General features: G+C 64.8%; 58 protein-coding genes (2 of these 58 only partly in view). 25 read left to right on the top strand and 33 right to left on the bottom strand.

Going from position 1 to position 56,459, the window contains the following annotated elements:
- Positions 1-149 carry the beginning of a hypothetical protein gene (locus N536_RS39550; RefSeq protein WP_155948735.1) on the bottom strand. Its footprint begins 175 nt before the window's first position, so the window shows 149 of its 324 coding nt (coding positions 1-149); the start codon lies at positions 147-149; its stop codon lies beyond the left edge, outside the window.
- Between the two features lie 196 nt (positions 150-345).
- On the opposite strand from N536_RS39550, the gene N536_RS39545 reads away from it, so the two are divergent.
- Entirely contained in the window at positions 346-729 is a 384-nt protein-coding gene (locus N536_RS39545) for a hypothetical protein (protein ID WP_155948734.1), read from the top strand.
- 218 nt (positions 730-947) lie between these two features.
- Here the strand turns inward: N536_RS39545 and N536_RS39540 are convergent, their stop codons facing one another.
- Entirely contained in the window at positions 948-1,862 is a 915-nt protein-coding gene (locus N536_RS39540; RefSeq protein WP_036437699.1) for an NAD(P)H-binding protein, read from the bottom strand.
- A complete protein-coding gene (locus N536_RS0126690; protein ID WP_029116417.1) occupies positions 1,859-2,392 on the bottom strand; it encodes a carbonic anhydrase in 534 nt (177 codons plus the stop codon). The genes N536_RS39540 and N536_RS0126690 overlap by 4 nt, the downstream gene beginning before the upstream one ends.
- A 103-nt stretch (positions 2,393-2,495) precedes the next feature.
- On the opposite strand from N536_RS0126690, the gene N536_RS0126685 reads away from it, so the two are divergent.
- From N536_RS0126685 to N536_RS42355, 3 genes are all read left to right on the top strand, one after another.
- Positions 2,496-2,972 (top strand): helix-turn-helix domain-containing protein, encoded by a 477-nt coding sequence (locus N536_RS0126685; RefSeq protein WP_029116416.1) that lies wholly within the window; start codon positions 2,496-2,498, stop codon positions 2,970-2,972.
- Between the two features lie 249 nt (positions 2,973-3,221).
- Positions 3,222-3,782, top strand: coding sequence for an SLOG family protein (locus tag N536_RS41790; protein ID WP_036437697.1), 561 nt, complete (start codon positions 3,222-3,224; stop codon positions 3,780-3,782).
- A 448-nt stretch (positions 3,783-4,230) separates the two neighbouring features.
- The gene (locus N536_RS42355) at positions 4,231-5,124 is read left to right on the top strand and encodes a hypothetical protein (RefSeq protein ID WP_155948733.1); all 894 of its coding nucleotides are present in this window, start codon (positions 4,231-4,233) and stop codon (positions 5,122-5,124) included.
- A gap of 34 nt (positions 5,125-5,158) precedes the next feature.
- Here the strand turns inward: N536_RS42355 and N536_RS0126675 are convergent, their stop codons facing one another.
- The 4 genes from N536_RS0126675 to queC are packed head-to-tail and all read right to left on the bottom strand — an operon-like array spanning position 5,159 to position 7,789.
- Positions 5,159-5,947, bottom strand: coding sequence for a GTP cyclohydrolase I FolE2 (locus N536_RS0126675; RefSeq protein WP_036437694.1), 789 nt, complete (start codon positions 5,945-5,947; stop codon positions 5,159-5,161).
- Positions 5,948-5,949: 2 nt separating this feature from the next.
- A complete protein-coding gene (gene queD, locus N536_RS0126670; RefSeq protein WP_029116414.1) occupies positions 5,950-6,315 on the bottom strand; it encodes a 6-carboxytetrahydropterin synthase QueD in 366 nt (121 codons plus the stop codon).
- A gap of 8 nt (positions 6,316-6,323) precedes the next feature.
- On the bottom strand, positions 6,324-6,959 hold the full coding sequence (queE, locus tag N536_RS0126665) for a 7-carboxy-7-deazaguanine synthase (protein WP_029116413.1): 636 nt from the start codon (positions 6,957-6,959) through the stop codon (positions 6,324-6,326).
- On the bottom strand, positions 6,959-7,789 hold the full coding sequence (gene queC / locus N536_RS0126660) for a 7-cyano-7-deazaguanine synthase QueC (RefSeq protein ID WP_231514640.1): 831 nt from the start codon (positions 7,787-7,789) through the stop codon (positions 6,959-6,961). Before queC ends, queE begins: the two co-directional genes overlap by 1 nt.
- Before the next feature lie 852 nt (positions 7,790-8,641).
- On the opposite strand from queC, the gene dbpB (N536_RS0126650) reads away from it, so the two are divergent.
- The 3 genes from dbpB (N536_RS0126650) to dbpB (N536_RS0126640) are packed head-to-tail and all read left to right on the top strand — an operon-like array spanning position 8,642 to position 12,118.
- Entirely contained in the window at positions 8,642-9,784 is a 1,143-nt protein-coding gene (gene dbpB, locus N536_RS0126650; RefSeq protein ID WP_029116410.1) for a DGQHR domain-containing protein DpdB, read from the top strand.
- On the top strand, positions 9,781-11,022 hold the full coding sequence (dpdA, locus tag N536_RS0126645) for a tRNA-guanine transglycosylase DpdA (RefSeq protein WP_029116409.1): 1,242 nt from the start codon (positions 9,781-9,783) through the stop codon (positions 11,020-11,022). The genes dbpB (N536_RS0126650) and dpdA overlap by 4 nt, the downstream gene beginning before the upstream one ends.
- A complete protein-coding gene (dbpB, locus tag N536_RS0126640) occupies positions 11,015-12,118 on the top strand; it encodes a DGQHR domain-containing protein DpdB (RefSeq protein ID WP_029116408.1) in 1,104 nt (367 codons plus the stop codon). Before dpdA ends, dbpB (N536_RS0126640) begins: the two co-directional genes overlap by 8 nt.
- Here dbpB (N536_RS0126640) and N536_RS43620 read toward each other — a convergent pair whose 3' ends face one another.
- From N536_RS43620 to N536_RS0126610, 5 genes are all read right to left on the bottom strand, one after another.
- Positions 12,119-12,919 carry an HNH endonuclease signature motif containing protein gene (locus tag N536_RS43620; protein ID WP_369798475.1) on the bottom strand — a complete coding sequence of 267 codons (801 nt, stop codon included), beginning with the start codon at positions 12,917-12,919 and terminating at the stop codon, positions 12,119-12,121.
- A gap of 37 nt (positions 12,920-12,956) precedes the next feature.
- A complete protein-coding gene (locus N536_RS39530; RefSeq protein ID WP_155948732.1) occupies positions 12,957-14,375 on the bottom strand; it encodes a hypothetical protein in 1,419 nt (472 codons plus the stop codon).
- Between the two features lie 159 nt (positions 14,376-14,534).
- On the bottom strand, positions 14,535-14,681 hold the full coding sequence (locus N536_RS42350) for a hypothetical protein (RefSeq protein WP_155948731.1): 147 nt from the start codon (positions 14,679-14,681) through the stop codon (positions 14,535-14,537).
- Between the two features lie 547 nt (positions 14,682-15,228).
- The gene (locus N536_RS0126615; protein ID WP_029116407.1) at positions 15,229-16,071 is read right to left on the bottom strand and encodes a hypothetical protein; all 843 of its coding nucleotides are present in this window, start codon (positions 16,069-16,071) and stop codon (positions 15,229-15,231) included.
- Positions 16,064-16,363 carry a hypothetical protein gene (locus N536_RS0126610; protein WP_155948730.1) on the bottom strand — a complete coding sequence of 100 codons (300 nt, stop codon included), beginning with the start codon at positions 16,361-16,363 and terminating at the stop codon, positions 16,064-16,066. Before N536_RS0126610 ends, N536_RS0126615 begins: the two co-directional genes overlap by 8 nt.
- Positions 16,364-17,143: 780 nt before the next feature.
- On the opposite strand from N536_RS0126610, the gene car reads away from it, so the two are divergent.
- Positions 17,144-20,662 carry a carboxylic acid reductase gene (gene car / locus N536_RS0126605; protein ID WP_029116405.1) on the top strand — a complete coding sequence of 1,173 codons (3,519 nt, stop codon included), beginning with the start codon at positions 17,144-17,146 and terminating at the stop codon, positions 20,660-20,662.
- Positions 20,663-20,749: 87 nt separating this feature from the next.
- Here car and N536_RS39520 read toward each other — a convergent pair whose 3' ends face one another.
- The gene (locus N536_RS39520) at positions 20,750-21,667 is read right to left on the bottom strand and encodes a DMT family transporter (protein WP_155948729.1); all 918 of its coding nucleotides are present in this window, start codon (positions 21,665-21,667) and stop codon (positions 20,750-20,752) included.
- 165 nt (positions 21,668-21,832) lie between these two features.
- On the opposite strand from N536_RS39520, the gene N536_RS39515 reads away from it, so the two are divergent.
- Together N536_RS39515 and N536_RS0126590 are read left to right on the top strand one after the other, a co-directional pair.
- Complete coding sequence (locus tag N536_RS39515) at positions 21,833-22,489, top strand: DUF6636 domain-containing protein (protein WP_036437689.1); 657 nt, start codon at positions 21,833-21,835, stop codon at positions 22,487-22,489.
- Positions 22,490-22,501: 12 nt separating this feature from the next.
- Complete coding sequence (locus tag N536_RS0126590; protein WP_029116404.1) at positions 22,502-23,281, top strand: esterase; 780 nt, start codon at positions 22,502-22,504, stop codon at positions 23,279-23,281.
- Positions 23,282-23,313: 32 nt separating this feature from the next.
- Here the strand turns inward: N536_RS0126590 and N536_RS43125 are convergent, their stop codons facing one another.
- The gene (locus N536_RS43125; protein ID WP_029116403.1) at positions 23,314-23,820 is read right to left on the bottom strand and encodes a peptidoglycan recognition family protein; all 507 of its coding nucleotides are present in this window, start codon (positions 23,818-23,820) and stop codon (positions 23,314-23,316) included.
- A 486-nt stretch (positions 23,821-24,306) separates the two neighbouring features.
- Between N536_RS43125 and N536_RS0126580 the strand changes: the two genes are divergently transcribed.
- The 3 genes from N536_RS0126580 (at position 24,307) to N536_RS39510 (ending at position 28,464) form a co-directional block, all read left to right on the top strand.
- A complete protein-coding gene (locus N536_RS0126580) occupies positions 24,307-25,848 on the top strand; it encodes a serine/threonine-protein kinase (RefSeq protein ID WP_029116402.1) in 1,542 nt (513 codons plus the stop codon).
- A gap of 209 nt (positions 25,849-26,057) precedes the next feature.
- Positions 26,058-27,596: a serine/threonine-protein kinase gene (locus tag N536_RS0126575; protein ID WP_029116401.1), complete on the top strand. Its 1,539-nt coding sequence runs from the start codon at positions 26,058-26,060 to the stop codon at positions 27,594-27,596.
- Positions 27,580-28,464 (top strand): class A beta-lactamase-related serine hydrolase, encoded by an 885-nt coding sequence (locus N536_RS39510; RefSeq protein WP_231514639.1) that lies wholly within the window; start codon positions 27,580-27,582, stop codon positions 28,462-28,464. Before N536_RS0126575 ends, N536_RS39510 begins: the two co-directional genes overlap by 17 nt.
- Before the next feature lie 59 nt (positions 28,465-28,523).
- Here N536_RS39510 and N536_RS0126565 read toward each other — a convergent pair whose 3' ends face one another.
- Complete coding sequence (locus tag N536_RS0126565) at positions 28,524-30,119, bottom strand: serine/threonine-protein kinase (RefSeq protein WP_029116400.1); 1,596 nt, start codon at positions 30,117-30,119, stop codon at positions 28,524-28,526.
- A 300-nt stretch (positions 30,120-30,419) separates the two neighbouring features.
- Between N536_RS0126565 and N536_RS43120 the strand changes: the two genes are divergently transcribed.
- The 6 genes from N536_RS43120 (at position 30,420) to N536_RS0126535 (ending at position 36,081) form a co-directional block, all read left to right on the top strand.
- Entirely contained in the window at positions 30,420-31,070 is a 651-nt protein-coding gene (locus N536_RS43120) for a DUF6636 domain-containing protein (RefSeq protein ID WP_051574779.1), read from the top strand.
- Between the two features lie 11 nt (positions 31,071-31,081).
- Positions 31,082-31,861, top strand: a complete 780-nt coding sequence (locus N536_RS43115) for an esterase (protein WP_231514638.1) — start codon at positions 31,082-31,084, stop codon at positions 31,859-31,861.
- Between the two features lie 85 nt (positions 31,862-31,946).
- On the top strand, positions 31,947-32,432 hold the full coding sequence (locus N536_RS0126550) for a hypothetical protein (RefSeq protein ID WP_029116398.1): 486 nt from the start codon (positions 31,947-31,949) through the stop codon (positions 32,430-32,432).
- 60 nt (positions 32,433-32,492) lie between these two features.
- Complete coding sequence (locus N536_RS0126545) at positions 32,493-33,008, top strand: 2Fe-2S iron-sulfur cluster-binding protein (protein ID WP_029116397.1); 516 nt, start codon at positions 32,493-32,495, stop codon at positions 33,006-33,008.
- The gene (locus N536_RS0126540; RefSeq protein WP_029116396.1) at positions 33,005-33,997 is read left to right on the top strand and encodes a xanthine dehydrogenase family protein subunit M; all 993 of its coding nucleotides are present in this window, start codon (positions 33,005-33,007) and stop codon (positions 33,995-33,997) included. The genes N536_RS0126545 and N536_RS0126540 overlap by 4 nt, the downstream gene beginning before the upstream one ends.
- Positions 33,994-36,081: a xanthine dehydrogenase family protein molybdopterin-binding subunit gene (locus tag N536_RS0126535; RefSeq protein WP_029116395.1), complete on the top strand. Its 2,088-nt coding sequence runs from the start codon at positions 33,994-33,996 to the stop codon at positions 36,079-36,081. The genes N536_RS0126540 and N536_RS0126535 overlap by 4 nt, the downstream gene beginning before the upstream one ends.
- Positions 36,082-36,418: 337 nt before the next feature.
- On the opposite strand, the gene N536_RS42345 is transcribed toward N536_RS0126535, so the two are convergent.
- The gene (locus tag N536_RS42345) at positions 36,419-38,176 is read right to left on the bottom strand and encodes a hypothetical protein (protein ID WP_155948728.1); all 1,758 of its coding nucleotides are present in this window, start codon (positions 38,174-38,176) and stop codon (positions 36,419-36,421) included.
- A 271-nt stretch (positions 38,177-38,447) separates the two neighbouring features.
- Here N536_RS42345 and N536_RS39495 point away from each other — a divergent pair, with 271 nt between their 5' ends.
- Entirely contained in the window at positions 38,448-40,136 is a 1,689-nt protein-coding gene (locus tag N536_RS39495; protein WP_051574778.1) for a hypothetical protein, read from the top strand.
- Here N536_RS39495 and N536_RS39490 read toward each other — a convergent pair.
- The 5 genes from N536_RS39490 to N536_RS0126500 all read right to left on the bottom strand — a co-directional run bounded on the left by N536_RS39490 (position 40,133) and on the right by N536_RS0126500 (position 43,076).
- On the bottom strand, positions 40,133-40,420 hold the full coding sequence (locus tag N536_RS39490) for a hypothetical protein (RefSeq protein ID WP_036437685.1): 288 nt from the start codon (positions 40,418-40,420) through the stop codon (positions 40,133-40,135). The genes N536_RS39495 and N536_RS39490 overlap by 4 nt on opposite strands.
- A 135-nt stretch (positions 40,421-40,555) precedes the next feature.
- Complete coding sequence (locus N536_RS0126515) at positions 40,556-41,065, bottom strand: OsmC family protein (protein WP_029116394.1); 510 nt, start codon at positions 41,063-41,065, stop codon at positions 40,556-40,558.
- An 80-nt stretch (positions 41,066-41,145) separates the two neighbouring features.
- Complete coding sequence (locus tag N536_RS0126510; RefSeq protein ID WP_029116393.1) at positions 41,146-41,367, bottom strand: hypothetical protein; 222 nt, start codon at positions 41,365-41,367, stop codon at positions 41,146-41,148.
- Between the two features lie 153 nt (positions 41,368-41,520).
- Positions 41,521-41,913 carry a DUF4267 domain-containing protein gene (locus N536_RS0126505; RefSeq protein ID WP_029116392.1) on the bottom strand — a complete coding sequence of 131 codons (393 nt, stop codon included), beginning with the start codon at positions 41,911-41,913 and terminating at the stop codon, positions 41,521-41,523.
- Between the two features lie 89 nt (positions 41,914-42,002).
- Positions 42,003-43,076: a glycosyltransferase gene (locus tag N536_RS0126500; protein WP_051574777.1), complete on the bottom strand. Its 1,074-nt coding sequence runs from the start codon at positions 43,074-43,076 to the stop codon at positions 42,003-42,005.
- A gap of 446 nt (positions 43,077-43,522) precedes the next feature.
- Between N536_RS0126500 and N536_RS43375 the strand changes: the two genes are divergently transcribed.
- Positions 43,523-43,657 carry a hypothetical protein gene (locus N536_RS43375; protein ID WP_255358507.1) on the top strand — a complete coding sequence of 45 codons (135 nt, stop codon included), beginning with the start codon at positions 43,523-43,525 and terminating at the stop codon, positions 43,655-43,657.
- Between the two features lie 68 nt (positions 43,658-43,725).
- Here N536_RS43375 and N536_RS0126485 read toward each other — a convergent pair whose 3' ends face one another.
- The 3 genes from N536_RS0126485 to N536_RS0126475 all read right to left on the bottom strand — a co-directional run bounded on the left by N536_RS0126485 (position 43,726) and on the right by N536_RS0126475 (position 46,985).
- A complete protein-coding gene (locus N536_RS0126485; RefSeq protein WP_029116390.1) occupies positions 43,726-43,947 on the bottom strand; it encodes a hypothetical protein in 222 nt (73 codons plus the stop codon).
- Positions 43,948-44,106: 159 nt separating this feature from the next.
- Positions 44,107-45,276, bottom strand: a complete 1,170-nt coding sequence (locus N536_RS0126480) for a hypothetical protein (RefSeq protein ID WP_029116389.1) — start codon at positions 45,274-45,276, stop codon at positions 44,107-44,109.
- Between the two features lie 161 nt (positions 45,277-45,437).
- On the bottom strand, positions 45,438-46,985 hold the full coding sequence (locus tag N536_RS0126475) for an alkaline phosphatase (RefSeq protein ID WP_029116388.1): 1,548 nt from the start codon (positions 46,983-46,985) through the stop codon (positions 45,438-45,440).
- Positions 46,986-47,147: 162 nt separating this feature from the next.
- Here N536_RS0126475 and N536_RS0126470 point away from each other — a divergent pair, with 162 nt between their 5' ends.
- The gene (locus N536_RS0126470; RefSeq protein ID WP_255358506.1) at positions 47,148-47,615 is read left to right on the top strand and encodes an SRPBCC family protein; all 468 of its coding nucleotides are present in this window, start codon (positions 47,148-47,150) and stop codon (positions 47,613-47,615) included.
- Positions 47,616-47,682: 67 nt separating this feature from the next.
- Positions 47,683-47,865, top strand: a complete 183-nt coding sequence (locus N536_RS42340; protein WP_155948727.1) for a hypothetical protein — start codon at positions 47,683-47,685, stop codon at positions 47,863-47,865.
- A gap of 60 nt (positions 47,866-47,925) precedes the next feature.
- Here the strand turns inward: N536_RS42340 and N536_RS42665 are convergent, their stop codons facing one another.
- From N536_RS42665 to N536_RS0126445, 4 genes are all read right to left on the bottom strand, one after another.
- Complete coding sequence (locus N536_RS42665) at positions 47,926-48,084, bottom strand: DUF6307 family protein (RefSeq protein WP_197040235.1); 159 nt, start codon at positions 48,082-48,084, stop codon at positions 47,926-47,928.
- Positions 48,085-48,161: 77 nt separating this feature from the next.
- Complete coding sequence (locus N536_RS0126455; protein ID WP_029116386.1) at positions 48,162-49,325, bottom strand: N(5)-(carboxyethyl)ornithine synthase; 1,164 nt, start codon at positions 49,323-49,325, stop codon at positions 48,162-48,164.
- A gap of 60 nt (positions 49,326-49,385) precedes the next feature.
- Positions 49,386-50,996 carry a CocE/NonD family hydrolase gene (locus N536_RS0126450; protein WP_029116385.1) on the bottom strand — a complete coding sequence of 537 codons (1,611 nt, stop codon included), beginning with the start codon at positions 50,994-50,996 and terminating at the stop codon, positions 49,386-49,388.
- Positions 50,993-51,580: a TetR/AcrR family transcriptional regulator gene (locus N536_RS0126445; protein WP_029116384.1), complete on the bottom strand. Its 588-nt coding sequence runs from the start codon at positions 51,578-51,580 to the stop codon at positions 50,993-50,995. The genes N536_RS0126450 and N536_RS0126445 overlap by 4 nt, the downstream gene beginning before the upstream one ends.
- A gap of 190 nt (positions 51,581-51,770) precedes the next feature.
- On the opposite strand from N536_RS0126445, the gene N536_RS0126440 reads away from it, so the two are divergent.
- Positions 51,771-51,992 (top strand): hypothetical protein, encoded by a 222-nt coding sequence (locus N536_RS0126440; RefSeq protein WP_029116383.1) that lies wholly within the window; start codon positions 51,771-51,773, stop codon positions 51,990-51,992.
- A 232-nt stretch (positions 51,993-52,224) separates the two neighbouring features.
- Positions 52,225-52,827, top strand: a complete 603-nt coding sequence (locus tag N536_RS0126435; protein ID WP_029116382.1) for a TetR/AcrR family transcriptional regulator — start codon at positions 52,225-52,227, stop codon at positions 52,825-52,827.
- Positions 52,828-52,836: 9 nt separating this feature from the next.
- Here N536_RS0126435 and N536_RS0126430 read toward each other — a convergent pair whose 3' ends face one another.
- The 5 genes in view from N536_RS0126430 to N536_RS0126410 are tightly spaced (at most 22 nt apart) and all read right to left on the bottom strand, a layout consistent with a single transcriptional unit that may run on beyond the window.
- A complete protein-coding gene (locus N536_RS0126430) occupies positions 52,837-53,265 on the bottom strand; it encodes a hypothetical protein (protein ID WP_029116381.1) in 429 nt (142 codons plus the stop codon).
- A gap of 22 nt (positions 53,266-53,287) precedes the next feature.
- Positions 53,288-54,022 (bottom strand): hypothetical protein, encoded by a 735-nt coding sequence (locus N536_RS0126425; protein ID WP_036437682.1) that lies wholly within the window; start codon positions 54,020-54,022, stop codon positions 53,288-53,290.
- The gene (locus tag N536_RS43370) at positions 54,019-54,147 is read right to left on the bottom strand and encodes a hypothetical protein (RefSeq protein ID WP_029116379.1); all 129 of its coding nucleotides are present in this window, start codon (positions 54,145-54,147) and stop codon (positions 54,019-54,021) included. The genes N536_RS0126425 and N536_RS43370 overlap by 4 nt, the downstream gene beginning before the upstream one ends.
- Positions 54,148-54,162: 15 nt before the next feature.
- Positions 54,163-54,966: a CbbQ/NirQ/NorQ/GpvN family protein gene (locus tag N536_RS0126415; RefSeq protein ID WP_029116378.1), complete on the bottom strand. Its 804-nt coding sequence runs from the start codon at positions 54,964-54,966 to the stop codon at positions 54,163-54,165.
- Between the two features lie 16 nt (positions 54,967-54,982).
- A protein-coding gene (locus tag N536_RS0126410; RefSeq protein ID WP_029116377.1) for a nitric oxide reductase activation protein NorD crosses the window boundary here: on the bottom strand, positions 54,983-56,459 show its 3' portion. Its footprint extends 56 nt past the window's final position; the window shows 1,477 of its 1,533 coding nt (coding positions 57-1,533); its start codon lies beyond the right edge, outside the window — the gene reads right to left on this strand; it ends in the stop codon at positions 54,983-54,985.

Here is a 56,459-nt window from a genome sequence, read left to right as displayed (position 1 = left end):
CCGAGTTCAATATCGGCTGCGCCCGCCTGGATGACGAATTCATGGGTCAGCCCGCCGTGTTCCAGTTCAGCTGACCCTCGCTGTTCGGCGTCTCTGAGCGCGCTGATAAAAGTGGTCACCCCGGCGCCATCCATGGCCAGCAACACCACGTCTTCTCCTTTGAACTCTGGAGCAAGTTCTACGCGGATTATGGTCATGCGACTCCAAGTACTCGAGCGTTGGCGATGGTGCGGAAGTTCTACGTAGACCCTCCCGGATCTGACGCATCTGGACCCGACCTGCCAGTGATTGGCGATGGCATACCGGATGGAACGGTGGCTCGAACGAATGACAGAGGACGGCTCGATGACACACGACGCGCAGCGCGACCAGAACTCCGACGAGCGGTTACGCGCGGAGTTACTAACTAGCGGATTGTCTGATTGGGTCTCGCTCGCGGAGGTCCAGCAGATTGTTTCCCACTTCCACCTGGCCGACACCGCCAAAGACCGCCAGGACTTAACACTCAGGACCGTTCACTCACTGCTCGATGACGGGCTCGTGCAGATCGGCGAGTTGCCTGGGCCCGACGGAACGTTTCCCGCGTGGGAGCCGACCGATGTGGCCATGGATCGTCTCCATGAGCGCTTCGTCGACCACTACACCGAGACGGCATCGTGGGACTACTCGATCTGGCTCGGCCTGACTGAAGCAGGCCGGGCAGTGGCGAATGAACTGCGCGCCGAGTAGTGCCACGACGTCCAACGCGGGGATCGGTTGGCGTCTAGTGAGAGGGCGCCAGCACGCCAGATCGGCGCGCACATCGGTGCGCCCCCGAGTGATTCGCGCTTCACCATGGTGCCGGATTGACGAGAACTAGCGCCCCATCAATACATCAAGCGCGCACTCCAGCCTTGTCCACGGACCGATGCAACGCAGCCCACGTTTTCGTGGGCCGGGTCAGCGGGCTACGCACGCACCTTCTCCCACGCCGGTGCCTGTCCGGCGGTCATGAAGGTGTCGCGGTTGGCTGCGGCGAACTGCTCCACGGTCAGCGCTGGAGTTCCGGTGATCACCTCGACGAGGTTGTTGGTTCCAGCGAAGATGCCGTCACGGTAGTCCTGCGCCACATTGGTGATGTGCTGAACGAAGTAGTCACCGTGGCCTTCCACGCGGAGCACGTCGGCGAACGCGTCGATGTCGACGGGTTCGTAGCGGACCGGGAAGCCGAGCACCGCCGCGACCTTCGCGGCGATGCCGTCATGGTCGAGTTCGGTCGGGCCGTAGAGCGGATAGATCTGCCGGTCGTGAGGCTTGGGGTTTCGCAGGATGGCGGCGATCACGCGGGCCTGATCGACCGCGGTGATGGGTGCGTGTCGACCGTCCGCGAAGGGCAGCCGGAACACTCCGCCGTCGTCGTCGCGCGACCACTGCCACGCCAGCCATTCGGCGAAGAACGTGGGTCGCAGGTGTGCGGTGGCGAAGGCCGAGCGGTCCAACAGCCGCTCGCTGAGCCAGTGATTCTGCGCGGCATGGCTTTTCGCGTCTCGCCGAGCGCTGATCTGGGACATGTTGACTACGGCCGTCACGCCGGCCTCGGTGGCCGCCTGGGCGAAGATGGCGGTGGCGTCCAGGAGACCGGGGACGATGGGATAGCAGAAGTAGGCCGCGGTGACGCCGGCCAATGCCGAACTCACCGAAGCGAAGTCGAGCAGGTCGCCGGTGACGATCTCGGCGCCCAGCTCCGCCAGCGCCTCGGCGCGGGCATCGTGGGTGTGGACGAGCGCCCGCACCCGCTGGCCGTCCTCGCGCAGTATTCGCACGGCGTTGGCCCCGGTCTTTCCAGTGGCCGCGGTGATGAGGTAGAGGTCGTTGGTGCTCATGCTGGTTCCTTCACTTCGGAGTGGACGATGTCGATTCGGCCGGTGTCGACGTCGTAGACGACGCCGGTGAGCCGAAAGGCTGCGGCGAGTTGCGGAACGCTCTGCAGGATGGCGATGTCGGATGCGACGGCCGCACGCGGGTCGGCGACGTGCTTGTCGGCAAGGGCCGTGGGGTCGACGTGGAAGTAGGCGGCCAGTAGGTCTGGCGGATCTTGCAGGCGCGTGATGCCACAGTCGCTGTGCTGCATGACTATCAGGTCGATGATGGGTGCGGCGTCGCCGACCAGGGATCTGGCGAGCCTGCCCAGCAAGGCGAGCCCGGCGAGGACGTCGGGGGTGACGCGGCCGCCGACGTTGCGGATGACGGCGGCGTCGCCGGTCTCGAGGCCGAGCACGTGCGCGGGATCGACGCGTGGGTCGACGCAGCCCACGACGAGCGTTCGCAGTCGGGGAAGCATGGGCAGCCCCGGGCTGAATCGGGTTCGGGCGAAGTCGTCGTTGCGTTCGGCGAGGGTGTCGACCATGGTCATGGCGGTCCTTTCGACTGGATATCTGACTAACGTTTTCGTTAGTCATCTCCATGCAAGCATGCTATGCTGACTAATGCAAGCGTTATTCAGAACGGAGTGGACCATGGAGTTCGAGCCCGACTTGCGCGACCGGTCGCAGTGGGACATCGGCGACGCCTGCTCGATGACGCGCACGCTCGAGGTACTGAGCACCAAGGTCGCGTTTCAAACGGTTCGCGAATTGTTCTTCGGCACCGTGCGTTTCGACGACTTCGTCATGAGGACCGAGAGTTCCGCACCCGCGGTGTCGCGCGCGCTCAAGCAACTCGAGGCGGCGGGGATCGTCACCCGTGTCCCCTACCGCGAGCCAGGCCAGCGTGCCCGCGACGAGTATCGCCTGACCGAGGCGGGCGAGGATCTCCTGCCGGTATTCATGTCGCTGGTGCAGTGGGGCGACAAGCATCTGCAGGACGGACGCCCACCGCTGTCCTTCCTCGACGCGGTGACGGGACGCCCCGTCACCGTTCACGTCACCGCCGGGAGCGGCAAGTCACCGGCCCGCGCGGACGACATCGAGATTCAGGTGACTCGAACGGGCTAGCCGGCTGGCCGGAACGGCTATCTGCTCATGCTGGATGCGCCACGCCGGCTGGGAAGGCCGTGGGTTGAATCGAAACGAGCGCCGCCACGACCGGGATTCGCTGTGCCGCGCCGTCGAGGCTTGGCATCATGGCGACGACTCCGCACTCGACGATCTCAACAAGCCAGCACGCGGACGCTTTTGGTAACGCCCCTGCGATTAGCCAAACTCTATTGCTGCGAGCCCCTCCTTAGACCACCATGACTGTTCATGCGCGTCGTTTTGGTCACTGGGGCACGCAGCTGGCCAGATGACCACATCGTCTGGGGCACGCTGTCGGAGCAGGTCATTAACCACGGTCCGTTCGTCCTCGTCCACGGCGGGATGCCATTAGGCGTCGATGCACTAGCCCATGAATGGCTATACCTCGAAGACTCAGCATGCGATCGCCCGTGTTGCGATCCGCAAATCCAAGAGTTGATGCGGCCGCTCGAGGAAAGCTATTCAGTCGACCTCCGCACAGACGGCATTGCCGACATCGCCGCACGCAATCAACGGATGGTTGATCGCAGGCCCGACGTGTGTCTTGCATTCATTAGTGCAGCATCGCGCGGATCGGTCGACTGCATGACCCGGGCTCGCATCGCTGAAATTCCTGTGATCGAGCACCATCCAGAAGCTGGCACACAGACGGGTAGGTTTGAAACCTTGTGTTGTTCTGATTGCGTTCACCCCGCGATTGACCACGATCGAGGAGGGTGTCAGGTGTACGGCGGTATCGATGAGTGCTCTTGCGCGGGTTACCAAGTCGATCCAATAGACCTTGTCTAGAGTGGTGATTGTCGGCCGACCAGGCAGGACACTTCACGATAGTCTCGCGCGCCTTGTACGCCGACGTCGCTGATTTGCATGAGGCCGCGGGCCGAACCTACCGAGATACCACGATTGGAACGACGGCCAAATCTGCGGCAGTCACGATGGACTGCGCACGCACCCCTGCATTCTGCAGGTGAAGGCGACCAAGTGCCGGGTCTATCGACATATCCGGCGCCGCCGGGCTATAGCATTCGTGCCGATCGATCGCTACCGATGCTAAGTCGTCGGCCGCTAGGGCGTGGAACCGACGAGCTCAAAGAGTCGCCACACGGATTGCCAAGCAAACACATACAGTCGGAGACGTTACGTCACTAACCTCGAACGCAATGAGTCCCTCGCACGTGCAGCACGACGACTTCACCCCGCCAGGTTGTAGCAATGATACGGAAATTAGGAGGGCGTTGTGGAAGCAGACAGCGATGCTCGGCAACAGTGGCTCGCGTGGCTCGCAGACGCGCCACTCTTCATCGACGACGAGCAGATTCGAGCAATGTACGACGCTGTGCTCAGACCGGCCTACAACGAGACGGAGGTCCAGTTGACCGCACAGCAAGCGAACTCGCTTGACCGTACCGCTGGACTGCGAGGCACCCTCGGACTGGGAAATCTATTTCCGTGGCTGAAGGCCGAAATAGGTTCTGAGCTGACAGAAAAACACGGCACGAACGAGACGTCGGGCCGGACAGTCAAACTAGTGCCAACGGACTCGCCCACGAGACAACTCGTAGAACTCGGACTTCATTACGTTCTCAATCTCCCATCCGACCGAACCTGGATCTGCCCCACTGGCGAGAACTGGCAACCTCCGAGCCGCGAAGACATTATTGGAAGCCCTCGAATATTGGCTGCAATTGACTTTCCAGAACGGACACAATTCTTACCGTCCGCGGCCGAACTCAACGACGGCAGAGTCATCACATTCTTCGAGCCACTCACCAAAGCATTCATTAAAGATGGGGACTCGCTTCCCATACGATATCCAGACAATCCATCCGCGAACGACTTCGCAATCCAGCGAGACGCGTATTGGGCATGGTTCAGCGACCGTTGGGATGCTAACAAAGTCGTTCGAGTGATAGAAACTACGATCGGATCTGGCGGTCGGCCACGCTGGATCGACTACCGAGTGGTCACGCCGGGTGGCCCCATCCATCTCCACCTCGTCGGACGAGGCAATGTAGACACAGGAATTTTTGCCTACAACGTGGTCAAACGCGGATGGAGCTACGGGGTGCGCGCAATAGGGACCGTAAAGTCCAAACCCGATATCAACGTTTTTGCAATTTATGAGAAGTAACCGTGCTAAAGAGTTCGGAGTGTGAAGACCGTGACTACTCTGTCGGTACCCAATTCAGCCTCGCCACAGCATCGTGACTGTGAATGCTTTCAATGTTGCGCGCTGAGATCTCATGAGGCAGGCCCAACTCCCGGCAACTTAGGGTTAGATCTCGCATCAGATCCTCAATGAACTTCGGGTTGTCGTAGGCCGCCATGGTGATGGCGCGCTCATCGGGCCGCTTGACGACGGGGAACACTGGACACGATGCAGCGCCGCGTATCAACTGCACGAGATCCGAGGCTGAAACGGGATAGGGTCCGTCATCCTCTCCGTCGACCGTCAGGGACACCCTGCTCCGCTGATTATGTGCGCCGTAGTCACTGATCGCCTTGCTGCAGGGGCACAGAGTAGTCACATCCGTCGTGATCGTCGTCTTCAGTTGGAAACTGCCGTCGGCAAGTCTTCCCTGCAAACTGAGGTCATGGACTTGGTAGCCGCCATTTGCCGTGTCTGGCGACGCAACCCAGGTCGCCACGGGCAAGCCGAGTGCAATGCGTAGATCGGTCGCATCGAGCAATCCGGTGATCGCCTTGAACGCTGTGTGTAGCTCATAGGGGTTAACCAACCGCAGATGTGTCTCGACTGCCTGCACCATCCGGCTCATGTGGGTTCCGCGACGGTCTGCCGGCAGCGCAACCGTCATCTCAACCTCGGCGACCCCCGACTGCTTGATGTCACCGTCGTCGAAAGTCAATGGGTACCGAAGACTGCCTACCCCAACCTCGTCGATGTCGATCCCGCGAGTGTCCGGTGCACCTTGTACGTCGGGAAGCAGGTCCATCGTCACCCGACGCTAGGTCCGCGATAGACGCAACCCGATGTACACGTCTCTCGAACCTGGACAGCGGACATCATCGGTAGCGACGACGCGAGTTCATGCCAGATCCACGCGGCGAGTCGTTCGCTAGTCGGGTTCTCCAGACCGTCGATCTCGTTGAGGTAGTAGTGATCAAGTCGATCGATGACGGGTTTGCAGGCACCCTTTATGTTGCCGAAGTCGATGACCCAACCCGACTGCTCCCCGATCGGACCCTTCACATGAACCTGCACCTGGTAAGAATGTCCGTGCAATCGCGAGCATTTGTGGTCCTCCGGCACGTTCGGAAGCCGATGCGCCGCTTCGAATTTGAACTCGTAGAAGATTTCCATCGTATCGGTCATGGGATTCCTAGGAACTTGTGGGTTTGTAGGTTAAGGCGCCACTTGGGACGCTTCAGGCAGTACTCAACGGCTGCCGCCGTGTTCTCGCGGACCGCGGGACCATCCATCGGGGACAACCGAAATGAGTGGAAGTCAAGGTGTTCAAACTGCGCTGGATCCCCGCCCTCCTGCGGATACACCAGTTTCAATTCGTCACCTGACGTAAGCACCAGCGGGGCACGGACCTTCGGACTGACGCATATCCAGTCGATTCCGTCGGGCGCCGGACGTGTCCCGTTGGTTTCGATCGCGATATAGAAGCCTTCACTGTGCAGTGCATTGACGAGTTCGGCGTCCACCTGCAGCAGCGGTTCACCTCCCGTGCACACGACCATACGGTCGGCGTGCCCGGCCTCGGGCCAAGTTCGCGCTACCGCTGCGGCCAGATCACTCGCATTGCGAAAGTGCCCTCCGCCAACGCCATTGGTGCCGACGAAGTCCGTATCGCAGAACTGGCAGATTGCCGTCGACCGGTCTCTCTCACGGCCAGTCCACAAATTGCAACTGGCGAAACGGCAGAACACTGCTGGTCGGCCTGTGTGATGCCCCTCCCCCTGAAGGGTGTAGAAGATCTCCTTGACCGTGTAAGGCATCAGGCAGCCTGATACGCGAGCGGATCGCTAAGCCCGGCTTCCTCGAATCCCTTCAGGCGCAGCAGGCATGAATCGCATCTTCCACACGGCTGGCCAATGGCGCTTGGGTCATAGCAGGACGAGGTCAAGCCATAGTCCACGCCTAGTTCTGTCCCAGTGCGCACTATGTCAGCCTTCGTCATCTTGATCAGCGGCGTATGGATCGTCATCGCACCTCCATCAACGCCAGCCTTGGTCGCAAGGTTGGCCATCGCCTGGAATGCGGCAATGTACTCGGGCCGACAGTCTGGGTATCCGGAGTAGTCAAGGGCGTTCACTCCGATGAAGATGTCTTGGGCTGCAACCGTTTCGGCATAGGCGAGTGCGAACGACAGAAAGATCGTATTGCGTGCAGGCACGTACGTCGACGGAATGTCTTCTTCGTCTAGTTCTGCCACCGTGTCGTGCTTGGGGACTTCAATATCGGCCGTCAACGCCGATCCGCCGAAGACACGGAGGTCGATGTCGGCCACTACATGCCTCATGACGCCCTGAGATTCAGCGACGCGTTGTGCAGATTCGAGCTCGATTGCGTGCCGCTGCCCGTAACGGAATGACAGCGCATACGCCGCGAACCCGCGACTCTTGGCGATGGCCAGCACCGTCGTCGAGTCGAGTCCGCCACTGAGAAGTACAACTGCGGGTGTTTTCAAGACATCCTCCCGAGCTTGTCGGTGTGTGCGGTTATAGTAGCCGAAACTACACCCGAGAGCCGACACATCTGATGTGTAGTTTTGATCGAGGCCGAGGAGTTGGCACGTGCCGAAACTGACGATCGTAGTCAACTGCACCGACAGAAAGTCGGTGGCACCTGACGAGAGTCTCCGCATCAGATCACTACCTGAGGGCGACAGTGAAATGCGGTTTACGGCATGGCGCCAACGCCTTGAGAAAGCAAAACCGAAGGTCAGGCTGGTTGATCTTTACCAGGGCGAAGCGTGGCAACAAGCGCGGGGACTAGTGGGAGACGCACAGAGTGCCGGTTACACCGTGCAAACGATGGTCGCTTCCGCAGGCCTGGGCCTGCGCGATGTGTCGACCAAAGCAAGTGCGTACGCGGCGACCTTCTCGGGAGGCCACGTGGATTCTGTCGCATCCGACACGGCGGGGCTCCGCGATTGGTGGCGGCGCCTCGACTCGCTTGACTCAATCAACTCGCTGGTCGATGACACGGACGATCGCGTCCTTCTAGTGCTGTCGGAAGCGTATGCCCGAAGCATGGATGACGATCTCGTTCGCCTTGCGCGTCGCGGCGGAGACCTTCTACTCGTAGGCGGCGCTCGCGACATCGACGGTCTACCGAGACTCCCCGCGAACCGCTCCTTACGCGCCAACCTAGGAGGCACCGCCTCCAGTGTCAGCCTTCGGATGGCTCGACGGTGGCTGAAATGCCGCACGGGAAGCAACCTTTACAGGTCAACCGATGAGATTGCGTGGTCGAAGTGGGCAGGGTCCGTGGGTCATGTGGAGAGCTACGACCGCACCCCCATGACGGATGCTCAGATCACCGCGTTGATCGACAGACTCCTCGCAGAACGACCGAACCTTTCTGCTACCAGAGCGCTGCGGCAAATCCGAGATGATGGCATCGCCTGTGAGCAAAAGCGATTCGGTGACTTGTTCCGCGCTAGGGCGGCGATGCGATGAGCGATGACCCGGAGCGCGTAATCGAACGTCGCGCACTGCGAATCGAGCAGAATTCGGACATGCCCTTGTACCTCTTTGCGTTGGCCGCAGAAGAGGTTGACCTCGTCGCTGACGTGGCACGAATATCCCGCGACGCGGCTGGCAAGTTGCTCGGGTACCAGCGCCCAGAGCGGCGTAACCACGTAAAACAGATCCTCGACTACCTGAACTCAGGCGAAGTGTTGTTCCCCAATGGCCTCATCCTCGCACTGCCCGACAACGTGCGCTTTCGATCCAGTCGTGGGCCGACCACCACGGACGGTCTAGCGACCTCCGGCACGCTCGAGATACCGATTCCCAATAACCCGGAGGATCCCCGCCCAGCTTGGATCGTCGACGGCCAGCAACGAAGCCTGGCACTAGCGCGCACCAGTAATACACGACTCGCAGTTCCGGTGGCCGGGTTCGTCGCGCCTAGCCTGGAGCTCCAACGAGATCAATTTCTCCGAGTCAACACTGTCGCCCCACTGCCGTCGAATCTCGTCACTGAACTACTCCCAGAGGTCATTTCGGCACCTTCTCCGCGTCTCTCACAGCGCCGCATGCCCTCGGCCCTGGTTGACATGCTCAATCGCGATCCCGAATCACCATTCTTCGGACTAGTCAAGCGCGCTTCCAGTGATGTGGACGACCGTCGGCAGAGTGTCGTGACCGATACGAGTCTCGTTGAAGCGCTGAAGGAGTCGCTTGAATCTCCGTCTGGCGTCCTGTTTCCCTACCGAAACATGGCGACGGGTTCGACCGATACGGAAGGCATCAGGCGAATTCTGCTGATTTACTGGAACGCCGTCCGAGACCTCTTTCCCGACGCATGGGGCAAACCGCCGACTAAGTCGAAACTCATGGGTGGTGTCGGCGTTCGCGCCATGAGTCGCCTGATGGACCGAGTGATGGTGCACATTGATGTAACTGCACCAACAGCTGAAGCGGACACGAAGCGAGAACTCTTGCGCATCGTTCCGCAGTGCCGCTGGACCAGTGGCACATGGGAAGAACTGGGACTGCCGTGGGACGAGTTGCAGAACGTCTCAAAACATATTTCGGCGTTGTCCAACTTTCTTGCACGGGCGTATGTCACGGCGCGCAAGGAGCAGACGTGAAGTTCTACTTTCCGGACAGTCAAGACCAGGTCAGCCCGACGTATGACTTCATACACGACGAACATTCGCCGCTTCGTGTGCGGCAGCGCGACGACAAGTATGCGCATGAAGTGCTCACGGTTCGCGCGTACGACGGAGTACTCGTTTCGAAGGCGATCGTCGATGGGTCAATCAAGGGCGTCGGCAAGTACTCGATGCCGCAACGGCAACGCCTGTACCGTCTCGGAGTCCGCGGATTTCTTCGACTTCCAGAAGGTGTTGAGACACTTGGTGATTGCGGTGCGTTCAACTACGTGAATGAACCCGAGCCTCCCTACACTGTGCATGAAGTTTTGGACTTCTATGAACAGTGCGGTTTCGACGCTGGGGTGAGTATCGACCACATCATCTTGGGATTCCGCCGCGACTTAAGCGACGCCCCGGACGAGTGGAAGGAACGCAGGCGAATCTCGCTGGCATTCGCGGAGAAGTTCAAGGCGGCAGCTGAAGAGCGCAACACCGCACTGCGGTTAGTTGGAGCGGCACAAGGCTGGGACCCTGCGAGTTATGCGGACAGTGTCCGCCAGCTTCAGGACATTGGGTACAACCACATCGCACTCGGGGGCATGGTCCCGCTGAAGACCACGGACATTCTGGCCTGCCTCCTTACAATCGACCGAATCCGAAAGCCCGACACAGGACTTCACCTGCTGGGGATCACCCGGTTCGAAGCGATGGCCGAGTTCGAATCCCTCGGGGTCACAAGCTTCGACAGCACGTCGTCGTTCCGCCAATCCTTCATGGACGAGAAGGATAATTACCACACCATCGAGCGGACCTTTGCCGCCATCAAGGTTCCTCAAGTAGATGGAAATGTCACCTTGAAGCGAGCGATCCTGTCCGGCCGTGTTTCGCAGCGTCATGCCATCGAGGCCGAACGTGAGAGTCTCCAAGCTCTGCGAGCGTTTGATCGAGGCGAGATCTCAGCCGACGAAGCACTCGACGCGGTCGTCGCCTACGAAGATGTGATCGGCGTCAAGAAGTCCTACCGGAGTCAGTACGCAGAAACTTTGCATGCCGCACCATGGCGGAAGTGCCAATGCGGCCTGTGCGAGAAGCACGGTGTCGAGATGGTGATCTTCCGTGCCAGCGAACGAAACAAGCGGCGCGGCTTCCACAACCTGTCAGTGCTCGCAGCGAAGATGAAGACACTCCGTCCCGCAGACGCGTCAATCCTTGAAAGGACCCGTGGTGGCTGATAGGTACGAGATTAAAGTTCCGGCATTGGAAGTGCGGCAAGGGGGCCGACAGATCTACTGCTTCGCGATCGACGGCAAACGACTTCTTGACTTCACCGCAGTCTCTCGAGTGAAGCGAACCGACCAAGGCGAACTCGACGGCTACCAACGGCCCGAAGTGATGAACCACATTCGTGCTATCCGAAGGTACATCGAGTCGCCCGAGGCCTTACTGCCCAACGCTGTCGTCCTCGCGTTCGACTCCCGCGTGCGTTTCATACCGGGGCGGCGTCGAGGATCCGTCGAGTATTCGACCATGGGCGAGTTAGTCATCCCGGTCGATGAGGCGCTCGAGGAGGCGGAGAAACCCGCGCTACTGGTGGATGGTCAGCAGCGAGTTGCGGCGATTCGCGATGCCGATGTCGCTGAGTTCCCGATCGCCGCCGTCGCATTCATCGCTTCGGGCGCCGATGAGCAGCGCTCGCAGTTCATTCTGGTGAACAACACAAAGCCATTGCCCAAGGGACTCATTCACGAGCTGTTGCCCGATGCCGCGGGCTATCTGCCGCCGAAGTACGCGCGACGCAAGTTGCCAGCACAGATAATGACGCGTTTGAATCTCGACTCCGATAGTCCGTTTCAGGGTGCGATCGCAACACCGACCTCTCCCGATGGATACATCAAGGACAACAGCGTTCTCAAGATGATCGAGAACAGCTTGTATGACGGAGCCCTCTATCAGTACCGCGATCCTGAGGATGGCTCCGGCGATGTCGAGCAGATGGTCCTGCATCTGAAGATCTACTGGAGCATCGTCGAAAGTATGTGGCCGATCGAGTGGAAGCTCATACCGCGCAAGTCTCGTTTGACCCACGGCGTCGGGATTCAGGCGATGGGCTACGTAATGGACTCACTTACCGAACAGTACGACGCGGACCAATTGCCAGCAGCAAATTTGGACCGCAGCCTCGAAACCCTCCACGAAGTCGCCGCTTGGACAGCAGGCACGTGGGAACTCGGCCCAGGTGATCAGCGCAAGTGGAACGCCCTTCAAAACACACCGAATGATGTCAAATTGCTGACTAGTCTACTTCTTCAAGTCCTCAACAAAGGTTGACTAATAGCAGCATTTCGTGCATACAGTCCGCATGTTCGAGCGAACCAGCGCACCCGTCGAAACAACCGGACGGATCGTCAGCTCGGCGTCGACAGTGTGGCATCTGGTGCATACACGGGCGTCTCTCAAGAGTACATAATAGAGCAACCTTCCGCGATAGGCAGCCGACATACTGTTAATGGCGAACCCTGAGTTCCGTATTTCTTCACGTACGCTAAGGCCGAGGCCGTCACCCTTACCTTGGTTACACAGACGGCACAGTAGTTGCAAATTGTTGAGTGCATTTGTGCCTAGGGCGCTTATCGCATCTATGTGATCAACCTCCGGTTTTAATAACTCTTCCGGAGACAAATAGTAGGGTTTGTACTCATCACATTCGTTTAGCGTTTTCGGCGTAATAAAGAATTCCACTCGACAGCTCTGACAAATCGCGCCGTTGTGCTTAAGAAGGTATGACAGACGGCTCGTAACCTGCTCGCGCTCACTGTCAAATGTATCCAATACCTTCGCGAGATCACGCGCTAGCTCGTCAATATCAGCTGTCCCCGCACGGCCAAATGCTTCAAATAGATGCTGTCGAATCAACTTCCAACGCGGCGTAGGGTTTGAGCGGTCGTACGCGATGGCTGTCCGCGGAGCCAAGTGAATCGCCAACCTGATGCGAGTTTCGAATAGTGCGTGACTTGCGATGTCTGCGTCCCACCGAAGAATGTTTCGGGCGCGCTCTATCGCCGCTGAAACGTAGAATGACGCGCGCGGACTGCTGTCGTCCTTAACGTTTCCCACTGCGAGTCGATCCATCAGCGTATCGAGCTCGCCGAATATAATTTCCATCGCGCTACTTTTGCTTGACTTTTTTGAACAGCTGCTGGTAGCCCAGCTTGGTACCCTGGTTCTGAACTGCTATCTCCATCTGCGAACGCAAAAACTTGTGCCCGTCAGTTGTATCGATTTGCTTCACCTGCCATTCGTTCTCGAAAAATTCTGAGGGCAAAAAGTTCAAAATGCCCTTTACAGCCTTTTCCAAGTCCTCCAGGTCTTTCAACGGAGACTCAGCTCCGTCCATCTGCCTGATTACTGTGTATTGCACCAGGCTGTCCAATACATACTCCTGCAAGACCAGCAGAGTCGCTTTCATGAAGAGTTGACTTCCGGTGTTCTCGACTCCGTCATTCCATACTTTTGGATAGATTGATTTGATCGCGTTCCAAAGTCCATAAAAGTATTCCAAACGGTCATCGTCTTTATTGTCAAAGGCCGGAATACCTGAATACAGAATCTTATATTTCTTGGGCATGTTTACGAATTTCGACACCAGCTGGAATGCTACATTTTCCTTCAAGAATCCTTCACCACCCAACCCGAAATCGATAAGGTTCTGAAAGGGTGACTTGGGACTGGTTTGCAGCTTGTGAGTCCACCGCGTCGCTTCAGGATTAATGCCTGCGTCGTCGAATCTTTGCCATAGGTCATCAATCTCCTGATTTGTAAGAGAGGTACTAATGGTTCGACGCAATTCCGTCGGAGTCAACGGCTTTGCCTTATTATTCAGTACATAAAAGTGGAAAACTTGCTCTGCAAACTCCAATCCTGGAAGCAATACGACAGGAAGAACCACCGCGTGATCTGCAACATCCTTGGCTCCGAATACGCGATGTTGCCCGTCAATAATGAGACCAGGCTTAGACACTGACTGAATGTAGTTGGTGATCGCGGCCTGACGTGTTTCAGTGAGTTCATCAAAGTTGTCGATCGCCTGCTTCAATTCTACTGCGAGTGATGCCAAATATGAGTCAGGGATACCTGCGTTCTCAACTTCTTCGTCATCGTCGGTCTCGTCCGCGTCCACATCATCGATCTCTGCGCTTTCAAGTTCGGCGGGCGACATTCGATTTTTGAAGCGTTCATACTGAAGTTCTAATTGTTCGTCGAAAGTCGATTCAGTCGCATCGATCGCTAACTCGGCAGCAGCACCGTCTTTGGCACTTATTGTTATCCTTTCAGAGTCGACTGTCACAATGATCGCGCCAGGAATAATGTTCTTGAGCGAAAGACTCAGAAACTCAGTTACGTCTTTAGCACGATCCTTGTTGTACACACGCTGATACCCGGCCATGTAATCGGCCTTCGCACTCGGCACGTCGGCCCACTCCAGGAGTTCATCGGCGGGAACACCCAGTAAGTACATGATCGGACCGTTAGGTTGCTGCTCAACTGCGATCGCCTGGTACTTGTACGGACTCGGTTGGTCTGACATAGAACGAATCATGCCAGCGGTGTCTGACCAGTCCGACGAACACTCGCAAATCGCCGACGTGTTGACATGCGGCGAGCGCCGGAGAGCGCCGCCGGCCACTGACCGACCTCCACACGAGTCAACCCGTCGCTGCCGCCGTCCGCAGTGCGCCGCACGCCGCTACTCGACGGCGAATCGCCCGTCGCGGAACCACTCGGCCGCCCGACCAGCCATCAGTTCCGCCCGATCATCGGGATGGCGCCAGTAGTACCGCACCGTCCAATACAGCGCTACCCCATTCGGCACATAGAAGACAGCCCCGTTCACGATCTCCTCGCCACCGTCCTCAGGCAGAGGACGATCGCCCTACGAGTCCGACGCTTCGTGTCGGTGTTGTCCTTGACGTCGACCATGTCGTCCCAATCGACGTACTTCGTAGAGACGATGTTCGCGATGTCGATTCCCTCTGGCGTCAGCTTGACGTGTCGATTCCTCCACGTCTCAGGGCGGCAACCAGTCCGATGACGACGGCGACGACGACGACCGCCAACGCCATCACGATCGTCGAGAAAATCTGGTACCACGTGGCGCATCGCAACCTGGGGCGGCGCCATTCACGATTCAGGCGGTCCGGGGACACACGCGCGTCGAAATTGCGAAGCCGCGGGCTTGCTGTCATGCGAACGTGTTCTCAGCTTGCTCGTCAGATTCGGCCGCCTTGGGGGTGCTTGCTGCACAGCCGGCGGGCTGAGGGTGTGGCAACGATTCACAACGCGACCACCATCCCTCCCTACACCGACAGCGTGGCGATGGTTTCCAGACCGAGGTCGACGGCCACAACGCCTGCCCGATCGCCCCTAGAAGGTCTCGGAATTCACGTCGCTGCGGCACGAGATGCGCGCTTTAGCGCAGCCGGTGCCTGTAGGCGTCTGACGGAGGTATCTGGCGGCTCCTGGAACTGTGGCAATCTAGCGATGCTGGATTCCAGTACCGGTACGACGTCGTTGCCCGGGAAACCGTAAACGTCCGGCTCGTCCGGGAATTTCAAACCAATGTCAAACCCGTCGGACGGCTCGGTCAGCGACTTGACCATGCCGACGCGTCCAAAGTGCTTGAGATCACACGCAATAACGACCGCGATGTTATTAAGGACGAGTCCGTGGTCGGGTTTTCGATCACTCTTCGCCAGACGCACGAACCACCAGACAGCACCACACACCACCGTTAGGCCCAGAAGCACCCCAACAACCACATAGGCGGGTTGCCTATCCAGCACCGCACGAGCCCGAGCAATCTCATGACGGATGTGTTCGTTATGCCACCACGCGGCAACAACGAGGGTCGTCGCCGTGAGCCCAAGAAGGAGCGGTGCCAACTTCTGAGCAAGGAATGCGCTCCGCGGCCATTCGTCGGATCCGACCGCAGCGACGAGGTCCTGTCTCGCGCTCTTGGTATCGACCAGCTTCCGCTTCAACACCGTCTGAGCCCATTCAAACCCGCTGAATGCAGTCCCGATCGACAGAGCAGTCACCATCGCGAGCGTTATGAACATAGCGCGAAGCGATGCGTCCTGCAGGGAGTCCTTGGCGAGGTCACCGAAGAGCGCAAGGCCTCCAAGCGCGCCACCGAGGTACGCGTCTAGCCTGACGAATCGCTCATATTTCTCAAGCCTTCGGGCGATAGTGTCATGTTCCCGGCGCTGCGGCGATTCACTCATGGAACCAGCTATTCAGAAATCCTCGAAGTGCTTCGGTATACCCGCCGATCTCATCTGCCGTCAGTGCTTCCTCTTCGAATCGCACGCGCATCATAGCGGCGATCGTCGTCAGCTCGACGACGATCTCCACTGCCCGTGGTGGAGTACGCACCCCCGACTGTTGTAGGACTTCTAGGGTGGTCTGGATAGTCGGCGTGACCGCTTCGAACGAGAACTCCACTCCCCAATCCTCGAGTCTCTGCTGAGCTCTCGACACGCCGCCATTTACTGGATTACCAATGGCCTCAGTCATCTCATTCTCCCCCCCGCAGTCTTGAATTCTGAGACGTCAAGATATCGACGTGTCGCACTCAAATGGCACGTTTTGGACATCATCACCTTTGTCTGACACAGAGATTTGACTAGGAATCAGCTGGGCGACGCGCACTGACCAGCCGCACGCTTACGAATCACGATGTGGCCGTGCGCTTCTGGACCGGTGACGAAGCCGCGGATGCCGACCCGGCGTGCGAAGCCGTGCGGCCGGAGCCCCCAGCCTCATTCCATGGCAGGACCGGGGGCGTGTCGCAAGGCCCCAGCCCTGCTGCACAACCTCCTGGCTCACTACGACGGCGGGGACTGCAGTGCGAAACCCTTTGAAGTGCATGAATCGGGCGCCCATCTCCACGGTGCCGAGGCCGACCTTTCGGTGCGTGCCTGTTGCTGCCCGGGCGCCAGTCGAATTACGAAGCGGGACGACTCATGAACCAGTCTTCTTAACGCGATCACCGGATGGCGAAAAGCCGTGGCCTCGCGGCCATTCGGTTGACGCCCACCGTCTAACCGATCGGTTCCACCCAGAGGCGGGTGATGAACGTCACCGGGCCGCTTCCTGCGGCTCACGTGAGTGCTTGCTCACACAGTTACGTAGCACTTGGCGACGACTAGCCACGGTTGCTGCAGAGGAACCCCCGCCCGCCTCACAGCCAACTCCCAGGAATACATAGGTTCCCTAACCTACTTTCGATTAGTAGGGCACAACGCCGTGCCGCCTACCTCAGAAACTGAATATCGATTGTCAGAGGAGACACTCATGACTCCCGCCAACGCCCGCGAAGCACGGCTCCAGTACCGCTTCGGACAGTTGACCTCTGGCGACGTGCAAATCATTGCCGCTCAGCCCGATCCCGCCATCACCGCCGCCATCGACGGCCCCGACCTCCTGCTCGCCGACGTCATCCGCACCGTCATGACCGGCTACGCCGACCGTCCCGCCCTCGGCCAGCGCGCCGTCGAGTTCGTCACCGACGCCACCGGCCGCACCGTCGCCGAGTACCAGCCCCACTTCGACACCCTCACCTACGGCGAGACCTGGGCCCGCGTGAAGGCCCTCGCCGACGCCCTGGCCAACGACCCCATCCGCCCCAGCGATCGCGTCGCCACGCTCGGCTTCACCAGCGCCGACTACGCCGTCGTCGACATGGCCCTCGCCCTCACCGGCGCCGTCTCCGTCCCCCTGCAGACCAGCGCGCCCGTCAAGCAGCTGCACCCGATCCTGCTCGAGACCGAGCCGGTCGCCATCCTCTCCAGCGTCGACCATCTCGACGACGCCGTGCAGCTCGCCCTCTCCGCGCACGCCCCGCAGCGCCTCGTCGTGTTCGACTACCACCCTCAGATCGACGACCACCGCGAAGCATTCGACTCCGCCGTCCTGCGCCTGTCCGGCCTGAACGTCACCGTCGAAGCCCTCGACGACGTCATCAAGGCCGGCGCCCAGCACACCGACGGCCCCGAGATCCCCCGCGGCCACGATGACGACCTGCGCCTGCTCATCTACACCTCCGGCAGCACCGGCACCCCCAAGGGCGCCATGTACACCGACCGCCTCATGGCCGGCTGCTGGCGTGGCTGGGCCCGCCCCGACTGGGACCCCGACGGCAAGATGCCCGCGATCACCCTGAACTTCATGCCCATCAGCCACGTCATGGGCCGCGTCATCCTCTACTCCACCCTCGGCGCCGGCGGCACCGCCTACTTCGCCGGCAAGAGCGACCTGTCCACCCTGCTCGACGACCTCGCCCTCGTCCGCCCCACCAAGCTCGACCTCGTCCCCCGCATCTGGGAGATGCTCTTCCAGGAGATCCAGAGCGAGGTCGACCGCAGGGCAGCTGACGGCGCCGACCGCGACGCCGTCGAGGTGCAGGTGATGGCCGAGCAGCGCGAGAAACTCCTTGGCGGACGCCAACTCTCGGCCATGACCGGCTCCGCGCCCATCTCCCCCGAACTGCGCGCCTGGGCCGAGGACTTCACCGACATCCACCTCGTCAACGGCTACGGCTCCACCGAGGACGGCGTCGTCCTGGTCGACGACCAGATCCGCCGCCCACCGGTCATCGACTACAAGCTGGTCGACGTCCCCGACCTCGGCTACTTCGGCACCGACCGGCCCCATCCCCGCGGCGAACTGTGGATCAAGTCCGACACGTCGATCCCCGGCTACTACAAGCGCCCCGAGGTCACCGCCGAGCTGTTCGACGCCGACGGCTGGTACCACACTGGCGACGTGTTCGCCGAGATCGCCCCCGACCACCTGACCTACGTCGACCGCCGCAACAACGTCCTCAAGCTCTCCCAGGGCGAGTTCGTCACCGTCTCCAAGCTGGAGGCGGCCTACGGCGCCCACCCGTCGATCCGGCAGATCTTCGTGTACGGCAACAGTTCCCGCTCCTACGTGCTGGCGGTGATCGTCCCCACCGACGACGCGCTGACCAGCGTCGGCGGCGACGTCACCGCGGTCAAGCCGCTGCTCGCCGACGCCCTGCAGAGCATTGCCCGCGACGCCGACCTGCAATCCTACGAGATCCCGCGCGACTTCCTCGTCGAGACAAGGCCTTTCACATTGGAGAACGGCCTGCTCACCGGGATTCGCAAGCTGGCCCGCCCGCAGCTCAAGGAGTACTACGGCCCCGAGCTCGAGCAGCTCTACGTCGACCTCGCCGACGGCCAGGCCGACGTCCTGCGGTCCCTGCGGCAGGACAGCACCAACCGACCGGTCCTGGAGACCGTCACCCGGGCAGCGGGAGCGCTGCTCGGCGCGGCGTCGGCCGACGCGGCACCCGATGCCGCGTTCACCGACCTCGGCGGAGACTCGTTGTCGGCGTTGACCTTTGCGAACCTGTTGCACGACATCTTCGACGTCGACGTGCCCGTCGGCGTGATCGTCAGCCCGGCCAGCGACCTCGCGACCATCGCCGAGTACGTCGAGGCGCAGCGTGCCGGCGGGTCCAAGCGGCCCACCTACGACGCCGTGCACGGCCGCGACGCCACCGAGGTGCACGCCCGCGACCTGACGCTGGACAAGTTCCTCGACGAGGCCACCCTCGCGGCCGCGCCGTCGCTGCCCGGTCCCAGCTCCGAGGTGCGCACCGTCCTGCTCACCGGCGCCACCGGATTCCTCGGTCGCTACCTGCTGCTGGAGTGGCTGGAGCGGATGGACCTGGTCGACGGCAAGGTCATCACGCTGGTGCGCGCCAAGGACATCGACGCCGCACGCGCACGCCTCGACGCCACGTTCGACACCGGTGACCCGAAGCTGCTGGCCCACTACCGCGAGCTGGCCGCCGATCACCTCGAGGTGCTGGCCGGCGACAAGGGCGAGGCGAATCTCGGCCTGGAGCACGCGATCTGGCAGCGGCTGGCCGACACCGTCGACCTGATCGTCGACCCCGCCGCCCTGGTCAACCACGTCCTGCCTTACAGCCAGCTGTTCGGGCCCAACGCCGTCGGCACCGCGGAGCTGATCCGCATCGCGCTGACCACCCGCATCAAGCCCTACGTCTACGTCTCGACGATCGGCGTGGGCGACGGCATCGAGCCCGGCCGATTCGTCGAGCAGGTCGACATCCGGGAGATCAGCGCGACCCGCAAGGTCGACGACTCCTACGCCAACGGCTACGGCAACAGCAAGTGGGCCGGCGAGGTGCTGCTGCGCGAGGCGCACGATCTGGCCGGGCTGCCGGTGTCGGTGTTCCGCTGCGACATGATCCTGGCCGACACCACCTACGCCGGGCAGCTCAACGTGCCGGACATGTTCACCCGGATGATGTTGTCGCTCGTCGCGACGGGTGTCGCCCCCGGCTCGTTCTACGAGCTGGACGCCGACGGCAACCCGCAGCGGTCGCACTTCGACGGCCTGCCAGTGGAGTTCATCGCCGATGCCATCTCGACGTTGGGCGCCAACGTCACCGAGGGGTTCGAGACGTACCACGTGATGAACCCGTACGACGACGGGATCAGCATGGACACCTACGTCGACTGGCTGATCGAGGCCGGCCACCCGATCGTCCGGGTGCCCGCGTACGCGGACTGGCTGGCGCGGTTCGAAACCACGCTGCGGGCGCTGCCCGAGAAGCAGCGCGCGGCGTCGCTGTTGCCGCTGCTGCACAACTATCAGCGGCCGCAGCCGCCGATCAACGGGTCCCTCGCGCCGGCCGACCACTTCCGGGAGGCCGTGCAGGACGCCAAGATTGGCCCGGACAAGGACATCCCGCACGTCACCGCCCCGGTGATCGTCAAGTACGCCACCGACCTGGAGCTGCTCGGCCTGCTCTGAGTCCCACCGGCTTGCCCGTCTCCGAGCGCTTCCTTCTTCTTCTCGCTCGGAGGCGGGCACCTTGGCATCAGCCTCCGAACGCCGCGACTACGCGACCGGGTCCGGCACTGACTCCTGGATCAACCGACGCCGCAGAGTGCGACGACGGCTGATCGCGACACCACCGAGCGCCAGCGCGCCGCCGACGAATCCGAGCAAGGTCGGCACTTCGCCGAGGAACAGCCACGACAACAGGATCGCGATCGCCGGAACCGCCAACGTCGTGGCGGCCATCTTCCCGGCATCCGTGCGGTTCAGCGCGTAGGCCCAGGTGAGAAACGCTATCGCCGTCGGCCCGACACCCAGAAAGACGACCCCGGCCAACGCGGTGGGCGGAGCCTTCGCGACCTCGTCGACGGCCTGCACGGCGAAGGGTGCCGTGGCCACCATGCCGACCGCAGAGCCAAGCCAGGTGGCGGCGATGGCGTTCACGGTCCGCAGCGCGACCTTCTGCAGCAGCACGCCCGCGGCGTAGAGCACCGCGGCCAGCAGGCCCAGTGCCACGCCGAGGCGGTCATTCATGCCGACACCAGATCCGCCGATCGCAATCAGCACCACGCCGGTGAACGCGATTACCAGGCCAACCACCAGCGGCCGGGGAAATCCCTCCCCGAGGAAGATTCCCGCGAACACGGCCACCAGGATCGGCGCGAAGTTGACCAACAGCGCGGCCGTGCCGGCGTCGAGATGCTGTTCCGCCCAGTTCAGCACCACGGTGTAGGCCGCGAACCACAGCAGGCCGTAGCCCATGACCAGCACCAGGCCACGTCCCCGCGGCCATGGTGGCCGGTAGATCGCGACGACGGCGGTCAGGGCAATCGTGCCGACGCCCATCCGGATGAATGCCATTGCGCCGGGGCTGAATTCAGCGCCGCAGAAGCGGATGACGACGAATGCCGACGCCCAGAGGAGAACGGTGATCGCCGCCGCGAGCACGGCAAGGCGATCGGGAGACGCCGATTTCACTGGACCCAGTCTTCAGGTTGTCGCCCGGGGGAGGCAAGCGGATTTCCGACATGAAGCTCATAGATGCTGCCAGTCAGAGGCTGGCCGCCAAGTTTTCGCCAAGAACGCCACCGCATCCTTTCGGCAATCGGACACACAACCGAGTCCAACGAAAGGGGAACCGACATGGCCGAGAACACGCACGACACCCGACCCATCCTGGGCCATGCCGAGCCGCGCCCGCGGTCCATCGCCCGGCGGCCCCAGGTGTGGGCCTTCGCGCTCGCCGCGGCGGCACTCGCCGCGTGCGCGCCGTCGCACAGCGCCACCACGGCCGACGCCCCGAGGATCACGCCCGTCATCTCGAAGTCGACGCCGACACCCGTCGCGCCGTCGACGCCCACCACGGTGACGGTGACCGCGCCGCTGCCGGTGACCGTGACGGTCACGCCGCCGGCTCCGGCGACACCCGTCGTCCAGCACTTCAGCGAGGGCCCCGGCACGTTCCAGTCCCCCTCGGGCAACATCCGGTGCACGATGTACACGTCCACCGAAGGCCACAGCAACGCCATCTGCAGGGTCGCCAAGCACGACTGGACGGCGACGCAGCCGGACAACTGCCACCTGGATTGGGGAAACCGTGTCGACCTTGAGGAAGGTTCGCCCGCACGGTTCGGCTGCTACGGCCAGGAGATGCCCGCCGCGACGTACACGCTCGAGTACGGCCAGATCAATACGCTCGGCTCGACCAGCTGCGCCAGCGACACGTCGGGGATCATGTGCATCGACAAGAGCTCGGGGCACGACTTCTTCGTCTCCCGCGAGACCGTTCACCTCGGCTGACGACGGAGACCCATGACCACACGCAAGGTTCTGATCGCACTCGCCGGCGCCACCGTCGTCGTCGGCGCGGTGGCGTGCGGCGGCACGACCACGTCGACCGGATCATCCCAGTCGCCAACGGCGACAACGGCATCCACGACGACTGAAGCCACCGCCGCCACGACGACGACGACCACTGCCGCCGCCGCGCCGTCGGCGTGCGCCGACCTCGGCGGACACGTCGGACCCGACCAGAACTGCACCGTGCACACCGACGGTCCCGGCTACACCATCGACATGCGCTTTCCGTCCACCTACCCCGACCAACCAGCGCTGACCGCCATCCTCGTCCGCCAGCGCGACCAATTCGTCCAGGCGGTCACCGAGCCACCCGTCCGCGACGTCCCCAAGGCGCTCGACATCAAGTCGACGCCGTACTCGGCGCCGACCCTGCGCACCGAAAGCCTGGTGCTCGAGGAGTACGTCAACGTCGGCGGCGCGCACCCGGAGACCTATTACGACGCGCTGAACTTCGACCTGGGCACGTGGAAGCCCATCACGTTCGAGACGCTGTTCAAGCCGGGCACCGACCCCGTCGCGGTGCTCGACCCCACCGTCGAGAACGAGCTGAAGACCCGCCTGCAGGGCGCTCCCGTGGACGCCAACCCGATCGGCGCAGAGATGTACAAGAACTTCGCCCTCACCGACGACGCGGTGATCTTCTTCATCGGCCAAGGCATGTGGACCATCGAAGCGGCCGGGGCACAGCAAGTCTCGGTGCCCCGCAGCGAGCTGGCGTCGATCCTGGCCTGAGACGGACGCGGCCGAAGTCTAAAGCAGGCGATTCATTGGCCCGCTTCGATGGCCGCAACCCTTTCGGCCGCCTCTGGACCACAGATCTCCTGCAGGTTGACTGGACCGGCAGCCACCATCTCTTCGACGCGGCTCCTCAGATCGCCGGATTGGACATGGGCATAGAGATTCGAACCGGGGCACGCGGTTGCTGCGAAGTCTCGATGCCCCGCCAACGTATTTGTCGGAATTTTGAAACGCTGTGCCCCCCAAGCGAACGCAAGAGCGGCGCCGTTCAGTTGCGCCTCACTCACCGATTCCTGATCGAAGTCACCCTCGCAGAGGACGAGAAAGTGTCCGGTGGGGTCGTACTCTGTCGCCGTGTCTCCGACCAACTCTGGAGCGCGTAGCGCGTAGATATTGCCGTTCCGGTCGACACCGACGTGGTACGCGATGTCGATCCATCCACGCTCACCCTGGTGAAGGCGCTGGTGCTGACGAAGCCTTCCAGGGGCATTGCTGTTGTCACCGAGAACAGCACCCGTGTGGTGCACCGTCATACGGGTGAGAACGTGGGTGACACCGCCAGGTTGCGCCGGCTGCGCTCGCCATGAATCCCGGCAGAGCATCACACCCGACGCCGGGGCAGCCGTTGGCGACGGAGGTAGCGGTGGCGCCGCGGCTGTAGTTGCCGGGGCAGCCGCCAGGCTCCGGCTTGGGCTGGGCGTGGCGGCAGAGGACGTCGGCAAACTGACCGGACCTCTGCCAGCCCATCTCGACGAAAACGTCGCAGCCGCCGCTCCCACACCACCAGCGCCGGCCAGCCACAGCAATCGACGACGACTGAAAATGTCACGCCGGCCATCCGAGCCGGACGCAGGCTCTTCCATGACGCAAAGCGTACGTACGCGCCAACGTGGCCGGCGTCGCATTGCCCAACGACCAAGTGTTGAAGGCCCGTGCGGCTTGAGTTCGACACCATTTCGGGCGGACACATCGCGCCCGTTCCCAGTAATTGGCAAGCCGATGTTTTGTACCATCCGGGCATGCCCTTAGCCGATGGGGCGAAATTTGCCGGCTACACCATCGAGCGCTTACTGGGCACTGGGGGGATGGGCGAGGTTTACCTCGTACGGCACCCCCGGTTGCCCCGGCAGGAGGCCCTGAAAATCCTGCCTGCCAGCGTGAGTGCCGACGAGGAGTACCGCCAACGTTTCGCCCGTGAAGCCGACAACGCCGCAGCTTTGTGGCATCCGCACATTGTGGCCGTCCACGATCGAGGTGAGCACGATGGACAGCTTTGGATCGCGATGGATTATGTCGATGGGACCGACGCGGCGCAGTTGATGCGTTCCCGGTATCCGCTAGGCATGCCGCCGAACGAAGCGTTGGAGATTGTCTCGGCGATCGCTGACGCGCTTGACTACGCGCACGAACGCTACTTGCTACATCGTGACGTCAAGCCGGCGAATATCTTGCTAACCGACCCTCGCCGCGGTGCCCGTCGAACATTGCTTGCTGACTTCGGCATCGCCCGTGCGGTCGATGACGGTAACAATCTCACCGCTACTAATATGACGGTCGGATCGGTCGCGTACGCGGCACCTGAGCAGCTGATGGGGAAGCCGCTCGATGGTCGCGCCGATCAGTACGCTCTGGCGTGCACAGCGTTTCATCTTCTGACCGGCGGACCACCGTTCGGGAACACGAATCCGGCGGTAGTGATCGGCAATCATCTGTCGTCGCCCGCGCCCACGCTCGCTAGTGTGCGCGCCGATCTCGGGGCGATCGATGACGTTCTTGCCCGGGCGATGACGAAGGAGCCGTATCAGAGATTCGAGACTTGCCGTGAGTTCGCGGCAGCCCTGGTGCAAGGCAGCGCGGGCTCTGCCGGGTACGCCGACGCCACCCAGTTCGCGGTGCCGGCCGCGGCGCCGGCTCCGCCCGTCGTTGCGCGCGAGACAGCTTCAGCCGGCGGGTCGAACCAAATTACGATCTCCCGTCGTGTCGCAGCCATTGCGGGCGGTGTTGCAGTCCTGGTCGTAGTGGGACTAGTCGCATTCCTTGGAGCGCGGCTTGGGCAATCACCCGCCGAAGCGCCGACGGCATCGCCGCAGAAATCAACGCTCATACGTCCGGAGCCGACCGTCGGACCGTCGCGCCCGCAACGAACGGTGACACAGACTGCGCCGCCAGTGACGGTCACGAAACCCGGGCAACCTCCGGCGGTTCCGCCGCTCCCGCCGTCACGACCTCCGGGTGATTTGGGATTGGAAACACCGATCAGTTCACCATCGTGCGACGGTCAGGGGATTGTCGTTCTGGGCAGCGTCACTACACCGGGCCAGTACGCAGCCGGGGTTCAGCGCCTGTTGAACGTGTTTCCCGGATCGTCCTATCTCCGTACCGACCGCAGTTGCCCTTCTTTAAGGCAGGCCACTGAAGAGGGCGACCCCATCTATACGGTGTTCAGGACCGCCGGCACGACGCAGGGCCAGGTGTGCGCGGCGGTGCGCGCGGCAGGCGGAGATAGCTACGGGAAATGGCTCGACACCACCACTGATTCCGGTTACATGATCACATGCTGAATAGGTGCAGGGTTCGCCCGGATCGCCTCCGGCCGTGAAAGCTCACTCAGCAGACAAGACCAGCTTGACCGATTCTGAGTCCCTCGCCAAGCGTCTCCGGCAACGCGTGTAAGTCATTCAAACAACAGGTCTCAGCAACGCTCGGCGCTCTACACTCGCCGCAGGGTCGCGATAGCAAACGCGAGACCTGGGGGTTCAAAATGGATACGGTGGCGGCATCGCGCGTCGGCACACGCTTCGGTAAGTACGAGATCATCGGCCTTCTCGGCCGCGGTGGTATGGGCGAGGTCTACGAGGCTCGAGACACCGAGAAGAGTCGGATCGTCGCGCTCAAGGTTCTTGTCGACCAGTTCTCGAGAGACCCGGAGTACCGCAACCGGTTCACTCGCGAGGCGCACGCAGCTGCCCAGTTGCAGGAGCCACACGTCATCCCGATTCACGACTGGGGTGAGATCGACGGCTCCCTCTACATCGACATGCGTTTAGTGCGTGGCACCGACCTACGCAGATTACTTAAATCCGGCCCCCTGCAACCAGATCAGGCGATCAACATCATCGGCCAGATCGCCGGCGCACTAGACGCCGCACACGCAGACGGCCTCATCCACAGAGATGTAAAACCAGAGAACATCATCGTTACGTCGAGCGACTTCGCGTATCTCGTCGACTTCGGAATCGCCGAAAAGTCCGGCGACACACGGCTTACCCAGGCCGGAATGACGGTTGGCTCCCTGGCCTACATGGCTCCCGAGCGGCTCGACAACAAGCCGACCGAGGCGGCCGCCGATGTGTACTCGCTCGCCTGTGTGCTCTTCGAGGCACTGACTGGGGACAGCCCTTTCTCCACGGAGAGCATGCAGCAGCTGCTCACCGCCCACCTCTACACACCACCACCTCGGCCCAGCGAGCTCAATCCACGGGTGCCCACCTCACTCGATGGTGTGATCCAACGCGGAATGGCCAAGGAACCAGACGACCGCTACGGCAGCGCCGGCGCGTTCGCTCGCGCTGCGGGTCGGGCATTGTCGGGCGCGCCATGTACGTCACAGCCGATTCCAGTGAGTGACCCGTACGCGACGATGGCAGCTCCCGGCACACTGGTACCGATCAATCAGCAGCACACTTGGGCAGCTGTCCCGAGCCGGCCAAGTCAATCTCCCCAGATTCTGCAACACGCTGCACCGCAACCACTCTCCGCACCGGAACGCAACAAATGGGTGATCCCCGCCGCAGTCGGCGCTGCTGCCGCCCTGATCCTCGGCTTGGGTGGAATCGCAATCGGAATGATGGTCGGACAGGATTCCTCGGGGTCATCGTCGAATTCGACTGCGGCGCAACCTAGTCTCACGCGGCTGCCACCTCCGAATCGTCCAGCCGGTACGCCCAGCCGTTCGAACTCGCCAACGCGGCCCGTCGCACTCCCGCCGGTCGTACGCGGGGCGGACGCCAACCATCAAGCCTGCGAGAACGGCATCACGCATCCACGTGCCAGCGGACAGTTCAGTCGTGCGGGCCGCGGTACCGTCGAGACGACTTGTCTCTTCGCGCAGAACGTGCTCAACGCGTATTGGGAAGCGGGTCCGGCCTCCCCCGCGCCCCGGACGGTGTACGCACTCGGTGCTGTCCCGTGCCCCTCGACCGGTGGTCGGTGCGCGGGTGACCATTTCGTCATGGAGTGCGCCAAATACGGTGCCGACGACTGGGTGACGTGCACCGGCGGAAAGAATGCGCGTGTCTACCTTTATTAAGGCGGCGCTGGTATCGGTCGCTGTCGGAGCGGCAACAGCTGGCTTCGTCATCGGCTACAAGGATGTGCACAAGACCTCGCCCGAACCGGTGACCGCGCCCCTAGCAACTAAGCAGACGATGTCGTCAACGGCGGCGCAACCACCTTCTCCTCCAAGCCGAGATGAGGATCTGCAGGCGAGCTTCGAGGAGCTTGCCGCGACGCTGCCCGCCGACGTTGGCGTCGCGGTGGCTGGCGAGGACCAAGTGTCGTCCTTCGGCACCTGGCAGAGTGGTGCGGCCTGGTCGACGATTAAGGTGCCGCTGGCAATCGCCGCGCTGCGCAAGGATGCTGGAGCCGCGGAACCGTATGTGACACAGGCGATCGCTCATTCCGACAACGCGGCCGCGGATCAGCTGTGGGCCCTGTTGGGGGCGCCAACTGACGCCGGTTCGGCGGTGCAGGCCGTCCTCGCCGAGGGCGGAGTTCCCGACGTAACCGTCCAGACACAACAGGTGCTGCCGCCGTACAGTCCCTACGGTCAAACTCAATGGTCGCTACCTGAGGCAGCACGGTTTGCTTTCCAACTACCGTGCGTATCGGCAGCCTCAGTCCTCACCCAAATGAAGAGTATCGCCGCGGACCAGCAGTGGGGTCTTGCCGGTGAAAACGGGGTGGCGGCCAAAGGCGGTTGGGGCCCGGAACCGGACGGCGGGTACCTCGTCCGCCAAATTGCAGTCGTCGGCGACAGCGAGAACGCCTTCGGTGTCGCCATTGCAGCCAAACCCTCGGACGGCAGCTTTGCCACCGGAACCGCGATGCTCGATCAGCTTGGTGATTGGGTGCTTGATCACCGAGAGCAGATGCCGAAAGGAACCTGCGAGGGCTGACAGGCTTCTACGGGCGCGACCCGGGTTTCATCCGTAAGCGCTTGACCGCGCGGTTTCCGCTACCGCGCGCCGTACTCCAGCGCCGGGTCGGATTCGGTGCCGCGACTGCTCGAGATCGTCAGCATGTTGGGCCGCACCTGGTACCTGGCGCCGTCGGCCGGGTTGATCGCGTCGAAACCGCCACCGGCAGGCACCGCGTTCGCCAGTTGCAGCTGCGCCCCGTCGCTCAACCGTTCGCCGCGGTAGTAGTAACTGCCCGGCCCCGTCTGGCACACGATGGCCAGTGAGTTCGCCGTCCTGATCGCCGCCGCGGGCGTACTGCCCGAGTCGCACCGGGCCGTGTGGCCGACGAAGCCCTGCGCGTCCGTTCCGGAGACGCCGGGGATGGCCGCGCCGCTCGCCGTCGGTGACGTCGACGTGGTGGTCGGCGTCGACGAAGGCGTCGTCGATGGTGTCGTCGTGGCCGTGGTGGACGGGGCCGTCGTCGTCGACTCCTCCTCGGTCGGCGACGGCGTGGTCGTCACGGTCGTCGTCGACGGCGGCGGTACCGCCAGCCGAGTCTGCGGTGTGGAGTCGCCGCCCGACGACGCCAGGATCGTGGCCAGCACGGCCGCGATCCCGAACAGCAGGACCGTCGCGACCACCAGGACGATCTGCGTCGGGCCGAACCGCGACTTCCGCGGCGGCGCCGATGGCGGCGCGGGAAGCGGCGGATAGGGCCGCGGGTAGCTCGTCGACACCGGGTTCGGGTCGACGGCCGAGAACTGCCGCGTACCTGGGGGTGGGCCGGGAACAGCGGCCGCGACGGGTGCGGGACTCCCGGACGCCGCAGCGGCGGCCGCTCTGGCCAGCTCGCCGGCCGACGGATACCTGTCGGCCGGGTTCTTGGCCATACCGCGCGCGATGACGTCGTCGAACGCGGGGTTGAGTCCCGAGCGCGCAAGCGTGGGCCGCGGCGGCGGCGAGAACAGGTGCGCGCTCATGACCTGCCGCAGGTCACCGGAGTCGAACGGCGCCCGACCGGTGAGGCACTCGTACAGCAGGCACGTCAGCGAGTACACGTCCGACGCGGGACCGCCCGCGCCGCCGCTCAGCCGTTCGGTCGCCATGTAGGCGCACGACCCGATGACCAGGCCGGTCCTCGTCACGCTGGCCTCGCCGCCGCCGTGGGCGATGCCGAAGTCGACCAGGTAGGCGAAGTCGTCGGGCGTGAGCAGGACGTTCTCGGGCTTGATGTCGCGGTGGACGAGGCCGCTGGCGTGCGCGGCGTCCAGCGCGGAGGCGACCTGCGAGATGATCGACACGGTTCGCGCGGGTGGGAGCGCGCCGTTGTCGCGCAACTCGTCCTTCAGGCTGGCGCCCTCGACCAGGCGCATGTCGATGTAGAGGACGCCGTCGATATCGCCGAAGTCGTGCACCGGGATGACGTGCGGTTCCTGCAGCCGCGCGGCCACGCGGGACTCGCGGCGAAAACGCTGCTGGAAGCTGGGGTCGGCCGCCAGGTCGGTGCGCAGCACCTTGATCGCCACCATGCGTTCGCGCACGGTGTCGTAGGCGCGGTAGACCTCGCCCATGCCGCCCATGCCGATCAGCGACTGCAGCTCATAGGGCCCGAATCGCGTGCCCAAACGAGACCCGGCGTTCGGGGAGCCCATATGCGTTCGATCCACCCTTTCCGATGCGCTTCGTATCGAGTACGCAGGTCAACCCGCAGCATTGAAGGTGTTCCCGCTTAGTGCTGTCGCCTAACCAGCTCCCCGCAGCAGGCAATCGGCTTCGACACCGAAGTCAAAGCAGCACAAGCTAATTGCTAGTGGTCAGGGTACACGGGTTCATCACGCGGAGTGAGGTCGGTGGCCTGCGCCACACCTGACGACACCAAGATTCCCCCAAGAACGACACCGCATCCTTTCGGTCATCGGACACACCACCACGTCCATCGAAAGGGGAACGACATGACTGAGTACTCGCATGACGACAGGGCCGTCCTCAGCCATGACGCTCGGCGGTCGATCGCACAGCGACCCGGCACGTACGTCCTCGGGCTCGTTGCCCTCGCTCTCGCCGCATGCGCACCGTCGACTGGCGCGACCACGGCGCAAGCCCCGACGATCGCCCCGGTGATCTCGATGTCGACCGCGACACCACCGCCTCCCGCGCCACCGGCCACGACGGTGACCGTCACCGCTGCGCAGCCGGTCACCGTGACCGCGGCACCGACGCCCGCGACGATCCCCGTCGCCCAACACGTCACCTCAGACGAACCCTTCCAATCCCCCTCGGGCAACATCCAGTGCGCGACGTTCACCTACGGCGCCGGCGGCCACACCGTCCGCTGCGAGGTCGCCGCCCACGACTGGACCGCGACGCAACCCGACGGCTGCCTGATGAACTGGGGCGACCGCGTCGCCTTGGAGGAAGGCTCCGCCGCAGTGTTCGGCTGCTACGGCCAGGAGATGCCCGCGCCCACTCACACGCTCGCATACGGCCAGATCCAGACCCTCGGCTCGCTGAGTTGCGACAGCGAAGCCATCGGTATCACGTGCATCGACACCAACACCGGGCACTACTTCTCCGTGTCCCGCGAGACCGTTCAGCTCGGCTGATAGGACACCCCGTGACCATCAACAAGTCTCTGATCGCGATCGTCGGCGCCATCATCGTCGTCAGCACGGCGGCCTGCGGCAACAACGCGAGCCCAACGAAGCCGGGCCCGGCCTCGGAGACCGTCACGACACCACCGGCGACCTCGGTGGCCGCCTCGCCGACCGCGACCATCGCGCCCACCTTGTCGGCGTCGGCCTGCACCGATCTCGGCGGGACCGTCGCCGACAAGGTGTGCACCGTGCACGGAGACGGGCCTGGCTACACGATCGACATGACGTTCCCCACCGACTACCCCGACCAAAAGGCCCTGTCCGACGTGCTGACCCGGGAGCGGGACCAGTTCGTCCAGGCCGTCACCTCGCCGGACCAGCCGCCGTATGCCAAGGAACTCGACATCACGCCGACGACCTACCGCTCTGCGACCGGCGACGGCACTGAAAGCCTGGTGCTCCAGGAGCACGCCGACTACGGAGGCGCGCATGGGCAGACCTTCTACAACGCGCTGAGCTACGACCTCGGCACGAAGGCACCGATCACCTACGACACGCTGTTCAAGCCGGGCACCGACCCGGTCGCGGTCCTCGATCCCATCGTCAAGGCCGAGTTCGAGAAGCGGATGCCGGGTGTGCCCATCAATGACAACCTCAACGGCGCCAAGATGTATCAGAACTTCGCGCTCACCGACGGCGCGGTGATCTTCTTCATCGGTCAGGGCGACTGGGCCATCGAAGCCGCTGGGGCACAGCAGTTCTCGATTCCCCGCAGCGACCTCGCCTCGATCCTGGCTTAACGTCGCGCGCCCGACCTCTGCCCACCTCGACGCCACTCTCGTCGACACGGGTGTCGAACGACCCGGCGGGCCCTACCGTTGAGCCATGACAGAACAGTCCCCTGCGGTCTACCCCGCCCATCCACCGGAAGCGATGCTGCGTGTCGTCAACCCGATCCTGGGTTTCCTGCTGCGCACCCCGGTCACGGGTTCCGCGCTCAAGTCCTTCTTGGTGGTGAAGTTCAAGGGACGCAAGACGGGCAGGCAGTTCGCCCTGACGTTGAGTGCCCATCGGCTCGACAACGATCTGTACCTGCTCACCGGTGCAGCGTGGCGGCTGAACTTCCGCGGCGGTGCGGCCGCCGAGGTCAGCTACGCCGGCAAGACGACGGCCATGCGCGGCGAACTCATCGAGGACACGGCGACCGTCGCCGATCTGGCCAAGCGCATTGCCGAGTCCTACGGCGTGAAGGGCGCACAGCGGGTGATGGGATTGAAGTTCCGCGATCCGCGAATGCCCACACTCGAGGAGTTCACCGCGGCCGTCGAGGCGAACCACCTCGCCGCAATCCGGTTGACGCCAGGCACGTAGCACGGCACGCGTTCTTCTCTGCCGCCGTTTCACCGCCACCCGCGGGGGTACGCAGCGCCGATGGCCCCCGACACCTTCACCGACATCACCCTGCACGTCGACGGCACCCAGCACGACGTGCGCGTCGACAACCGCATCACCCTGCTCGACCTGCTGCGCGAACACCTCGGCGTCACCGCCCCGAAGAAGGGCTGCGACCACGGCCAGTGCGGATCCTGCACCGTGCTGCTCGACGGCCGACGCGCCACCACCTGCCTCGCGTTGGCCGTCGCGCACGACGGCGCGGAGGTCGTCACCGCCGCCGGCCTCGGCGACGCCGACGCTCTGCACCCCGTCGCGCAGGCCTTCCTCGAGCACGACGGCTTCCAGTGCGGCTACTGCACGCCGGGCCAGATCTGCTCGGCCGTCGGCATGCTCGACGAGGTCAAGGCCGGCGCACCCAGCCACGTCACCGAGGACCTCGAGCAGCCGCCCAGACTCGACGACGCCGAGATCCGCGAACGCATGAGCGGCAATCTCTGCCGCTGCGCCGCCTACCCCAACATCGTCGCCGCCATCCACGAGGCGGCCCGATGATCCCCTTCGCCTACCACCGCGCCACCAGCGTCGCCGACGCCGTCACCGCCGTCGCCAACCGGCCCGACGCCGTCTTCCTCGCCGGCGGCACCAACCTCGTCGACCACATGAAGCTCGGCGTCGTCGAACCCGGCCTCGTCGTCGACGTCGGCCACCTGCCCCTCACCGACGTCGACCAGCTGCCCGACGGCACGCTGCGCATCGGCGCCGACGTCCGCAACAGCGACCTCGCCGCCCACCCCATCGTCCGCAGCCACTACCCCGTGCTCGCCCGCGCGCTGCTCTCCGCCGCGTCGGGACAGCTGCGCAACCTCGCCACCACCGCGGGCAACCTCCTGCAGCGCACCCGCTGCGTCTACTTCCAGGACGTCACCACCCCGTGCAACAAGCGCACCCCCGGCGACGGCTGCTCGGCCATCGACGGCTACGTCCGCTACCACGCCATCCTCGGCGCCTCCGAGCACTGCGTTGCCGTGCACCCCTCCGACATGGCCGTTGCGATGGCCGCGCTCGACGCCCAGGTCATCTTCTTTGGCGCCGACGCCGAAGAACGCCTGCCGCTCACCGACTTTCACCGCCTGCCCGGCGACCGACCCGACCGTGACACCAACCTGCCGCCCGGCGCGCTCATCACCGCCGTCGAGATTCCCCCGCCGCCCGAGGGAGCCCGCTCCACCTACCGCAAGGTCCGCGACCGCGCTTCCTACGCGTTCGCGCTAACTTCCGTCGCCGCCGAACTCGTCGTCGACGACGGCACCGTCGCGTCCGCCCGCATCGCGCTGGGCGGCGTCGCCCACAAACCCTGGCGCGCGCACCTTGCCGAAGAAGCGCTCACCGGTGAGCCCGCCACCGAGGACGCGTTTCGCCGTGCCGCCGACGCCGAGCTGGAGCAGGCACAACCGTTGCGCGGCAACGAGTTCAAGGTGGACCTCACCCGACGCACCATCGTCGCGACGTTGAGCACCTTGGCGGAGGGAGCGCAGCGATGACCACCGTGCAACCCCGCGCCATCGGTACCGCCGTCACCCGCCTCGACGGGCCCGCCAAGGTCACCGGCACCGCGACCTACGCCTTCGAGTACGCCGTGGACGCGCCGCTGTACCTGCACTCGCTGCAGGCCACGATCGCCCGTGGACGCATCACCGCGATGGACACCTCCTCTGCGCTGGCCGTCGACGGTGTGCATTCCGTGTTGACCGTCTTCGACGCGCCTCGGTTGGCCGACACGTCCGACGGTGACCTGACGATCATGCAGGACGATCAGGTGCACTACCGCGGCCAACTGATCGGCGGCGTCCTCGCCGAGAGCGCCGAAACCGCCCGCCACGCAGCATCTCTCGTCCGGGTCGAGTACGACGCCGCGGCCCACGACACCGAGCTGCGTGCCGACCACCCCGGCCTCTACGCGCCCGAGCAGGTCAACCCGTCGTTTCCGACCGATACCTCCGAGGGTGACGTCGAAGCCGCCCTGCACGACGCCCCCGTCGTCGTCGACCACACCTACACCACCCCGCACGAACACAACAATCCGATGGAACCCCATGCCAGCATTGCCGTTTGGGATCCGGACGGTCCGCGGTTGACGCTCTACGACTCGACGCAGGGCGTGCACGTCGTCCGTCAGCAGATGGCGACGCTGTTCGGGCTGGAGAAGGAGCAAGTGCGCGTCGTCGCCAAGAACGTCGGCGGGGGATTCGGCTCCAAGGGTTCACCCCATTCGCACAACACGCTCGCCGTCATGGCCGCGCAACGCACCGACGGGCGGCCCGTCAAGTTGGCGCTGACGCGTCAGCAGATGTTCGCCGTCGTCGGCTACCGCACGCCCACCATCCAGCACATCCGGCTCGGCGCGCAGGCAGACGGCACGTTGACTGCCCTCAGCCACGACGTGGTCGAACAGACCGCGACGGTCAAGGAATTCGCCGAGCAGACCGCCGTGCCGTCGCGCATGATGTACGCCGCGGCCAACCGGGCGACGTCGCACCGCCTCGCGAAACTCGATGTGCCGGTGCCGTTCTGGATGCGGGCACCCGGTGAGTGTCCCGGCATGTTCGGCCTCGAGGTGGCGATGGACGAGCTGGCCGTCGCCTGCGGCATCGACCCGATCGAGCTGCGCATCCGCAACGACCCCGACGTCGACCCCGAGACGGGGCACCCGTGGTCGGACCGCCGGCTCGTCGAGTGTCTGCGTACCGGCGCGCAGCGGTTCGGCTGGGAGCAGCGCGACCCGACGCCCGCTGCACGGCGCGATGGTGAGTGGCTGATCGGCACGGGCGTCGCGTCGGCCGTCTATCCCGCGATGATCCAGCCCGGCAACTCCGCGCGCATCGAGCTCGTCGCACCGGGCCGGTACGTCGTGCAGATCGGTGCCGCGGACATCGGCACCGGCACCTGGACGGCGCTGACGCAGGTCGCCGCGGACGTGCTGGGCTGCGACATGTCCGCCGTCGACCTGCAGATCGGTGACACGGACCTGCCTGCGGCGTCGGTGGAGGGCGGCTCGTCGGGCATCAGCTCCTGGGGCCGGGCGATCTTCGCTGCGGCGCAAGCCTTTCGACGGGAGCACGGGGACGATCCCGCGGTGGGTGCCGCGACGACGGCCGACGCGCCGGAGAACGAGGAGGCGCAGAAGTATGCGATGTACTCGTTTGGCGCGCACTTCGTCGAAGCCCGGGTGAGCCGCCACACGGGTGAGATTCGCGTGCCCCGGATGCTCGGCGTGTTTTCGATCGGGCGGGCGATCAACCCGACGACGCTGCGCTCGCAGTTGATCGGTGGCATGACGATGGGGTTGTCGATGGCGCTGCACGAGGAGAGCGTGCGCGACCCGCGCTTCGGGCACGTGGTTACGCAGGACCTGGCGAGCTATCACATCAGTTCGCACGCCGACGTTTCCGACATCGACGCGATCTGGCTCGACGATGTGGACGAGCACTCCAACCCGTGGGGCTCGCGCGGCGCCGGCGAGATCGGCAACGTCGGCTCCGCGGCCGCGGTGGTCAACGCGATCTACCACGCCACCGGTGTGCGGGTGCGCGACTTGCCCGTCACGTGCGACGCGCTGCTGACCTGAAGTAGCCGCGGCCGGAGTGGCCCGATGCGTCCTTCGGAGCCGGAAGGACCACTAGCGGAATTGCCCAGCTACGAGCGACTTTTCGCTTAGCCCGGCTAGATGTCGCTCAAAGGCGGGCATTTTCGATGTCGGTTACGGCAGCACTGCCACCGTCGTCACCGGCGCCTGAATCACCGGAAGCTCAGGGGCGACCGGAACCCGACCGGAGCGGGTTCCAACACCGGGGCAGGAGCGACGCCGTCGCCGCGCCGGACCACTAGTCGAATTGCCCAGCTATCAGCGACTTTTCGCTTAGCCCGCCTAGATGTCGCTCAGAGGCGGGCGTTTTCGATGTTGGTTACGGCAGGACCGCCACCGTCGTCACCGGCGCCTGAATCACCGGAAGCTCAGGGGCGGCTGGAACCTGTTGCACCGGAGCCGGTTCCACCACAGGAGCAGGGGCGGGCGCAGGAGCGGGGACTAACGCCGGGGCTGGCGCCACCGCGGGTGGGACGTACGCCGGCGCAGGTGGGACGTAGGCCGGCACGGGCGGCGCCACGATCTCCGGCTGCGGCGCCGGCGGCACGGTCGACGGCGGCAGTGACGGCGCCGTGTACTCGATGGACGGCGGTGGCGAGGACGGCGGCGACGAGGGCACCGACGACGGCGGAGTCGAGGGAGGCGTCGACGGCGGAGTGGATGGTGGCGTGGAAGGCGGCGTCGACGGAGGCGTGGAGGGAGGTGTCGAAGGCGGCGTGGACGGGGGTGTCGAAGGCGGCGTCGACGGCGGATTCGGCTGATTGCCCGGCGGGAAGATCACGATCGGCGGCAGCGGGATGTACGGGAAGCTGAACGGTGGCGGGGCCGGCAGCAGAGGAGCCTCGCCCGGCGGCGGAGGCGGCACCTCGGGAGCCGGCGCCGCCGGCGGGGCAGCCGGCGCGTTTCCGATGACCGGACCGTTGTTGGTCCGCGGCGTGACGTTCGGGATGGGCACGGACGGCGCCGCCGGCGGCGGGGTCAGCACTGCAACGGGCTGAGCCACCGGGTCGGGTTCGTGCGGCACCGGAGGCAGATAACGCCCCGGCACCGTGTCGGACTGCACGGGCGGCGCCGCGAGTTCGCTGACGTCTGCCGCCGGCCGCACGTTGATCGCAACGGTGACCGCGAGCGTCGCGAAGCTCGTGACGAGGAACGCTATTGCGCTGCCCATCAACAACATCCGCTGGCGTGCCGGCTGCACCGCTTCGGTGTACTCCGTCGCATCGGGATCTTGTTCGGGGATCAGCTCGTTGAGCGGGTCCATCGGCATCTCGTACGGCGCGTCCCCGTACTCCGCCGCGGGGTCGGCGTCGGCCATCGAGTAGGCCAGCTGCGGTCCCGCCGCCGCGCCAAGGCCCGTCTGCGCATCGGACGCCGCACTCACGGGCGCCATCTGCGTCGCCGCGCTCGCGGGCGCCAACTGCGTCGCCGGGCCCGCCGGGTCGACGCTCGCCCAGGCGGCCGTCTGCGCCGCTCCCCTGGCGATCGCGAAGCTCGCATCGGTGGGCAGTTCCACCGGCACCGGTGAATTCTGAATGCCTGCGGCGACGGACTCGAGGTCGTCGCGGTGCGAAACGAGCATCACGCGCACGGGCGCCTCGGGCTGCCCCCGCATCCCGTCCAGCACCGCCGCGCACGCGACGGCCGCACCGCCTGCGCCGATGGGCACCGATGCCAGCACCGAGGTCTTCATCGAGTCCGGACCGACGGTCGTCAGCGTCGCGGCCTCGTCGTCGACCAACAACACCGCGGCATCGCCATCAGTGCTGCGGACCAGGGCCGTCGCGGCGTCAGCCTCCGACACCACCTCGACGTCCTCGACGCCGGCGCTCAGCAGGACCTGCCGCAGCGTGTCAGCTTCGGCAGCGTCCGGGAAGAACAGCCGCGTCGCCGCCAGCCGGTTGCCCGACTCGGTCACCGCGCGGTAGGTGCCGACGATGGTCTCAGCGAGGTCGGTCGTCGCATCGTTGTCGGGCAGGTCGAGGGCATATTCGTCGAAGATCTCGCCGCCTGGCGAGCCGATCATCGCCAACCGGGCGACCGGCCTCGTCACTGCCACCCCGAGGACTACGTCCACCGGAAACTCCTTGCTCACGCGTGCTCAAACGCATGCACGGAGGACTGCTGCCCACCACACTGCGACCGTCACCCCGACGCGCCGATCCTCGCGATTCGACGCCAGTTACGCTACCGCAAATCCTTGGAGGATCCTTGGCGTTCCCCCAGCCAGCGAGCGCAGACCGGCCGGTGGCCGTCGCAGCTACTGACCACCTTGTGCACCCGGCCGAAGTTGGGAACAGTAAGCCCAACAACACGTGCCACACCAGCCGCCGGAGAGGACTCGTCACGTGAGCGAAGGCCACGACGCCGCGACGGCGCGAGTAGCGCCCGCCGCCGAGGCAGCACGGGTCGGCTACGTCGCCACCCGCGCCAACCGCGTGCGCGACGGGCTGGCCGTCGCACTGCTTCTCGTCGCGCTGGTCCTGCCGTGGAGCATCGACTTCGGCGTCGGCGTCCCGGGCAGCAACGGCACACTCTTCGCGGTCGTCGGCGTCGTGACGTTGCTTGCCGTCGCCGCCGCTCTGGTACCGCACGTCGGACCGTGGCGGCTCACCGCACCGCAGCCCGACATCCGCCGCACGATCAGCCTTCGGGTCCTGCTCACCGCCGCCTACCTGCTCGGCGTGCTCGGGTTCGTGGGGTTTCACCTCGTGCAGACCATCCGCTTCGGCGGGACGGGTGCCGTGCCGCCGGGCTCCGGGCCGGGCATGTGGTTGGGCGCCGCAGGCGCGCTGCTGGCAGCGCAGCCGCCGATCACCAGTACGACCGTCGAGCACAACGGTTTTGGCCGCTGGTATTCGTCGGCGCGGATCATCGGCGTCGCCTCGATCGTCCTCGCGGCATGGGCCGTGGTGTTCAACCTGTTCTGGCGCCTGCGCTACCTCTTCGTCACCAACGTCGAGATCGGCGGCCACGACGTCGCGGTCGTGATCACCACCCTGCTGTACGGCGGGGTGGCAATGATCGCGTTGGTGATCGGGTCGATGTGGCTGACGCAGAAGACGGCCGCCGCGCGACTCGCCACGACGGCACTGGGCATCTCGGCCGCCGTCGCGGGCACGGTGGTGTGGCTGGCCGGCGTCGGCCGCGACGTCGACGCCTTCCACGGCATCGCCGAGAACACGTCCACCGCCGCCGTCGGTTACGAGGGCTACCTGGCCTGGGCGGCCGCGGCGGCGATCGTCGCGCCCACCACGCTGTACGCCGTGTTCCTCGTCAAGCCGCCGACGATGGGCGTCTACCGCGGGGCGGCGCTGAAGTGCTTGACGCTCATCGCCTTTTGGACGTTCGCGGCGGCCGGACTGCGCGTCACCGACTACCTGATCGCGCTGACGCTGGACCTGCCGCGGTCGCTCTACGACAGCGTCGCGCTGACCGCGTTCAACGTCGTCACCGGCTGCATCGCGGTGTGGCTGCAACGCCAACTCGCGAAGGGCGGGCTGTCGTCGACCGTCATCGCCGCGTTCAGCGGTGCGCTCTTCGTGTTCACGGCCGCGCAGTTGGTCATCGGCGTCGCGCTGGCCCCGCGGTACTCCGAACCGGTGCCGCGACGCGCCGACGCCATCTACGGCAACGACCTGGCTCAGCAGATCACCAGCACGTTCGACGTGGTGATCTGTGCGCTGAGCCTGGCCATCGTGGTCGCCGTTCTGGTCACGGGCCCGTTGGCGGGCTTCGTGGTTCGGCACCGCGGCGCCACCCCGCAGGCCAAGCCGAGTGCAGCTCCGGCCGTTGCGGAGGCAGCGCCGACGGCCGCCGCGCCGGTGGCCCGGCAGCGTCCCGAACTCACCACGGTGCCGAAGATCGTTCGGCTCAAGGAGGATTCGACCCGGCTGCTCGCGGCCCCGCCGTCGGCGGAGACGATGGAGGTGCCGGTCCCCACGACCGCGTTGCGCATCCAGCGGCGGCCCTCACCACCTGCGGACGCCGATGCGACGCAACACCTTCCGGCGCCCACCGAAGAGAAGCGTGACTAGGCGCAGAGGTGCAGCAGCCCCAGCGGACCAGTGACGCAGGGTGGGGCGTAGCCGACTCCGTAGCCGTAGTAGGGCGGGGGTGGCGGCGGGGCCCAACCCGGCCCACCCCAGCCGGGGCCCCACGGACCTGGTCCACGTCCGTGGTCCCATCCGGCGTCCTGCGCCCACGCCGTGTTCGGTGAGGTTGGTGCGGCGTTCGCGACGCCCGCCCCGAGTCCGAGGGCTGCCAGCCCGAGCGATCCCGCGATGGCGGTACCTGCCGCGATGGTCTTCAAGTGCATCATGTGAACACCTGCCTTGCTCGACGTTCCAAAGCCGTTCCGGGATAAGGGAAGCAATCGTCGGTGACTGCTACCCCGCTCCCGATTTCGACGGTACGAGCGATGCTTAGGTGCGGGCTGTGCAGAAGGTATGGATGTTTACGGCGCGGAACGGCGGATCGTGATCGACGGAACCTGCGCCAGGGATTGACCGACCACGCAGAAGCGCTCCGTCAGTTCGGCCAGCTTGGCCAGGGTCGCATCGTCGGCGTCGGTCTCGAGCGAGGCCTCGATGCCGACCTCCTGCACGCCGACCGGCACGTCGCGGGAGATCCCCAAGGTGCCACGCGCGTCGAACATTCCGGTGGCACGCAGCTCGGCGCCTGCGATGTCGATGCCCATGGCCGTCGCGACACTACGCATCGTCACCCCGGCGCACGCCAGCAAGGCCTGCAGCAGCATGTCACCGGAACACGCGTCGCTCCCGTCGCCGGCGGTAGCCGGGTGCAGGCCGGCGCGGACGGGACCCGCCCACGTCTGGACCGACGCGGTAATCCCGGGCGTCTCGAACGTGGCTTCGGCTTCGAGCGGGGTGCGCGCGCTGAGCGGGTCGTCGCGGTATTGCTTCTTGAGCGGCGCCTGCAGTTCCCGAAGCGTGGTTGCGTCCATGCGGTCATGATGGCACGCGCACGGCCGACGCCCTTGAGCCCGGATGCTCGTGCATCCGGGCTCTGGTGCGTTCGTGGGGCTTAGCGGGCGTTCTGGTGGTGGTGGTGCACCGAGGTGCCGGGCTGAGGGGTGTTGGCCTGGTGGGGAAAGGCGTCGTGGTGCACGGGGCTGGTGCTGATCGAGGTGCCGTGCTGGGTGACGGTGGAGTCGGCGTGGCTCATGGTGGCGGTACCGAGGGCGATCAGGGCGGGGGCGGCGAACAGGGCGGCGGTGGCGGCGATGCGGCGGGCGATGGTGCTCATGTGAATCTCCTTGGGTGAGTGTGCTTTTGGCTTTCTCTGCCGGTGTTTTCCGGCGATGAGATAACTATGTCGCACTCGTCAGGAGATGTATGTCCACCAGCCGGCCGCACCACAGGATGAAACCCGTGTCCCCCGATCGGAGGACACCGGGGCCTAGGCCGCGGCTTCGGCCTTTCGCGGCCGTCGCCGCGTCGCACCCCACAGCCCGACGCCGATGCCGACGACCGCGCCACCGAGACCGATCAGCTGCTGCGAGCGCGTCAAGTCCGGATGCACCCGAAGCCCGCCCAACAGATCGGCCGCGTCGGCCCCGCCGGAGGCGAGGAACCATCCGCGGGTGTTGCGGCCGCGCAGTCCCGCGGTGACCAGCAGGCCGCCGATCAGCGCGTCGCGGTAGCCCATCGAGTGCAGCAGCAGCTTGGTCTGCCCCGCCGCCTCCTGCTGGGTGCCCCAGAGCCGGTCTGCGCGGGCAGGATCGACGAGGAAGGAGATACCGGAGGCCAGACGGATGGTGCCCGCGGCGAGCGCGGCGCGATCGATAGACATGGTCCGCAGCCTAGGGCCCGACCGGCGGAGCAGCGCCGCTTAGCCCAAAGTTCTTGCGGGACGGCGGAAGTGCAGCGCACCCGCCGGGGTCATACGAACGCTCGACGCTCGCGCACCAGTCGTTGGGCCAGAGTCACGTAGGAGTCGGCGATCGAGGTCCAGGCCAGCGTCGGGGCCAATCGTCTGCCCTCGGCCGCCATGGAACCCGCGAGGCGCGGATCGCACAGCACCCGGCGCAGCGCCGTGGCCATGGCATCGGGATCGTCGTGGTCGACGATGATGCCTGCGCCGGTGCCGAGCAGTTCGATGGCGTGCGGGAACGCGGTCGCGACGACGGGCCGGCCGCTCGCGACGGCACTGACGAGCACTCCGGACGTCACCTGATCGGTCGAGTCGTACGGCAGCACGATCACCGCGCAGGACTGAATCAAGGAGGACAACGCCGCCGCACTGCGGTAGTTGCCGTCGAAGGTCACCGAAGTCGCCAGGCCGTTGGCCCTCGCCTGTTCGATGCGCGCTTCGCGGTAGGACTCGCCCTCGGCGGCCAGCACCCGGGGATGCGTTCGGCCTGCGACGACGTATTGCGGCCGGCCACGCAGCTCGTGCAGCGAGCCCATCGCGTCGATCACGCGCTCCACACCCTTGCCGGGTCCGAGGAATCCCCACGTCAAGATGGTCGGTCTGCCGCCGCGCTTCGACGATGCGCCCATCGGGATGGCGCCGTGGGTGATGGTGCTGACCTTCTGGCGGTCGACGGCGTAACCCTCGAGGAGGCGCGCGCTGGCCGCCTCCGACATGACGACCACCCGGTCGGCCAGTGCGGTGACCGCTTCGAGGACCGATCGCTGGTGCGGTGTCGGATCGAGCGGGATGGTGTGAGCGACCACGATCGACGGCACGCTCAGGGCGCGCATGACGGCAAGCACCTCGTCGCCGTCGGTGCCGCCGTAGATGTCGAAGTCGTGTTGGATCACCGCGACGTCGTACTGGCTCAGCAGGTCAGCGGAGGCCGCGACAGACGCCGTCGACCCATTGACCAACTCGCCGACGACGCGGGAATCGGTGGCCGCTTGTCCGTCGGCGATCCGGACGATGCCGACGTCGGCGCCATTGGCGGTCAGCCCACCGCACAGGGCGGCGCTGAACATCGCCCGCCCGCACATCGTGGGCGTGTACGTGGTGAGGACACCGAAACTCGGTGACGCAGAATTCGATAGCAAAGCATTCCCGTTGCCAAAAGAACGACCAAGAGATAAAGCAGTCAAAATGGATTTCCGACCGTGCGATTGTCACAAAAAGTGCCCGGCTTGAGCGGTTGCTCGTAAGGATCAGCGGAAAATCGGCTGATTCATCCCGGACTGGTCGGTTGCCCAACCCCTCTGACCATACACCTTCGACCCCGTGCGACGCGGCCGCACGTGGCTCAGGACCGCCGAATCGGTCGTCGGAATCGGCCGAAACTCATCGATTTCGGGGGCCATTTCGGACCGCGCGAAATCCGCCTCGGCACCGGTTCGACGAGAGCCCGCGGCCGAAAGACAGCGCCGCCCACGCGGCGTAGAGTCCGAAGACCGGGACCAGCCAGGCCCCCACTTCAAAGGGGCAGCCAATGTCTGATAAATCGCCACGCCAAGGTATGACGAAGAAGGCCGGAAAGTCGCTGAAGGAGAAACGCGCCGACAAGCGCGCGAAGTCCGATCACACGTCGCAAACCGAGATCGTGCTGCATCCCAAGAAACGCTGACCCAGACCGCCGAATACACCGAGAGCCCGGATGCGTGATGCATCCGGGCTCTGGTGCGTTCGTGGGGCTTAGCGGGCGTTCTGGTGGCGGTGGTGTTCGGGGGTGCCGGGCTTGGGGGTGTTGGCCTGGTGGGGGAAGGCGTCGTGGTGCACGGGGCTGGTGCTGATCGAGGTGCCGTGCTGGGTGACGGTGGAGTCGGCGTGGCTCATGGTGGCGGTACCGAGGGCGATCAGGGCGGGGGCGGCGAACAGGGCGGCGGTGGCGGCGACCCGGCGGGCGATGGTGCTCATGTGAATCTCCTTGCGTGAGTGCGCTTTTGGCTTTCTCTGCCGGTGTTTTCCGGCGATGAGATAACTATGTCGCACTCGTCAGGAGATGTATGTCCACCAGCCGGCCACCACGAAGGATGAAACCCATGTCCACCGATCGGGGGACGGCAGCGGCGGGGGTTAGCGCCCCGGTTCGTGGAAGCGGTTGATGATCGGGATGCGTTCGATGATGCGGTCGCGAAGCCGCGGTTCCTGGTAGGTCGGCGGGACGTACGCCGGGGGTGGCGGCGGCACGTACGCCGGCGGCGGCGGCGGAACGTAGGCGGGCGCAGGCACGTAGGCGGGTGCGGGTGGGACGTACTCGGGCACCGGTGGCGCGGCCACCTTGATGGTCTCGGCCAGTTCCGGCACCGCTTCCGGAGCGGGAGGCGGGGCTGCGGGCGACGGAGCCGCCGGCGACGCGGCCACCCGGCGTGGCGGCGAGGGAGCGGCCTGCGGGACGGACGCCGGAACGGCATTGGGCGCCGATTCGCCGGCGTTGACGTTCATTGGCTGCTCGCTCGTCGAATCCGGGCTGAGCCGAAGACCGAGTGCGACCGACAGCGAAACCACGAACGTCAACACCGCGGCGCCGAGGACGGCCGACAACACGCCGACCTTCGACGTCACGCGCGGACCCAGCAGGACACTCTCGGCGTTCGGGTTGTTGACCACGCCCGCCGACGCCAGCGCCGCACCGCGCGCCAGGGCCAGGTCGGCTTCGGCGGCGGAGAAGACCGGCGCCTCGGAGATGGCTTCGAACGAGGACACGATCACGTCGACGTCGTCCGAACCGACCACGAAGATCGCGTCGGGCCGCCGGTCATTGACCGCGAGCATCGCGATCACACTGCTCGTCAGCTCGAGCGCGTCGGCCCTGTCCATCGGCCGGTCGATGCGCTCGACCGTCACGCCGGAGGCGTTCACCAGCGCGACCAGCGCGGCGTCCGGTTCGATGATGCAGACCGCGACGTCGTCGTAGTCGGTGATGTTCGCGATGCCGCTTGCGAGAGCCTCAGCGGCGTCAGTGTCCGAGACCACGACGACGTTCCGCACGCCACGGTCGGCGAGGGCGTCCAGCACCGCTGCGGCGGCCACCGCACCCTCGCTGGTCCAGGTGACGCCGATCGCGTGCATGTCGTTCTCGCCGACGATGTCGTGGTTGAGGACGAGGTCGAGCAGGAAGTCGGCGTCCAGCGCGGCGACGTCGAACGCTCCGCGGTCGATCGGCGCACCCTCGCCCGCCGCGCCCTCGACCAGCACCCAGCGGACCGCTGACGAGGTCAGCGATAGACCGAGTACGAGGTCCATGGAAGATGCTCCTGATCTGACTGCCTGAAGTGTGAGGTTACCGCCGCATGCGAATGGTCGAACGCTAAAACAATGAACGTTGACGGCACGGAAAGCCATCCGCCGCCTGCACCGATCGCATCACGATGTCGCAGGCGGGCGCCCGTATCGAGTGAGTGGGCTCACACCGATCGCAGCGCCGGCTCGCGATCGGCGATCACGAACGAGGCGCCGGTGATCGCCGGCGCGTCCGGGCGTGAGACGAACGGCAGGACCTTGAAGTCGGCTTGCAACGCGTCAGCCGTGATGCGCGTTCGGACGTAGCCGCGGCGGTTGCTGAAGTACCGGATGTGCGGGTTCTCCGGCAGCACGGCGTCGACGTCGTCGCGCGAATCGGATCCGTCCCCTCCCGAGGTGATCGACGTGGTGACCAACTCGGTCGCCAGCATCCGCGACGACGGATCGTCGACGCGCTCGCGCACCTCGGCTGCCCAATGCGAGTGGACGTCGCCGGTGAGCACCACCGCGTTGCGGACCGGCGAGCCGACCAGCCCGGCGACGATCCGCTCGCGGTTGGCGGTGTAGCCGTCCCAGGCGTCGGGGTTGTAGCCACGGCCAGGGCCCGGCGTCAGGTCCACCTGGGAGAAGAACACCTGCTGACCCAGCACGTCCCAGCGGGCCTGCGATCGCGCGAAGCCGTCCAGCAGCCAGCGTTCCTGCGCGCCACCGGTGAGGGTGGCCGACGGGGCGTGGCGCTCGGCGCAGTCCGACCGGAACTCGTCACCGCACGGTTGGTCGGTGCGGTACTGGCGGGTGTCGAGCATGTGGAACGTCGCCAGCCCGCCCCAGTGCACGCGCCGGTACAACTGCATGTCGGTGCCGCGCGGCGCGGCCGACCGGCGCAGCGGCATGTTCTCGTAGTACGCCTGAAGCGCCGCCGCGCGCCGGGCGGGGAAGCCCGGTTCGGGCTTGTCCGGCACCTCGTCGGCCCAGTTGTTGGCCACCTCGTGGTCGTCGAACACCACCAGCCACGGCGCGACGGCGTGTGCCGCCTGCAGATCGGGGTCGGTCTTGTACTGCGCGTAACGCTGCCGGTAGTTGGCCAGCGTCACCGTTTCAGGTCCGACGTGATCCCGCACGCGGACGCCGGTGTTCTGCTCCGCGGCGTACTCGTACTGGTAATCCCCAAGGTGCACAACGAGATCCGGGTGTTCCTCGGCGAGTCTGCGGTAGGCGGTGAACCAACCCTGCTCGTAGTGCGAGCACGACGCGAAGCACATCGTCAGCGCGGCCATCGACCGCGGTTCGGGCGCCGTACGGGTGCGCCCCGCCGGCGACAGGTGATCGGCGGTGCGGAACCGGTAGAAGTAGTCGGCGCCGGGGCGCAGACCGGCCAGCTCGACGTGCACGCTGTGGGCCGACGCCGGTACCGCCGTGCTCGATCCGCGCCGTTCGATGCGCGTGAAGCCCTCGTCGGCGGCCACTTCCCACTCCACGTCGACGGCACGGTCCGGCATGCCGCCGAGGCCGTCGTCGGCCAGCGGATCGGGCGCCAGTCGGGTCCAGAGCACCGCCCCGTCGGGCGTCGGCTCGCCGGACGCCACGCCGAGGGTGAACGGATCCGACGGCAGTTGGCTGCGGCGATGCTCGCCGGAGAAGCCGGTGACGGAGAATGCGGCGAGCGCGACGGCGCCCTTGAGCACGGTGCGCCTGCTCGGATCACGAGACACGCCGCAGTGTCGATGCACCACCCGTCTGGCGGGTGACGCGCAGCCATACGGCGTCCGCCTACCGGTCGGCCGTCACGCTAACTCGATGTGTACGTGAGCTTTCCGCATGATGGACGGCCCCTCCTGCGCTTTGAGACGACGCCCGCTGGCATACTCCGAAGCGTGACTGCCCCTCTGGAGTTCTCGGATTCGATCCTCGTCTCGGCCACGCCGGAGCAGCTCTACGCGATGGTCTCGGACGTCACCAGGACGGGCGAGTGGAGCCCGGTGTGCCGCGCATGCTGGTGGGACGACGGCGACGGCCCGCGCGTCGGCGCCTGGTTCACCGGCCGCAACGAGCTCCCGGAGCGAACCTGGGAATCCCGTAGCCAGGTGGTCGCGGCCGAACCCGGCCGCGAATTCGCGTGGGAGGTGAACAACGGCTGGGTGCGCTGGGGCTACACGTTCGAGCCCGTCGACGGAGGCACCCGCCTCACCGAATCCTGGACGTTCCTGCCGGCCGGACTCGCCGGATTCCGGGAGCGGTACGGCGACAAGGCCGACGCAGAAGTCGTGAACCGCACCGAGGCGGCGCGCCAGGGCATCCCGCAGACTCTGGCGGCGATCAAGAAGGTCGCCGAAGCCGGCTAATGCCTGGTCAGCGACAAAATTGACGGGAACGCCACCGGCGACCTGGCGAAACGGGTACAAAGGGGACATGCCCTGTGACCATCAGTTCTCCACTTCTCGCGAGGAGATGGTCGGCGTCGACGACGGGCACCTGGTGCTGCGGTACGTCAACACCTGCAAGGAGTGCGACGAGGTGATCGGCGAGCACGTCCAACGCAAACCGCTACCGACGGCCGCCAGCGGCAACGACACCCCAGACGCAACGCCCTAACGGGAGTCGAATCCGGGGTGCCGTGCCGTCAGTAGTGCGGCAATTCCGTTGAGCTGAAGCTCAGCGCACCTTCTCGGGAATCGAGTTCAGTGCGTGCAGGACGTGCACGGCCAGCTTCTCGGCAGCGTCGTCACCAAGCTTGGAGTGATCCTTGATGGTGTCCTTGACGAGATCGACGCGTTGGTCGTAGGGCGAACGGAGCAGTTTGGACGAAGCCATCGAATTATCCTTTTTAGTCGAGCATGTTGGCTCGTAAGTCGAGCTGCTCGATGCGGATGACGTTACGCCCTCCCCCGTCAGCGAGTATCGGTACCGGCATGTGGGTAGTCGGGCACGCGGTCCTGGAACGACAAGATGTCGGGATTCTGGATGTTCCCGTCCAGGATTTCGATGGCTCGGCGCACCGTCTGATCCGCCTCCCATGCCTCGCGCCCGTCGAGGACGGTGCGTAGGTAGGGCAGCAGCGCCTCGCTGATCTCCCAGCTCGCGGAGTCCCACAGATAGGACGGGCTGTGGTCGACCGCGTAGTAGGTGATGTTGTTGGTGCCGACTTCGAACGTCGGCTGCTCGAACGTGGTGGGATGCGCCCAGCTGAAACCCATTGCCTCATCGCAAGATACGTCGATGATGAGGCTGCCCGAGGGGAACGCGGCGAGGTCGCCTTCGTCCAGGAAGGTCAATGGCGCGTTGGTGTCCTGCAACACGCAGTTGACGACGACGTCGTGCTCGGCCAGGTACCCCGCCAGCGGCACCCTGCCGTCGGGAGTCAGCGCGAAGCTCTCCGTCGGCCCACCCGCCGGGTCGACGTCGTGCTCGAACTGGAAGATCTCGGCCGAGTGGATCGGTGAGGCCACCTCGGTCACACCGCGATTGGTGAGGATGTCGACGTCGTGCACCCCATGTGCGCCCAGTGCGGTGACGGCGCCGCGGGCGGTGGCGCCGAAGCCGATGACGGCGGCCCGCAGCCGGCGACCGTACATGCCCGTCAACCCGACGATCTGGAAGGCGTGCAGCACCGAGCAGTAGCCGGCCATCTCGTTGTTCTTGTGGAACACATGCAGTTTGAACGCGCCGTCGTCGCCCCACAGGTTCATCGCCTCGAACGCGATCAGGGTCTGTCGACGGTCGATGGCCTGTTGCGTCAACTCGCGGTCCTGCACGCAGTGCGGCCATCCCCACAGGGCTTGACCGACGCGCAGTTCGGCGAGATCGCGAGCGTCGGGCTTGATCAGCAGGATGACGTCGCACTCGGCGATCAACTCCTCGCGGGATCGCACCCCCGCCGCCAGCTCTGCCAGCTGTGCGTCGGAGACGCCGAAGTCATCGCCGTATCCACGTTCGAAGTAGATGCTGCCGAGCAGGTCGGCGTCGATGCGGTCGAGATGGTGCGGGTGGATCGGCACCCGGCGTTCGTTTTCCTTGCCGGTCCGCCCGATCACACCGAGTTTGAGTTGAGACACGTGCCCTCCGGAATCCTTGGGGCATCACCCTAGTCCTCCGCGGACGTGCACCGGTAACGGCTAACTCTGCAGGGTCGGCAGGATGATGGCCGACGGGCGATCGGGGTCGTGAAACACCGTTTGGTCGGCGGCCTTCAAAGTCGTTGCGGTGGCATGCGATTCGCCGGTGCCGTGGTTGCGCGCGAAGCGCGGAAAGGCCCCGCTGGAGACTTGGATGCGGATATGGTGGCCGCGTTTGAACCGATGCGCGGTCGACCACAACGTCACGGTGGCGCAGGAGATTTCGTTGGCACCGGTGAGGCTGACCAGGCCGTCGCAGACGTTGAAGGAGCGGCCTTCCGGGTCGACGTCGCAGAGCCGGACGAACACGTCCGCGTACGGCAGGCTGGAGCGGAACCAGATCTCGGCGCTGACGTCGCCGATGACTTCGACATCGCGGTCGAGGACGGCGGTGGTGTAGGTGAGCACGTCGGGGCGGGCTTCGAGCGCCGTGTTGTCGACCCGACCGCCGCCGCGGAAGCGCATGACCACTCCCCCGGCCGCGGGCGTCGGATCGGCGGGGTCGTAGCGATAGCGGTCGGGCTCCGAGTCGGCGGGTGCACCGGCGGCCAGCGCTCCACCGGCTTGGAGGTGAAAGCGTTGCGGCTCATAACCCTTCGGCGGCCAGGAGTCCAAGTCCCGCCACGCCTCCTCGCCCATCACGAACAGCCGCACGGGTGCCCGGTGCGGTGGTTTCTCACCTCGGGCGTGCGCGAGTGCGAAGTCGATCGATTCCCGCATTACCAGGCCGTCGGTCTCCGTATGGGTCCATGGCCCGATCATGAGCCGTGGCTCACGGTCGGCGTCCTGCAGAACCTTGAAGTCACGCAGCTGGCCGGGCAGGAAGATGTCGTACCAGCCGCCGATCGAGAACACCGGGACCGTGACGTCGGCAACCCGGTGGGTGTGGTCGATGCCGGCCCAGCGTGGGGAATCGGCGTCGTGGGCGAGGATGTCCTGGACGTAGTCGATGCGGTGCCCGCTCGCGGCGACGTCGGCCCCGCTCAGCGGGAGCGTCGACAATGCCTTGGCGTTCCTGCGGGCCGAGAAGAGCTGCCGCAGAAGCGCCCAACGGCGTTCCTGACCGTCCGTCATGAGACCCCAGCCGAACGGCGTCTCGAGCGAGAACCCGTCCTTGCGCAGGAACTCCAACGTCAGCGCCGAGTTGGTGACCTGCGGGACCATCGCCTTCACTTGCGGCGGAAGGCTGTCGGCGACCGCCCACTGGACGTAGCCGAGGTAGCTGGCTCCCATCAGCACCATCGAATCGCCGAACCATGGCTGCTTCACGACCCAGTCCAGCGTGTCCAGGCCGTCCTCGCGTTCCCGGCGGATCGGGTCGAAGTCACCGCCGGAACCGAACGTGCCACGCGTGCTCTGCACGAGGACCTGAAAGCCGCGTTCGGCCATCACCCGTCCCAGCAGCAGGCTGAAGAGGCCGCGCCGGCCGTACGGCGAGCGGTACAACACGGTCGGCAGCCCCTGGCCGCCGTCCCGCGGCGCCAACCGGTCGGCCAGCAGCACGACACCGTCGGGCATCGGGGTGCGAAGGTCCCGCTCGATGATCAGGTCGCGGGTGATGGGCGGGGGCAGGTGAAATTGCCGTTGCAGGATGTGGCTGGCGAGATTCATTGGTGTCCTTGCTTATTCAAGACGGACGTCAGTCGCATCAGGCGGTCGGTGAACGCTGCGGGATCAGGCGGGTCCTCGCCGCCGATCACCCAGGCGTTGACGATGGCGCCCGCGCCACCGGTGATGAAGGTGGCGAGATCGTCGACGGTGCGCGCATCGAGGTGCTCGCCGTACATCTGGCGCACGACTTCCCGGTTGACCGGGATCATCACGCCGGACAGCGCCTCGTTCAGGGCGAACGCGCACGAGCCGGTCAACATGGCCCGGTAAAACGCCCGGTGCTCGGCGAAGTGGTGCGCCACGGCCAGCACTTGGGGATGTTGCGTTCCGTCGTCGGGGCTGACTGCGCTTCCGGACGGCAGCTCGCGGCGGGCGAGGTCCAGCGCCGCCTCGAGGAGAAGGTTGTCGCGATCGCCGAACTGCAGGTACAGCACCTGGCGACTGACGTCAGCGGCGTCGGCGATGTCGGTGATGGAGACGGCCGTGGTGCCGCGCTCGGAGACCAGCTCGATCGCCGCCCGCATCAGGCTTTCCCGCGACCGCCGGACCCTACGGTCGAGGACGGGCGCGCTCGGCGTGGACATACGTCAGATAATAGACAGTTGTAAATAATCGAGCAAGTGTCGACTGTCCCCTGATCGGTGGACATGAGTTTCATCCTTCGTGGTGGCCGGCTGGTGGACATACATCTCCTGACCTGTGCGACATAGTTATCTCATCGCCGGAAAACACCGGCAGAGAAAGCCAAAAGTCCACTCGTACAAGGAGATTCACATGAGCACCATCGCCCGCCGGGTCGCCGCCACCGCCGCCCTGTTCGCCGCCCCCGCCCTGATCGCCCTCGGCACCGCCACCATGAGCCACGCCGACTCCACCGTCACCCAACACGGCACCTCGATCAGCACCAGCCCGATCCACCACGACGCCTTCCCCCACCAGGCCAACACCCCTCAGCCCGGCACCTCGGTGCACCACCACCACCAGAACGCCCGCTAAGCCCCACGAACGCCGAGAGCCCGGATGCGCACCGCATCCGGGCTCTCGGGCGATAAGTGGGTGTTATGTCGGCGCTTACACCAACTTATTCACCTAAGTGGGTGTAACTGTCGCTGCACGACTGGCGTCCTCGGCGTCGGCGAGCACGTCGGACGGCAGAGCGGGCAGAGGAGATACTGTCTGGAGAGCCACACTCGTTGAGTTTGGTCAGCATGGAGATGGGAAGGTAACGATGGCCGTGACGGACGGTCTGCCCGTGCGGCAAGCCAAGCGCTTGCAGACCCGTGAACGGTTGTTCGGTGCGGCAACAGCAGAGTTCCAGCGAGCCGGAATGGCCAACGCCGACGTGGGTGCCATCGTCGCCGCCGCGGGAGTTGCCCACGGCACGTTCTTCTTTCACTTCCCCACCAAGGAACACGTCCTTCTGGAGTTGGAGACCCGCGAGGAAGCGCGCATCGCCAACCAGTTCGACCGGTTCGTCAGCAAGAACCACGATCTCGTCGCGGCGCTGAAGGAAGCGATGCGCCTGATCATGGCTCTTGAACGGCGCTTGGGTCCAGTTTTGTTCAAAGACGTTCTTGCCCTGCACTTCTCATCGACCCGACCTCCCAACGAGGCTGGCGAGGATCACCCCTTGGTCGTGTTGGTCGCACGCGAGATCGAACTCGCACAGGATCGCGGCGACGTCGCGCCCGACGTCAACCCGATCAACAGCTCGGTGTTCTTCCTGTTTGGCCTCTACGGCTTACTCACGACGATAAACGCATGGCCGACGCGCGACGCCGTCATCGAGGACTACCTGACGAGGACGCTGCGCAGCCTGCAGGCGCGTTGAGACTCTTCGTCACGGCGTCGGCATTGCCTGTTGAGCGGCCTGACGGGCCAACCGCTCGTCGTGGATGCGGACGAGTTCACGGAAGCCGAGCCGGTGGTACTTCGGCGTCGGCTGGATGCCCCATACGTCCTGCGCGGTGTCCTTGCCCTCGGCACCCTCGGGCGGCCCCAGGATCGGGTACGGGTACTTGCATTCGAGGGCGTCGTCGGAGTAGCGGACCTTCAACAACTCGCTACAGACTTCCTGCAGGCTCAGCGTCGGATAGCCGTAGTAGACGGCCATGAAGGGCAGGGTGAAGGCGCCCTCGATGACCAGGGCGATCAAGCACACCAACACCGCACGCTTGATCCACTTGTGCATGTTCGCGTAGTAGGGCGTGGTACCCGGCGGAAGATCGTCGGCTGGATCATCTACGTCCGTAGTCGGTGACGTGGTCACAGTTGTTCGCTCCCTTGCATTTTCAGTCGGAGAAGATCTCGCGGTTGACCGTGTGCAGATACGGGATCGCGAGGAACGGCGTGATGTAGAAGATGTCGTACAACCACCAACCGATCACCGGGAAGACCACGCCGGCATAACGGACGTCAGCGAACATCGTCATGTTGAAGATGTAAGCAGCCCAGATGACCACGCCCATCCAGCAGGTGATGATCAGCCATTGCTGTCCCCACCGCTTCATCTGCAGGAAGCCGATGGCTGCGGCGACCCGCATCGCGAAGACCGTGAGGATCAGCCCTGCCACGTAGGCCTTTTCGCCGGGTCCTGCCGCGCCGCCGACCCACAGTTCGTTGTAGTGCCAGAAATAGCCGGCATCGAACATGTTTCCCCACCCGATCATGAGGACCCGGTTGATCAAGGTGTGGTTGGCCACCAGATCCAGCGCCCAACCCAGGCTGTTGAGCATTCCGTCGATCAACACGAGGTAGCCGATCAGCGTGACGATCATCGGCCGAACGGAAAGACCTGCCCGTAAGGCCTGCCGTTGCAGCCACACCCCGCGCATGAAGATGGGAAACCCGATGAGCCCCGGCGCCCACATGCCCATCAACGCTGCGCCGACGATCATCCATTTGTCGGCCCGGCGCTGCGCCAGCTTCGACTCGTCGTGGTGATCCTCGAGGGTCGTGGGTTCGTCCAAGCCCGCAGATGTCCCAACGCCTTTCGTCTTACTGCGACCAAGCAGTGGGAGATTCACAGATCCCACCACCCTCGCGTGAATGACATGTACAGCTGGATGAGGAACATCGTCAGCAGGTAGCCGTAGATGACGATTTGGAAGACGATGAGGGCCCTCTTGCGTTTGCGTTCCTTCTGGTCCATCCCGGTAATCCCTTTCTAAGGTGCCGTGTTCGACGCATCGGCGGCGACGAGACAAGCCGCGGCAATCTCACGCAATCCATCGCTGATTGCGCCGTCCGTACTCAGCGGCGCGAGAATGCACGCTTCGGCCGCTTCCAATTCGCTTGCGCCCGTGGCAATCAACTGCGCCGCGGTGACCACGACTCTGGTGGAAGGCGGCTCGAAGTGGAACGCACCGTCGGCGGTGCGAATGGCCGCGGCGCACTGCACGAGCCGACGGGCCGTGGCCAGCGCCACGCCGGATTCCGCGACGACCACCTCGGCCTCGCGGTCGGGCGGCAGATATCGCATCGGGAGCGTGGCAAACCGTTGGCGGAAGGACGGTTTGAGCTCCTTGAGGGAGCTGCGGTAGGCCGGGTTGTACGAGCAGACGAGCATGAACGTCGTGGGCGCTTCGACGACCTCGTTGGCTCGGTCCAGGTACAACGATCGTCGGTGGTCGGTGAGTGAATGCAGAATCGCCAACGAATCGTGGCGGGCTTCGACGACTTCGTCGAGGTAGCAGATCGCGCCATCCTTCACGGCTCTGGTGAGCGGCCCGTCGGTCCACACCACATCGCCACCGGTCACCATGAAGCGGCCGACGAGATCCGAACTCGTCAGGTCGTCGTGGCAGCTGATCGTGACCACGGGTCGCCGTAACAGCGCGCCCATGTGCTCGACGAACCGCGTCTTGCCGCAGCCCGTCGGCCCGGTGAGCATGACCGGAACGTTCCGATGGAAGGCTTGCTCGAAGAGCTGGACCTCATTGCCGTTGGCGAAGTAGTCGTCCGTCGTCATCTCACTCCTCGATTCGTCACGCGTCGACGAGCTCTCGGTGGACGTGTGCCAACACCCGCGGCAGCTCCTCCACCCGCCGGATGCGTTGGGAGCGGCGAGGTCCGAAGACTTCCGGCAACGGGTCCACGCGGGTAGGTCCGACGCCGACGTAGTAGATGGAGACGCCGGCGTCGCCGGCCTCCTCGACGGCGTGCGCCGCGTCGGCCCATGCGTAGCGGCCCTCGTAGCCCTCGTCGGATATCAGGCCGTCACCGATGACGATGAGCATGCGCCGCTCGGAGGGCTGCGCGAGAAGTCGACTCGTCAGGTGGCGAATCGGCGCGCCGAGCCTGGTATACCCGCCCGCTGTGAGACCTGCCGTGCTGGGCGGCGTGAATCGCCGGTCGTGGAAGTCCTTGAGGCACTGCACCTCCACGCGGTGCCGGGTGTTGCCGGTGAACACGAAGACACCGTGCCGCTCGCGAGCGAGTGTCATCGCCTGTGACAAGGCGTCGGCACAGGCCAGTTCCAGTCGGAAGATGCGGCCGCCGTAAACGCCCAACGACGAGCTGCCGTCCAGGAGCAAAGCCGTGGTGACGTCGCGGTCGCTCGGCAACAGATCACGGAAGACGCGCGGCTGCGTCGCCTCACCGGACACCAGATCGATGTAGTGGCCGACATACGCGTCGACGTCGAGGTCTGACCCATCTTCGAGGCGGCTCCTCATGCCCCGATGAGTGTGTTCTTCGAACCACTTTCGCAGATCGACGCGGCCTGCCTCCGGTTGCCGGCTGCCGCCCGGATGGGCACGTTCGAGTACGGCGACATGGTCGCGCATGAAGCTCTTCGTCCACGCATTCCACTCGGGATATGGGATGCCGGGACGATGGTCGGGAGTGCGGTCGGCGTCGTTGTCCTGAGATCTGCTCGGGGGCGGCAGATTCGGATTCGGTACGCCACCGTCACCGCCCACGGGCACGGAGTGCGCACGCGGCAGCCGCTTCTGCGTCGCGGTCCAGGGCATCCTGCCGAAGCTGCGACGCAACTTCTCCGTCAATCCGTGCGGCGCCGTGTACGCCGACGGCAGAGTGCCCAGCAGCGGATGAACGCTCAGCGGCTGTCCTCTGCCTGCCAGGTCGGCGGCCCGGTTGAATATTTCCTGGGCGGGCATGTCGCCCGCCGCGGGCGGGAGATCGGGGAGCACTCGCCGAATCTCGGCCGTCAGTCCGGGCCACCGCGAGGCGATCCAGCCACACGCCACACTGGCCTCGACGATCGTCAGCGCTCGGAGTTCGCGGGCCGACATCTCGTTCAGCCGATAATCGGTCACGCGTTCCTTCGATGGCGAGCATTGCAGTGCGACACCGCATGTCATCGTTCTGCGTGTCCAGGTCGCGTCGATCGTCGGGTAGGGCACGTGCACGAACTTCAGTGCGGTGTTCAATCCGAAGGTTCGTTCGGCGCCGGTCACCAGGCGAACACCTTCGCGCCGTTGCTCGCTGAGCGCGACTGCC

Source organism: Mycobacterium sp. URHB0044, assembly GCF_000620625.1.
Classification (GTDB): domain Bacteria; phylum Actinomycetota; class Actinomycetes; order Mycobacteriales; family Mycobacteriaceae; genus Mycobacterium.
This window is presented reverse-complemented; position numbering and strand designations above follow the sequence as displayed.

Coding starts and splice junctions, on each gene's coding strand:
- N536_RS39545 (WP_155948734.1), top strand. CDS start 346: ATGACACACGACGCGCAGCGCGACCAGAACTCCGACGAGCGGTTACGC.
- N536_RS43370 (WP_029116379.1), bottom strand. CDS start 54,147: ATGGACCAGAAGGAACGCAAACGCAAGAGGGCCCTCATCGTCTTCCAA.
- N536_RS39530 (WP_155948732.1), bottom strand. CDS start 14,375: ATGTCAGACCAACCGAGTCCGTACAAGTACCAGGCGATCGCAGTTGAG.
- N536_RS0126500 (WP_051574777.1), bottom strand. CDS start 43,076: ATGTGCGGGCGGGCGATGTTCAGCGCCGCCCTGTGCGGTGGGCTGACC.
- N536_RS0126580 (WP_029116402.1), top strand. CDS start 24,307: ATGCCCTTAGCCGATGGGGCGAAATTTGCCGGCTACACCATCGAGCGC.
- N536_RS41790 (WP_036437697.1), top strand. CDS start 3,222: ATGCGCGTCGTTTTGGTCACTGGGGCACGCAGCTGGCCAGATGACCAC.
- N536_RS0126510 (WP_029116393.1), bottom strand. CDS start 41,367: ATGAGCACCATCGCCCGCCGCATCGCCGCCACCGCCGCCCTGTTCGCC.
- N536_RS39540 (WP_036437699.1), bottom strand. CDS start 1,862: ATGAGCACCAACGACCTCTACCTCATCACCGCGGCCACTGGAAAGACC.
- N536_RS0126440 (WP_029116383.1), top strand. CDS start 51,771: ATGAGCACCATCGCCCGCCGGGTCGCCGCCACCGCCGCCCTGTTCGCC.
- queD (WP_029116414.1), bottom strand. CDS start 6,315: ATGGAAATCTTCTACGAGTTCAAATTCGAAGCGGCGCATCGGCTTCCG.
- N536_RS43125 (WP_029116403.1), bottom strand. CDS start 23,820: ATGACGGTGCACCACACGGGTGCTGTTCTCGGTGACAACAGCAATGCC.
- N536_RS0126690 (WP_029116417.1), bottom strand. CDS start 2,392: ATGACCATGGTCGACACCCTCGCCGAACGCAACGACGACTTCGCCCGA.
- N536_RS0126550 (WP_029116398.1), top strand. CDS start 31,947: ATGACAGAACAGTCCCCTGCGGTCTACCCCGCCCATCCACCGGAAGCG.
- N536_RS0126565 (WP_029116400.1), bottom strand. CDS start 30,119: ATGGGCTCCCCGAACGCCGGGTCTCGTTTGGGCACGCGATTCGGGCCC.
- N536_RS0126685 (WP_029116416.1), top strand. CDS start 2,496: ATGGAGTTCGAGCCCGACTTGCGCGACCGGTCGCAGTGGGACATCGGC.
- N536_RS0126615 (WP_029116407.1), bottom strand. CDS start 16,071: ATGAGTGAATCGCCGCAGCGCCGGGAACATGACACTATCGCCCGAAGG.
- N536_RS39490 (WP_036437685.1), bottom strand. CDS start 40,420: ATGATGCACTTGAAGACCATCGCGGCAGGTACCGCCATCGCGGGATCG.
- queE (WP_029116413.1), bottom strand. CDS start 6,959: ATGCCTTACACGGTCAAGGAGATCTTCTACACCCTTCAGGGGGAGGGG.
- N536_RS0126450 (WP_029116385.1), bottom strand. CDS start 50,996: ATGAATCTCGCCAGCCACATCCTGCAACGGCAATTTCACCTGCCCCCG.
- N536_RS42340 (WP_155948727.1), top strand. CDS start 47,683: ATGCCCTGTGACCATCAGTTCTCCACTTCTCGCGAGGAGATGGTCGGC.
- N536_RS39515 (WP_036437689.1), top strand. CDS start 21,833: ATGGCCGAGAACACGCACGACACCCGACCCATCCTGGGCCATGCCGAG.
- N536_RS0126515 (WP_029116394.1), bottom strand. CDS start 41,065: ATGGACGCAACCACGCTTCGGGAACTGCAGGCGCCGCTCAAGAAGCAA.
- N536_RS43120 (WP_051574779.1), top strand. CDS start 30,420: ATGACTGAGTACTCGCATGACGACAGGGCCGTCCTCAGCCATGACGCT.
- N536_RS42665 (WP_197040235.1), bottom strand. CDS start 48,084: ATGGCTTCGTCCAAACTGCTCCGTTCGCCCTACGACCAACGCGTCGAT.
- N536_RS0126610 (WP_155948730.1), bottom strand. CDS start 16,363: ATGACTGAGGCCATTGGTAATCCAGTAAATGGCGGCGTGTCGAGAGCT.
- N536_RS0126435 (WP_029116382.1), top strand. CDS start 52,225: ATGGCCGTGACGGACGGTCTGCCCGTGCGGCAAGCCAAGCGCTTGCAG.
- N536_RS0126590 (WP_029116404.1), top strand. CDS start 22,502: ATGACCACACGCAAGGTTCTGATCGCACTCGCCGGCGCCACCGTCGTC.
- N536_RS0126505 (WP_029116392.1), bottom strand. CDS start 41,913: ATGTCTATCGATCGCGCCGCGCTCGCCGCGGGCACCATCCGTCTGGCC.
- N536_RS0126675 (WP_036437694.1), bottom strand. CDS start 5,947: ATGGACCTGCTTCCCGACGTACAAGGTGCACCGGACACTCGCGGGATC.
- N536_RS0126485 (WP_029116390.1), bottom strand. CDS start 43,947: ATGAGCACCATCGCCCGCCGGGTCGCCGCCACCGCCGCCCTGTTCGCC.
- car (WP_029116405.1), top strand. CDS start 17,144: ATGACTCCCGCCAACGCCCGCGAAGCACGGCTCCAGTACCGCTTCGGA.
- N536_RS0126540 (WP_029116396.1), top strand. CDS start 33,005: ATGATCCCCTTCGCCTACCACCGCGCCACCAGCGTCGCCGACGCCGTC.
- dbpB (WP_029116410.1), top strand. CDS start 8,642: ATGAGCGATGACCCGGAGCGCGTAATCGAACGTCGCGCACTGCGAATC.
- N536_RS43620 (WP_369798475.1), bottom strand. CDS start 12,919: ATGGATCGACTCGCAGTGGGAAACGTTAAGGACGACAGCAGTCCGCGC.
- N536_RS0126415 (WP_029116378.1), bottom strand. CDS start 54,966: ATGACGACGGACGACTACTTCGCCAACGGCAATGAGGTCCAGCTCTTC.
- N536_RS0126445 (WP_029116384.1), bottom strand. CDS start 51,580: ATGTCCACGCCGAGCGCGCCCGTCCTCGACCGTAGGGTCCGGCGGTCG.
- N536_RS0126480 (WP_029116389.1), bottom strand. CDS start 45,276: ATGGACCTCGTACTCGGTCTATCGCTGACCTCGTCAGCGGTCCGCTGG.
- N536_RS43375 (WP_255358507.1), top strand. CDS start 43,523: ATGTCTGATAAATCGCCACGCCAAGGTATGACGAAGAAGGCCGGAAAG.
- N536_RS0126535 (WP_029116395.1), top strand. CDS start 33,994: ATGACCACCGTGCAACCCCGCGCCATCGGTACCGCCGTCACCCGCCTC.
- N536_RS0126545 (WP_029116397.1), top strand. CDS start 32,493: ATGGCCCCCGACACCTTCACCGACATCACCCTGCACGTCGACGGCACC.